This is a genomic window from Rhizobium acaciae (assembly GCF_025941625.1).
Lineage (GTDB): Bacteria > Pseudomonadota > Alphaproteobacteria > Rhizobiales > Rhizobiaceae > Rhizobium > Rhizobium acaciae.
In genome coordinates this window covers 1-54212 of record NZ_JAPCZO010000034.1, presented here as the reverse complement: position 1 = coordinate 54212, position 54212 = coordinate 1, and the positions used below count along the sequence as shown (strand labels likewise).

General features: G+C 60.1%; 60 protein-coding genes and 2 pseudogenes (1 of these 62 running past the window's edge). 33 read left to right on the top strand and 29 right to left on the bottom strand.

The features are described from left to right. A protein-coding gene (locus OLZ32_RS35265; protein WP_264424964.1) for a class I SAM-dependent methyltransferase crosses the window boundary here: on the bottom strand, positions 1 to 367 show its 5' portion. The gene continues 329 nt to the left of window position 1, outside the view; the window shows 367 of its 696 coding nt (coding positions 1-367); the start codon lies at positions 365 to 367; the stop codon falls past the left edge of the window. A 119-nt stretch (positions 368 to 486) separates the two neighbouring features. Here OLZ32_RS35265 and OLZ32_RS35260 point away from each other — a divergent pair, with 119 nt between their 5' ends. Both OLZ32_RS35260 and OLZ32_RS35255 read left to right on the top strand, forming a co-directional pair. Further along, the gene (locus OLZ32_RS35260) at positions 487 to 723 is read left to right on the top strand and encodes a hypothetical protein (protein ID WP_264424963.1); all 237 of its coding nucleotides are present in this window, start codon (positions 487 to 489) and stop codon (positions 721 to 723) included. A 166-nt stretch (positions 724 to 889) separates the two neighbouring features. Beyond that, positions 890 to 1186 (top strand): hypothetical protein, encoded by a 297-nt coding sequence (locus OLZ32_RS35255; protein ID WP_264424961.1) that lies wholly within the window; start codon positions 890 to 892, stop codon positions 1184 to 1186. 191 nt (positions 1187 to 1377) lie between these two features. On the opposite strand, the gene OLZ32_RS35250 is transcribed toward OLZ32_RS35255, so the two are convergent. After that, entirely contained in the window at positions 1378 to 1815 is a 438-nt protein-coding gene (locus OLZ32_RS35250) for a copper resistance protein (RefSeq protein WP_264424959.1), read from the bottom strand. A 332-nt stretch (positions 1816 to 2147) separates the two neighbouring features. On the opposite strand from OLZ32_RS35250, the gene OLZ32_RS35245 reads away from it, so the two are divergent. Continuing rightward, a complete protein-coding gene (locus OLZ32_RS35245) occupies positions 2148 to 2951 on the top strand; it encodes a glycosyltransferase family 25 protein (protein WP_264424957.1) in 804 nt (267 codons plus the stop codon). On the opposite strand, the gene OLZ32_RS35240 is transcribed toward OLZ32_RS35245, so the two are convergent. The 4 genes from OLZ32_RS35240 to OLZ32_RS35225 form a co-directional block, all read right to left on the bottom strand. Further along, positions 2917 to 4347, bottom strand: a complete 1431-nt coding sequence (locus tag OLZ32_RS35240) for a sensor histidine kinase (protein WP_264424955.1) — start codon at positions 4345 to 4347, stop codon at positions 2917 to 2919. The genes OLZ32_RS35245 and OLZ32_RS35240 overlap by 35 nt on opposite strands. 69 nt (positions 4348 to 4416) lie before the next feature. Next, positions 4417 to 5094: a winged helix-turn-helix domain-containing protein gene (locus OLZ32_RS35235; RefSeq protein ID WP_264424953.1), complete on the bottom strand. Its 678-nt coding sequence runs from the start codon at positions 5092 to 5094 to the stop codon at positions 4417 to 4419. Between the two features lie 234 nt (positions 5095 to 5328). After that, positions 5329 to 6123 (bottom strand): hypothetical protein, encoded by a 795-nt coding sequence (locus OLZ32_RS35230; protein ID WP_264424951.1) that lies wholly within the window; start codon positions 6121 to 6123, stop codon positions 5329 to 5331. Then, a complete protein-coding gene (locus OLZ32_RS35225; protein ID WP_264424948.1) occupies positions 6107 to 6874 on the bottom strand; it encodes a hypothetical protein in 768 nt (255 codons plus the stop codon). The genes OLZ32_RS35230 and OLZ32_RS35225 overlap by 17 nt, the downstream gene beginning before the upstream one ends. Before the next feature lie 421 nt (positions 6875 to 7295). Here OLZ32_RS35225 and OLZ32_RS35220 point away from each other — a divergent pair, with 421 nt between their 5' ends. Continuing rightward, complete coding sequence (locus OLZ32_RS35220; RefSeq protein ID WP_264424946.1) at positions 7296 to 7811, top strand: hypothetical protein; 516 nt, start codon at positions 7296 to 7298, stop codon at positions 7809 to 7811. A gap of 248 nt (positions 7812 to 8059) precedes the next feature. Then, positions 8060 to 8410, top strand: coding sequence for a cupin domain-containing protein (locus OLZ32_RS35215; protein ID WP_026160141.1), 351 nt, complete (start codon positions 8060 to 8062; stop codon positions 8408 to 8410). Positions 8411 to 8425: 15 nt separating this feature from the next. Here the strand turns inward: OLZ32_RS35215 and OLZ32_RS35210 are convergent. The 6 genes and pseudogenes from OLZ32_RS35210 to OLZ32_RS35185 form a co-directional block, all read right to left on the bottom strand. Continuing rightward, positions 8426 to 9216 (bottom strand): annotated as a pseudogene (locus OLZ32_RS35210) (aldolase). A 258-nt stretch (positions 9217 to 9474) separates the two neighbouring features. Then, positions 9475 to 9861, bottom strand: coding sequence for a response regulator (locus tag OLZ32_RS35205; RefSeq protein WP_264424945.1), 387 nt, complete (start codon positions 9859 to 9861; stop codon positions 9475 to 9477). Between the two features lie 3 nt (positions 9862 to 9864). Next, the gene (locus tag OLZ32_RS35200) at positions 9865 to 10923 is read right to left on the bottom strand and encodes a sensor histidine kinase (protein WP_264424944.1); all 1059 of its coding nucleotides are present in this window, start codon (positions 10921 to 10923) and stop codon (positions 9865 to 9867) included. A 362-nt stretch (positions 10924 to 11285) separates the two neighbouring features. Further along, a complete protein-coding gene (locus OLZ32_RS35195) occupies positions 11286 to 11882 on the bottom strand; it encodes a general stress protein (RefSeq protein ID WP_264424943.1) in 597 nt (198 codons plus the stop codon). A 17-nt stretch (positions 11883 to 11899) separates the two neighbouring features. Further along, entirely contained in the window at positions 11900 to 12217 is a 318-nt protein-coding gene (locus tag OLZ32_RS35190) for a PepSY domain-containing protein (RefSeq protein WP_012756441.1), read from the bottom strand. Positions 12218 to 12563: 346 nt separating this feature from the next. Then, positions 12564 to 12953: a RidA family protein gene (locus OLZ32_RS35185; protein WP_264424942.1), complete on the bottom strand. Its 390-nt coding sequence runs from the start codon at positions 12951 to 12953 to the stop codon at positions 12564 to 12566. Positions 12954 to 13108: 155 nt separating this feature from the next. Between OLZ32_RS35185 and OLZ32_RS35180 the strand changes: the two genes are divergently transcribed. Beyond that, positions 13109 to 13702, top strand: coding sequence for a TetR/AcrR family transcriptional regulator (locus tag OLZ32_RS35180; protein ID WP_264424941.1), 594 nt, complete (start codon positions 13109 to 13111; stop codon positions 13700 to 13702). Between the two features lie 384 nt (positions 13703 to 14086). Here OLZ32_RS35180 and OLZ32_RS35175 read toward each other — a convergent pair whose 3' ends face one another. Beyond that, positions 14087 to 16480, bottom strand: a complete 2394-nt coding sequence (locus OLZ32_RS35175) for an arylsulfatase (protein ID WP_264424939.1) — start codon at positions 16478 to 16480, stop codon at positions 14087 to 14089. A gap of 644 nt (positions 16481 to 17124) precedes the next feature. On the opposite strand from OLZ32_RS35175, the gene OLZ32_RS35170 reads away from it, so the two are divergent. From OLZ32_RS35170 to OLZ32_RS35150, 5 genes are all read left to right on the top strand, one after another. Further along, positions 17125 to 17439, top strand: a complete 315-nt coding sequence (locus OLZ32_RS35170) for an ArsR/SmtB family transcription factor (protein ID WP_003546150.1) — start codon at positions 17125 to 17127, stop codon at positions 17437 to 17439. Next, the gene (locus OLZ32_RS35165; protein ID WP_264424938.1) at positions 17436 to 17795 is read left to right on the top strand and encodes an SRPBCC family protein; all 360 of its coding nucleotides are present in this window, start codon (positions 17436 to 17438) and stop codon (positions 17793 to 17795) included. The genes OLZ32_RS35170 and OLZ32_RS35165 overlap by 4 nt, the downstream gene beginning before the upstream one ends. A gap of 46 nt (positions 17796 to 17841) precedes the next feature. Beyond that, positions 17842 to 18453, top strand: a complete 612-nt coding sequence (locus OLZ32_RS35160; protein ID WP_017990627.1) for an ATP-dependent Clp protease proteolytic subunit — start codon at positions 17842 to 17844, stop codon at positions 18451 to 18453. A 312-nt stretch (positions 18454 to 18765) separates the two neighbouring features. Beyond that, positions 18766 to 18984, top strand: a complete 219-nt coding sequence (locus OLZ32_RS35155; protein ID WP_264397293.1) for a hypothetical protein — start codon at positions 18766 to 18768, stop codon at positions 18982 to 18984. Between the two features lie 165 nt (positions 18985 to 19149). Beyond that, positions 19150 to 19407 (top strand): GlsB/YeaQ/YmgE family stress response membrane protein, encoded by a 258-nt coding sequence (locus OLZ32_RS35150; protein WP_003546157.1) that lies wholly within the window; start codon positions 19150 to 19152, stop codon positions 19405 to 19407. A gap of 148 nt (positions 19408 to 19555) precedes the next feature. On the opposite strand, the gene OLZ32_RS35145 is transcribed toward OLZ32_RS35150, so the two are convergent. After that, on the bottom strand, positions 19556 to 19828 hold the full coding sequence (locus OLZ32_RS35145; protein WP_003546158.1) for a BON domain-containing protein: 273 nt from the start codon (positions 19826 to 19828) through the stop codon (positions 19556 to 19558). A 458-nt stretch (positions 19829 to 20286) separates the two neighbouring features. Between OLZ32_RS35145 and OLZ32_RS35140 the strand changes: the two genes are divergently transcribed. Continuing rightward, positions 20287 to 20937, top strand: coding sequence for a pyridoxamine 5'-phosphate oxidase family protein (locus OLZ32_RS35140; RefSeq protein ID WP_264424937.1), 651 nt, complete (start codon positions 20287 to 20289; stop codon positions 20935 to 20937). 110 nt (positions 20938 to 21047) lie between these two features. Here the strand turns inward: OLZ32_RS35140 and OLZ32_RS35135 are convergent, their stop codons facing one another. Continuing rightward, positions 21048 to 21236: a hypothetical protein gene (locus OLZ32_RS35135; protein WP_017990631.1), complete on the bottom strand. Its 189-nt coding sequence runs from the start codon at positions 21234 to 21236 to the stop codon at positions 21048 to 21050. A 392-nt stretch (positions 21237 to 21628) separates the two neighbouring features. Here OLZ32_RS35135 and ccoN point away from each other — a divergent pair, with 392 nt between their 5' ends. From ccoN to aac(3), 10 genes are all read left to right on the top strand, one after another. Further along, the gene (gene ccoN, locus OLZ32_RS35130; protein ID WP_264424935.1) at positions 21629 to 23272 is read left to right on the top strand and encodes a cytochrome-c oxidase, cbb3-type subunit I; all 1644 of its coding nucleotides are present in this window, start codon (positions 21629 to 21631) and stop codon (positions 23270 to 23272) included. 3 nt (positions 23273 to 23275) lie between these two features. Further along, on the top strand, positions 23276 to 24028 hold the full coding sequence (ccoO, locus tag OLZ32_RS35125; RefSeq protein ID WP_003546166.1) for a cytochrome-c oxidase, cbb3-type subunit II: 753 nt from the start codon (positions 23276 to 23278) through the stop codon (positions 24026 to 24028). An 18-nt stretch (positions 24029 to 24046) separates the two neighbouring features. Continuing rightward, positions 24047 to 24217, top strand: coding sequence for a CcoQ/FixQ family Cbb3-type cytochrome c oxidase assembly chaperone (locus tag OLZ32_RS35120; RefSeq protein ID WP_003546168.1), 171 nt, complete (start codon positions 24047 to 24049; stop codon positions 24215 to 24217). Next, positions 24208 to 25086, top strand: coding sequence for a cytochrome-c oxidase, cbb3-type subunit III (gene ccoP / locus OLZ32_RS35115; RefSeq protein ID WP_264424934.1), 879 nt, complete (start codon positions 24208 to 24210; stop codon positions 25084 to 25086). Before OLZ32_RS35120 ends, ccoP begins: the two co-directional genes overlap by 10 nt. Beyond that, positions 25086 to 25277 (top strand): hypothetical protein, encoded by a 192-nt coding sequence (locus OLZ32_RS35110; protein WP_003546173.1) that lies wholly within the window; start codon positions 25086 to 25088, stop codon positions 25275 to 25277. The genes ccoP and OLZ32_RS35110 overlap by 1 nt, the downstream gene beginning before the upstream one ends. An 18-nt stretch (positions 25278 to 25295) precedes the next feature. Beyond that, complete coding sequence (locus OLZ32_RS35105) at positions 25296 to 26102, top strand: DUF2189 domain-containing protein (RefSeq protein WP_003546174.1); 807 nt, start codon at positions 25296 to 25298, stop codon at positions 26100 to 26102. A gap of 13 nt (positions 26103 to 26115) precedes the next feature. Then, positions 26116 to 28386, top strand: coding sequence for a heavy metal translocating P-type ATPase (locus tag OLZ32_RS35100; protein WP_319641150.1), 2271 nt, complete (start codon positions 26116 to 26118; stop codon positions 28384 to 28386). Then, the gene (ccoS, locus tag OLZ32_RS35095) at positions 28383 to 28541 is read left to right on the top strand and encodes a cbb3-type cytochrome oxidase assembly protein CcoS (RefSeq protein ID WP_003546179.1); all 159 of its coding nucleotides are present in this window, start codon (positions 28383 to 28385) and stop codon (positions 28539 to 28541) included. The genes OLZ32_RS35100 and ccoS overlap by 4 nt, the downstream gene beginning before the upstream one ends. Before the next feature lie 35 nt (positions 28542 to 28576). Beyond that, on the top strand, positions 28577 to 28888 hold the full coding sequence (locus OLZ32_RS35090; RefSeq protein ID WP_264424931.1) for a hypothetical protein: 312 nt from the start codon (positions 28577 to 28579) through the stop codon (positions 28886 to 28888). 211 nt (positions 28889 to 29099) lie between these two features. Further along, the gene (gene aac(3), locus OLZ32_RS35085) at positions 29100 to 29915 is read left to right on the top strand and encodes an aminoglycoside 3-N-acetyltransferase (protein WP_264424929.1); all 816 of its coding nucleotides are present in this window, start codon (positions 29100 to 29102) and stop codon (positions 29913 to 29915) included. Positions 29916 to 29951: 36 nt separating this feature from the next. Here aac(3) and OLZ32_RS39515 read toward each other — a convergent pair. The 3 genes and pseudogenes from OLZ32_RS39515 to OLZ32_RS35075 form a co-directional block, all read right to left on the bottom strand. Continuing rightward, positions 29952 to 30123 (bottom strand): annotated as a pseudogene (locus OLZ32_RS39515) (kinase); the annotation flags it as partial. After that, positions 30124 to 30690 (bottom strand): pyridoxamine 5'-phosphate oxidase family protein, encoded by a 567-nt coding sequence (locus OLZ32_RS35080; protein WP_264424928.1) that lies wholly within the window; start codon positions 30688 to 30690, stop codon positions 30124 to 30126. Between the two features lie 88 nt (positions 30691 to 30778). Then, entirely contained in the window at positions 30779 to 31483 is a 705-nt protein-coding gene (locus OLZ32_RS35075; protein ID WP_264424927.1) for an SDR family oxidoreductase, read from the bottom strand. Between the two features lie 116 nt (positions 31484 to 31599). On the opposite strand from OLZ32_RS35075, the gene OLZ32_RS35070 reads away from it, so the two are divergent. Next, positions 31600 to 32487: a LysR substrate-binding domain-containing protein gene (locus OLZ32_RS35070; RefSeq protein ID WP_264424925.1), complete on the top strand. Its 888-nt coding sequence runs from the start codon at positions 31600 to 31602 to the stop codon at positions 32485 to 32487. Between the two features lie 53 nt (positions 32488 to 32540). On the opposite strand, the gene OLZ32_RS35065 is transcribed toward OLZ32_RS35070, so the two are convergent. After that, on the bottom strand, positions 32541 to 33173 hold the full coding sequence (locus tag OLZ32_RS35065; protein WP_003546190.1) for a TetR/AcrR family transcriptional regulator: 633 nt from the start codon (positions 33171 to 33173) through the stop codon (positions 32541 to 32543). 89 nt (positions 33174 to 33262) lie between these two features. Between OLZ32_RS35065 and OLZ32_RS35060 the strand changes: the two genes are divergently transcribed. Together OLZ32_RS35060 and OLZ32_RS35055 are read left to right on the top strand one after the other, a co-directional pair. Beyond that, positions 33263 to 34069: an alpha/beta fold hydrolase gene (locus OLZ32_RS35060; protein ID WP_264424924.1), complete on the top strand. Its 807-nt coding sequence runs from the start codon at positions 33263 to 33265 to the stop codon at positions 34067 to 34069. A 305-nt stretch (positions 34070 to 34374) separates the two neighbouring features. Next, positions 34375 to 34803 carry a GFA family protein gene (locus OLZ32_RS35055; RefSeq protein ID WP_264424923.1) on the top strand — a complete coding sequence of 143 codons (429 nt, stop codon included), beginning with the start codon at positions 34375 to 34377 and terminating at the stop codon, positions 34801 to 34803. A 217-nt stretch (positions 34804 to 35020) separates the two neighbouring features. On the opposite strand, the gene OLZ32_RS35050 is transcribed toward OLZ32_RS35055, so the two are convergent. Beyond that, entirely contained in the window at positions 35021 to 36004 is a 984-nt protein-coding gene (locus tag OLZ32_RS35050) for a phosphotransferase enzyme family protein (protein WP_264424922.1), read from the bottom strand. Here OLZ32_RS35050 and OLZ32_RS35045 point away from each other — a divergent pair. Continuing rightward, positions 35942 to 36115 (top strand): hypothetical protein, encoded by a 174-nt coding sequence (locus tag OLZ32_RS35045; RefSeq protein ID WP_264424996.1) that lies wholly within the window; start codon positions 35942 to 35944, stop codon positions 36113 to 36115. The two genes, OLZ32_RS35050 and OLZ32_RS35045, sit on opposite strands and share 63 nt — an antisense overlap. Positions 36116 to 36231: 116 nt before the next feature. On the opposite strand, the gene OLZ32_RS35040 is transcribed toward OLZ32_RS35045, so the two are convergent. Continuing rightward, entirely contained in the window at positions 36232 to 37101 is an 870-nt protein-coding gene (locus tag OLZ32_RS35040; RefSeq protein ID WP_264424990.1) for a LysR family transcriptional regulator, read from the bottom strand. 253 nt (positions 37102 to 37354) lie between these two features. Between OLZ32_RS35040 and OLZ32_RS35035 the strand changes: the two genes are divergently transcribed. Beyond that, positions 37355 to 39160 carry an amidohydrolase gene (locus tag OLZ32_RS35035; RefSeq protein WP_319641152.1) on the top strand — a complete coding sequence of 602 codons (1806 nt, stop codon included), beginning with the start codon at positions 37355 to 37357 and terminating at the stop codon, positions 39158 to 39160. 590 nt (positions 39161 to 39750) lie between these two features. Here OLZ32_RS35035 and OLZ32_RS35030 read toward each other — a convergent pair. Further along, entirely contained in the window at positions 39751 to 40095 is a 345-nt protein-coding gene (locus tag OLZ32_RS35030) for an ArsR/SmtB family transcription factor (RefSeq protein ID WP_003546202.1), read from the bottom strand. A gap of 107 nt (positions 40096 to 40202) precedes the next feature. Between OLZ32_RS35030 and OLZ32_RS35025 the strand changes: the two genes are divergently transcribed. Beyond that, positions 40203 to 40949, top strand: a complete 747-nt coding sequence (locus OLZ32_RS35025) for a glucose 1-dehydrogenase (RefSeq protein ID WP_003546203.1) — start codon at positions 40203 to 40205, stop codon at positions 40947 to 40949. A 201-nt stretch (positions 40950 to 41150) separates the two neighbouring features. Here OLZ32_RS35025 and OLZ32_RS35020 read toward each other — a convergent pair whose 3' ends face one another. From OLZ32_RS35020 to OLZ32_RS35005, 4 genes are all read right to left on the bottom strand, one after another. Beyond that, complete coding sequence (locus OLZ32_RS35020; protein WP_017990655.1) at positions 41151 to 41690, bottom strand: BA14K family protein; 540 nt, start codon at positions 41688 to 41690, stop codon at positions 41151 to 41153. Positions 41691 to 42052: 362 nt separating this feature from the next. Beyond that, positions 42053 to 42772 carry an SDR family NAD(P)-dependent oxidoreductase gene (locus OLZ32_RS35015; RefSeq protein WP_264424920.1) on the bottom strand — a complete coding sequence of 240 codons (720 nt, stop codon included), beginning with the start codon at positions 42770 to 42772 and terminating at the stop codon, positions 42053 to 42055. A 139-nt stretch (positions 42773 to 42911) separates the two neighbouring features. Further along, positions 42912 to 43340: a putative quinol monooxygenase gene (locus OLZ32_RS35010; protein WP_264424919.1), complete on the bottom strand. Its 429-nt coding sequence runs from the start codon at positions 43338 to 43340 to the stop codon at positions 42912 to 42914. Between the two features lie 92 nt (positions 43341 to 43432). Further along, positions 43433 to 44071 (bottom strand): VOC family protein, encoded by a 639-nt coding sequence (locus OLZ32_RS35005; RefSeq protein ID WP_264424988.1) that lies wholly within the window; start codon positions 44069 to 44071, stop codon positions 43433 to 43435. Positions 44072 to 44507: 436 nt separating this feature from the next. Between OLZ32_RS35005 and OLZ32_RS35000 the strand changes: the two genes are divergently transcribed. Then, positions 44508 to 45671 (top strand): MFS transporter, encoded by a 1164-nt coding sequence (locus OLZ32_RS35000; RefSeq protein ID WP_264424918.1) that lies wholly within the window; start codon positions 44508 to 44510, stop codon positions 45669 to 45671. Here OLZ32_RS35000 and OLZ32_RS34995 read toward each other — a convergent pair whose 3' ends face one another. Together OLZ32_RS34995 and OLZ32_RS34990 are read right to left on the bottom strand one after the other, a co-directional pair. Further along, positions 45672 to 48578 (bottom strand): ATP-binding protein, encoded by a 2907-nt coding sequence (locus OLZ32_RS34995; RefSeq protein WP_264424917.1) that lies wholly within the window; start codon positions 48576 to 48578, stop codon positions 45672 to 45674. A 288-nt stretch (positions 48579 to 48866) separates the two neighbouring features. Next, the gene (locus OLZ32_RS34990) at positions 48867 to 49763 is read right to left on the bottom strand and encodes a LysR family transcriptional regulator (RefSeq protein WP_003546216.1); all 897 of its coding nucleotides are present in this window, start codon (positions 49761 to 49763) and stop codon (positions 48867 to 48869) included. Between the two features lie 139 nt (positions 49764 to 49902). On the opposite strand from OLZ32_RS34990, the gene OLZ32_RS34985 reads away from it, so the two are divergent. Next, positions 49903 to 50889 (top strand): MBL fold metallo-hydrolase, encoded by a 987-nt coding sequence (locus OLZ32_RS34985; protein ID WP_264397308.1) that lies wholly within the window; start codon positions 49903 to 49905, stop codon positions 50887 to 50889. 49 nt (positions 50890 to 50938) lie between these two features. Continuing rightward, complete coding sequence (locus tag OLZ32_RS34980; RefSeq protein WP_264397309.1) at positions 50939 to 51517, top strand: pyridoxamine 5'-phosphate oxidase family protein; 579 nt, start codon at positions 50939 to 50941, stop codon at positions 51515 to 51517. 189 nt (positions 51518 to 51706) lie between these two features. Here OLZ32_RS34980 and OLZ32_RS34975 read toward each other — a convergent pair whose 3' ends face one another. After that, entirely contained in the window at positions 51707 to 52597 is an 891-nt protein-coding gene (locus OLZ32_RS34975; RefSeq protein WP_264397310.1) for a LysR family transcriptional regulator, read from the bottom strand. Positions 52598 to 52702: 105 nt separating this feature from the next. On the opposite strand from OLZ32_RS34975, the gene OLZ32_RS34970 reads away from it, so the two are divergent. Together OLZ32_RS34970 and OLZ32_RS34965 are read left to right on the top strand one after the other, a co-directional pair. Beyond that, positions 52703 to 53572 (top strand): SDR family oxidoreductase, encoded by an 870-nt coding sequence (locus tag OLZ32_RS34970; protein ID WP_264424916.1) that lies wholly within the window; start codon positions 52703 to 52705, stop codon positions 53570 to 53572. Positions 53573 to 53606: 34 nt separating this feature from the next. Next, positions 53607 to 54080 carry an AtaL-like protein gene (locus OLZ32_RS34965; RefSeq protein WP_264424915.1) on the top strand — a complete coding sequence of 158 codons (474 nt, stop codon included), beginning with the start codon at positions 53607 to 53609 and terminating at the stop codon, positions 54078 to 54080. Positions 54081 to 54212: the final 132 nt, after the last annotated feature.

The window sequence follows — 54212 nt, the reverse complement described above, 5'->3', positions numbered from 1 at the left end:
AAAGGGGCATCGACCAGTCGGCCAGATAATGCATGACCAGCGAGGCAAGGATCAGATCGAAAGCCTTGTCCGCAAACGGCAATGCTTCGTTGAGATCCGCCGAGAGCAGCCGCGCGCGCCCTTGCAGGCGACGCTGCGCGATTTCAAGCATGCCGGCACTCGCATCGATCCCGGTCACGACAGCCCCGCGCTCGATCAGCGCTGCCGCATGCGCCCCGCCGCCGCATCCCGCATCGAGCACGGAAAGCCCAGCGGCCTCGCCAACCAGGGCAAGAATGGCCGGCCGCTCGTAATAGGCATTCCAGGCGTTGACCTCGTTATCGGCATCATAAGCCGCCGCAAACGCATCATAATCATTCTCGGCCAAGATTTTCCCCATTCCGAAGACTGTTCGAAGACGCCTGCGCATCTGCAAAATGGCAGAGATCGCTTCGTCGGCAAAGCTTGAACTCAGGCCCCAATCCTTCGGACGAAACGGCAGACGGGGTGAGCAATCTCCACGCATCGCTCAAACTTGCCGCGGAGGAAGGCGTTCCCAATGCCATGCGCATCCAGCGATACGATGTCCGGGACGCCAGCGGCCTCTTCGTGACCAAATTCTGGAAACCGGTGAACACGCCCATCTTCGATGCCGAGGGTCGCCTGCTTTATCTGCTTCATCAGGTGGAAGACGTCACCGACGCCATTCAGAAGAAAACGGCCGAGGCAGTCGGCAGTCCGTAAAAAAGCCCAGCAGTTTGATCCAGCGCAAAGACTGTCTCAAAGCGAGCCATTATCCGTTTGCTCGCCGCTAGACAGGTCACGCGTCAGCGGCACCCAAACGACACCAGCGAAAAGAGCATAGCCAAGAGATCGAGATCACCGCACCAGAAAATCCAAGGAGCATCCGATGCGACATGCGACGAGAGCGGCCACCCCGCAAGCCACCAAAAACCTGTCGGCAGGCAATCCCGGTATCCCGGATGGCAAGGTTCTCGACTTCCGGCTGCAGAAGCAGGACGAAGGCGGCTGGCAGGTGCGGATAGTGAGCACCCGCGGATCGTACTGGTTGCGCGCCAACCACCTGGAACTTTGCGACCAGGAAACCCGCATCGATCTATCACATGCGAATTCCTTCCTGCGCGAAGCCCGAAAGAATGGGTTCAAGACCGAGTATATCGGCCCGAACGGCAGCGCCGTCATTTAGAGCGCCGTGCGTCTTTTCAGACGCGCTGAGGACGCTCTAACACTTTCAATCCTCCATCGTGCCTTCCGAGACTGATTTCGATTTTCGGGCCGATGCGCTGGAGGCGGGATACCTGTCTCGCCGGCGAGAGCCGCTCGCCGCCGAGTGGGGAAGAAGGTCCAGCGAGGGTGCTGCAAAAGGCAGTCGTCGCCCTACGGCGTCACCGTCAGCCTGGCTTCCATCCCGGCTTCGTAGTGGCCCTTCATGTTGCAGAAGAGCAGGTAGGTGCCCGGCGCCAGCTTGGTATTCAGCTTGCCGCTGGCGCCTGGCTTCAGGTCGGAAACCTCGCCCAGGCTTTTCAGCTTCGATTCATCGACGCGGTTCTTGGCAGCGTTGAGCGGAATGGGCAGGTCCGGAGATTTCAGGCGAACGACGACCATTTCATGCTGCTCCGTCATCGCATCATTATGGACTGCGAAGGTCGCAGGCCCGGCTTTGACCGTTGGCGGGTCGAGCTTCAGCGACATCGCCCCGCCGCCTTCTCCGTCTTCCGTGACATTGATCACGGTGGTGGCGGCAAAGCTTGTTCCGGCCGAGCAGGCGATGGCGGCTGCGGCGAAAAGGGGGAGCAGTCTGGCAGGTGGTTTCATCGTTGGTCTCCGTCGGGTTTGAGAGTGGGGGCGCTGAGCGGCTGGCTCAGGCCAGGGGGCATCCGGCGCGGCACGCAGTGAGGCGCAGTCGTCATCGAAGGCGCGGGGTTGTCGTTTCGATCGCGGGAAGGGAGGCGTCCACTGCGTACCGCATGAGAGCTGGTAGCGCGGCATTCTCACGCGCACTTTGCCGGGATCATACCAATCCGTAAAGAATGCCACCCCGGCGCTCGACCCCCGCACTTTACGAAAATGTATGGTTCCAGCGAGGTCCCCGTGAGGTTTGGAGCGCAGCTTGGCGCCATCAATGCCAAGTCGAGGTCAGCTCTCTCATGAACATGCGCGCCGCACCTGCCGCCCTTATGCCGGCCCTTCATCCGGTCAGCCTGCGGGTGAATACCTACCTGATCAATCTCGATCGTGCGCCCTTGCGCAGGTTTCGAATGGAGCGCCTGCTGGCACGCTTCGGCCTCGCCTTCGAGCGGGTGGCGGCGGTCGATGGGGCGGGGCTGAGCCTGCCGCATCCGGGCTTCGACGAGGCAGCCTATCTCAGCCGGCACGGCCGCCGGCCGAACCCTTTCGAGATCGGCTGTTATCTCAGCCACGTCGAATGCGCCAAGCGCTTCCTCGCCAGCCATGCCGAGTTCGCGCTCATTCTGGAGGACGATCTCGATTTCGATGACGATCTGGCCGAGCTGCTCGAGGCCGCCCTCGATCACCAGGCGCGCTGGGACATCCTGCGGCTGTCGACCGTCAATTCCGGGAAAAAGCACAAGGTGGAGCCGCTGACCGCGTCGCGCTCGCTCGCCATCGCGCTCACCCGCGAGAAGGGGTCCGGCGCCTATCTCATCAACCGCAAGGCAGCAGGCTGGATTGCCGGTGTGCTTGTTCCCATGCGTCTGCCCTATGATCTCGCCTTCGATCTGGAGTTCGATGATGGGCTGAGCGCCTGCTTCGTCGATCCGCTGCCGGTCAGCCAAAGGGCCGATCCCTGCTCGCAGATCCAGGCAGGGCTCTCGACCTACCGGCTGGGCCGCCGCCGGCCGTGGAGCGTGCTGCCGTATCGCGCTGCGGCTGAAGTACGCCGCTTTGCCGCCCGCTTCAGCCGGCTCGCGGCATGGCGGATGCGAAATTAGCACCTGCCGCCGGCATCAGCGGGAAGCCGATCGAAACGATGAGGCCGGGATGATTGTCGGCCATGGTTATCTCAGCCGAATGCAGGTCGGCGATCGCCTTGACGAGGCTGAGTCCAAGCCCGCTTCCCGGCGTCGTGCGGCTCTTGTCGAGCCGGTAGAGACGCCGGAAAACCTTGTCCCTTTCGCCGGCGGGAATGCCGGGGCCGCTATCGGCGACCGAGACGATGGCGCGGCCGTCCCGGCAGCGCAGCGAAACCGTGATACCGGTTCCGGCCGGGCAGTGGTTGATCGCGTTCTCCACCAGGTTGGCGATCATCTGCGTCAGCAGATCGCGGTCGCCCCGGATGAGCGCCGGACAGCGCTCCGTGATATCAAGCGACATCAGCGCGTCTTCGGCGACATCGACATAGACCTCGGAAATGACGGCAAGCACGGCGTCGATATCGGTCGCCTGGAAACGCTCCTTGCGGGCGCCGGCCTCGATCTGGGAAATGCGCAGCAGCGCCTCGAAGGTGGCGTTGATCCGGTCGCTCTCGTGCCTCGCTTCGTCAAGCAGAGCCGAAACATCCGCCTGCTGGTCGTTTCCGGCCACCGCGGCATCCAGCGTCAGGCGCAGCCTGTTCAGCGGCGTCTTCAGATCGTGGGCGATATCGGCGCTCACCTGCCGCATGCTCTCGACCAATCTCTGCAGCCGCTCCAGCGCCGCGTTGATCTGGATCGCCACCGTATCGAGATCGTCGCCGTTGCCGGTGATGGCAATGCGGGCGTCGAGCGCGCCGTGCGAGACGTCGTTCATGGTGAGGGCGACCCGGTCCAGCCGCGCCTGGGCGCGAACGGCCAGAAAGACGCCGCCGCCGATCGCGGTCGCGACGACGATCGCGGCGGCCCATTCGAAGCTGACCAGCACGATCCGCAGCATCTCGTCGACATCGTTGAAGTTTTCCGCCACCACCAGGCTGTAGGGGCCGATGGTCGACACCTGCATCCGGTAGCGTTCATGCCCCTTCAGCCCGACATCCCTGGAGGTGACGGTATAGACGCCGTTCGGGACACGGGGTGCGGCGAAATTGCCGGCAAGTTTGCGACCGCCGACATCCGTCAGCGAATAGAGCCCGTCGGAGGTCGACTGGAAGCTTGCATAATTGTTCAGCGTGTTGACCAGATCCTCGGTATCGTTGGGCTCGTAGGTCGAGACGATGAGCGAATTCATCTCGTGGAGCGACTGTTCCAGATCCCGCTCAAGGCCGAGGCGCAGCATGTGATAGATGATCGCGCCGCTCAGGATGAAGGTGACGACGAAGAGCACGCCGAAGGTGACGGCAAGCCGGAACGGCGTGCTCCTGCGCAGGCTCGAGCATGATGCCGAAAAGTGTGCGCGGTTTTCGGACGACATCATGCTCTTACTCTTTAAATTGCGAACAGGTTTTGAGATTTTCAGGCCGATGGGCCCTGAAATCATCCTGTTCTAGCGAGGCGCATGCAGGCTGTATCCGGTGTTGCGGACCGTATGCAGAAGCTGGACCTGGAACGGCTTGTCGACCTTGGCTCTCAGCCGGCTGATATGGGTCTCGACGACGCTGGTCTTCGGATCGAAGTGGAAATCCCAGACCCGCTCCAGCAGCATCGTCTTGGTGATGATCCGGCCTTCGCCGCGCATCAGCACCTCGAGCAGGGTAAATTCGCGCGGCTGCAGCTCGATCACCTGCCCGGCGCGACGGGCCTCCCGCCGGATCAGATCGAGTTCGAGATCGGCAACCTTCAGCACCGTCCTCTGCTCCTGCACCGGCGGCCGCCGGCCAAGCGCATTGACGCGCGCCATCAGCTCGGAGAAGGCAAAGGGCTTGACCAGATAATCGTCGCCGCCCGCCTCCAGCCCCTCGACCCGATCGTCGACGCCGCCGATCGACGTCAGGAACAGCGCCGACGTGCCGACCTTGGCAGCCCTCAGTGAACGCACGATCGCCAGTCCATCGAGACCCGGCAGCATGCGATCGACGACGATGACGTCATAGGCCTCGCGCTGCGCCTGAAACAGCCCATCGCGGCCATCGCCAACCACGTCACAGACATGCCCGGCCTCGGAAAAGCCCTTGGCGATATAATCGGACGTCTTGGTATCGTCCTCGATAAGCAGGATTCGCATCAGCCCGATCGTTCCAGGATGCCTGGGGGCGAGATCTAACCGAGAGGACGGCTTGGCCACAACTTACGGATTGGTAAGGTGCTGGGCGTGGCGCTTCCAGCCAAGTGGTCGACAGGCGAGGCGAGATCGGGACGCTCGTCGCACCTTCCGGCTTAAAGCGGTCCTCAGCCGAGAAGGTTAGCCGTATAAAACGAGAAATTACCTAGATGCTTTGCACAGTCCAGACGTCGCGGCTCAATAAAGAGCCGCCTTAAACTTCTGCCGGTCCGTGGGGTCCAACCAGTTGAACGAGTTCCCCTCAGCGAAGCTTGTGAGGATTTCGATTTCACCTTTGAACATCACGAGCTGTTCAGATGTAACGGCGTAAACGCCTAGCGGTTTGACATCGCTACCGAAACGCTGCTTCGCAAAGTACAGAGTTGCACCCTTTTCACACGCCTTAGAATGCGCCCCGCTCGGCATGCCTCGAAGCTCAAGTGTCGAAACCACTTTAAGACCGTTTGGCTTGTATGCGAAATCCGCGACAATCTCTTTGTCTTTGGAGACGACGAATTTCGGAATGACTTTTCCTTCATCTAGCCCTTGTCCGCGCTCGCCGAGCACACCGACTTGACGCAACATGGCAGAAATTTCGGTGTTGATCTTTTGTTGCTTCTCTTTCCTCGAAAGGGAGGGTTTTTCCACAAAAGTTGACAATATCTTGCGCACTGCTTTTTCGTATTCCTCTCGGCTCCGAGCGTGAATTTCACCCGGTCTGCCAAGCACAAACACCTCACTCTGCATTGGGTCGCGCTTTATACTCTCGCGGTCAATCAACAAAAGTGAAGCGTTCGATTTGGTCAGTGCCTCTCGATACGCCTCTGCGATCTCGTCCCATTTGTGGCCGGTGACATGGAGTAGCTTTCGCAGTTCCGTGAGGCGAACGTCCAATCCGTCCGGCGTAGCAATAGCTACGCCAACATTCACCCGTTCCCCACGCATGGCGTCTGGGCGGGCTTGTATGACTGAAAATTTATATGAGTGTGCCATCGTTCAAGCCGTCTCTGATCGCTGCGACCCTGTCCGATGCCATGCCTTTACCCCACCAGTCAATGATCGCATCCTCTTGTTGCTGGGTCAACCAAACCTTTGGATGTGTCGCGAGCACCCGCTGCACTCCTTGAACATCCAAAGCTGCAATTCTGTCCAAGACTTCGTTGGCTGCGCCTATAACGATGTAGTCGCCAAACTTCGCTTTGAGCCAATTCTTAACGCTAATCGTAGCAACGCTTGGGTCGGTCATAATATCAGGGAGGGGGAATCCATTAATTATCCAGGATCGTGAATAGTCAAAGGAATACGCCTTGTGCCCGTTACCATCCGGTACAACCATAAAATTATTTGCGTGACGATCGACATTATGCACGAACAGATCAAGCACGTAGATCCGAGACAAGTCTTCTGCGATGGAGTTGAAATCGATCACGCCCTGGACCGCAAGATTCCACCAGTCCGCGGTCTTGCCCTTCATCCAACTTGAGCCAAACCAATCGTTTCCATCCGTGTGCCGGATGACGCTGAATGGAACTTGGGGAACACCCGCGATTTGCGCCAAGGAGGAGCAGAACCACTCACAGTGAGGAAGATCGGGGTGAGCATCCGCTTTTTTGATCACAAAGCCGCCTGCGTCCCCACAAAAGCAGCCTTCAGTTGCGTCCTCACTGCCAAAATCGGCTGCTCCGCACCATACAGCTTCCAATGCCACGAGCTGTGGAACATTAACTTGCCCAGGTAATGCCATGCCCGCGCCCCGAATGCCCTACGCCGACGGTACTACTACCGATCACTATCTAGAATAATTACTACCTGCTACGCGTAAACATATCAATAAGTTCTGCTGCAGGGTGCCGACGCAAATCCGAAGGAGCGGCGATCACCGCCTGGAAACCTCGCGATAGTCGTCCCCGAGCCGGTTTTCGACACCTTGTCACTTGTCAGCGATTTCACCGAAACGGAGTTAGGCAGAAAAGAACCACAAAACATCGTCTAACATTCGGAAAAGATTGCAAAATATGCAAAGATTTAAAAAGATGTTCTTGGGTTTGGAGTCAAACTGATCGCGCGATAGATGGCTTGACAGTGTGATCAGCATACAGTTAGCGCTTTTGGCCACGCACTATCACCACATGGTCGTTTCGCTTTTTCACATTGAGGGGCCACGCATGGATGTGCAAGCCGAAGTCGACCTTCCAGCTCAGAGACAAAAGCGGGCTTGGGCCCCGGTGGTGTTGCTTTGTATTCTGGCATCGCCAGTCTTCCTCGTTCTGAAAACACTCGCTTTTATGCTTGGCGTGAAGCTGTTCCTGTTTTTATTCGGGGCATTCCTCGTCGTCGCTGTCGTGGGGTTTCTTCTTGGCCCGGTGTCGGTGGTTTGGAGTGGGTATATAGCGGTGACCGAGGTCATTTTTGGGCTTTCGGAAGACCACAAATACTTCTTGTGCTGTTCGTCGAAAGACCGATTTGAAGCAGAAGTTTTTTCATGGGTGCCAGTTTTGATGTTTCCGGCAGGAATGACGAGCTGCCTACTTCTAGCTCGGTCTATGTTTTGGAAATCCCTCACGCTCCGACAGATGATATTGGTTGTCGCGGTCTCGACTGTTATCGCGCAAGGTCTGTTGTGGTACTACGAATGGCAAGAGGTGGTTGTGGAATGTTCGGCCGTTCAGTGTAATTTCTGAGATGATTTGCGAATTGATTGAGTTGACCAACTCACGGCGACTAGCCTGAAGCTATAGGCATGAACCAGCCTAATCCCGAACGAAAAGAGCCAAAGCCTTGTGTGAGTGAAGCGTGTCGCCATGCTCCACTCGCCTTTCTCGCTGGCGAGGAGACCATAAGACCAGGAACCTCCTCCTCGTGCGTCTCCCATCCGTCTTGGCGTGCGAAATTTTCGCGCTACCTCTGCATGCGGCAATGGAGGAAGACGATGAAGATGCGTAAGTTCACGATCGCCGATGCGTCGTTGGAGCGTTCCCCCGGACAGGAGGCAGACATCTCCGTCGGCAATCTGGTCGACGAGCGGCACGGAGGGCCGATCACCATCGGCTATGGACGTTATGCGCCCGGCCAGAGCCTCACCGAGACCATGGCGGTCGATGACGTCATGATCGTTCTGGAAGGCCGGCTTTCGGTCTCGACGGACGGGGGAACGGTCACCGCCGGCCCCGGCGAGATCGTCTACATGCCCAAAGGTGAAACGGTGACCATCCGCTCGCACGAGGAGGGCGCGCTCACCGCCTATGTCACCTATCCCCATTGGCGGCCGGCCCACGCCTAAACCGCGAGCTGCGGCTCAGCGCTTGTATTCGGGCTCGCTGCGATCAAGCGCGCGTTTGACGGACTCCAGATGGAGCCGGGCCGACTCCGGGTCGCCCTCGCGCATTTGCCGGTATGCCGCTTCCGCAATCTCCGGCGCGACGGCAAGGACTTCGCGTCCGGTCGACAGGGCGAGCGTCTGCACTTCGCAGGCGCGCTCGAGGTAATAGAGGTCGTCCCAAGCCTCGGCGATATTGGGTGCGCAGACCATCACGCCGTGGTGCTTCATGAAGACGATGTCGGCATCGCCGATCGCAGCCGCGATCCGATCGCCTTCGCGCGCATCGAGCACCAGGCCGTTATAATTGCGGTCGACGGCCGTGCGTCCATAGAATTTCAATGCGGTCTGCCCGGCAAAGATCAGGGGATCGCCCTCCGTCATCGAAGGGCGGTGGCATAGGGCATATGGGTGTGGAACGCCGCCTTGGCGCGGGGAATGTTCTTGTGAATCCTGGCGTGGATGTAAAAGGCGGTGGCCTCAGGCTGCCCGTTGCCCGACACGACGTTGCCGTGAAAATCGCAGATCAACAGCATCGAGGCCGTCAGCTCGGCGAAAGCGTAGCCGTAAGGGTTGACGATGAACAGGTCGTCATATCCAGGAACGACGGCCGAGAAGTGGTTGCAGATCCCTTCCTCCATGCCGAGCCTTGCCGCCATCCGGAAGCAGGCGGCAAGATCGACCCGGGCCTGCCAGATGTCGTCCGTATCGAGTTTCGGCTGGTTGGGGCCGCCGGTGGGCGTTGGGGCTGTATTGAGGGAGTGCGCCATGGGTTCGTTTCAGATCGGTGTCGAAGGAGAGGGTGGCTATCGTCCTGAACTACGCCCGGATCAGCCTCGCATCAAGCCGGCTGGAGACAAACATGGTTCGCTTCATCTGCATTTTTTTACCCACCCTCCGTCATCCCGGGCTGAGGCTGGGATGACGGAGGGTGGGGAGGCGCTTTCCGCCAAACTCCCGTCGGCGCAGCGGATGGCGGATCGTCTCACCCCGCGGCTCGACCCGAGGGGCGTCGAAAAACACTTAGCTTAGCAGTCAGCCGCATTCCCGATCGACAGCAGATGAGCCATTGCGTCGGTAATCGCGTGGTTGTCGTAGGGTTTCGAGAAGGCCCTGCTTCCCATGGGGAGATCGCTCTCTTCGAGGATTGCCGCGCCGGAGGCAACGATCAGCCTGACAGGCGGCCACCGATCCCTGATGTAATGGGATAGCTTGATGCCATCCATCGTGCCGGGCATCTGAACGTCGGTGAAAACCAGATCGATGTCGTTTCGCGACTCAAGGATGCGAATTGCCTCATCCGCATCGCAGGCCTCCAGCGCTTGGTAGCCCGCAGAGAGCACCAGATCGACGGCACTCATCCGAATAATCGTGCTGTCTTCGACGACCAGGACGACCGCCTTGCCATTTTTCATCATTCACTCGGTTAAATTGGAGTGTGAACCTCGCGTTCGCAAACCGGCGCTTTCCAGGTGGCGGATTGTGACGGCGGTGCCGGGACCCGCATCACTCACCTGGATGTCGCCATTCAGGCTCTTTGCCAGCGCCTCCACAATGCCGGTCCCCAGGCCGGCCTTTGGTGCATCGCGACCCGCAGGCATGCCGATGCCGTTGTCGGTAACGGAGAGAGTCCAGTCCTTGCCGGATGAGTGATAGTCGATGACGATTGACCCCGGTCGTTCATCGAAGGCGTGCTTGAGGGCGTTGATCACAAGCTCGGTCACGACAAGCCCCAAGCGAACGGAAACGTCCGCTTCCACGGCGCTGCCGTCGACCGTCACCTGAATCGAAAGCCTGTCGGGGTCAGCAATCATCGACGCGCCAAGGCTTTGGCAAAGTTGAGTGAAATAGGTACGGAGTTCAACCTTGCCGCTGTTGGACATGGAGAGTTGCCGTTGCAGGGCCGCAATCGACATGACCCGGTGATGGGCGTTGTGGAGATGCCCGCGCGCTTCCTCCGACTGGACCCGCCGGGCGCTCTGCATGAGAACGCTGGCAATGATCTGGAGGCTGTTTGCCACCCTGTGCTGGACTTCCTGCAGCAGGATCGCGTTATCGCGAACGAGATCATCTTTCAGCCGAGCCTCGGCGCGCGCATCGGTCACGTCGGTGATGGCCAGAAGCAGGCGAATATGATCGAGGTCGCCGTCATCGAGCCTGCGCGCGTTGACGACCAGGTGCCGTGTTTTCTGGTTTGGCCGTTGAAAGTTGATTTCGTAGGCTTCGATGTCAGCACTGCCAGAGGCGGTCGCCGTCAGCAGTGACGCAAGCTGGGGCATCGCCCATTCGCCGTTTCCTATTTCCCTGAGGCTTTGGCCGCAAACTGTCTTGGGGTCGATGTCGAAGGCCCGGCAGAAGGATGCGCTGGCTGCGATGACCCTCTGGTCGTCGGACAGGTACAGCAACGGTTCATTGGGTGATACCACCACGGCAAGCGTGCTCGCCGCTTCGAAATGCGCTGGGGGTGTCTTTTGCATGGAGAGGCCCTCAAGGGCCGGAGACTCACGAAGCAAGTCATCACTCGGCAACAATGCCAACCGGCCAGAAGGCTCGGCCCGACGAAGAGACCGTAACACGCCTGACGGGTAATCCCTTCATGTTAAATATCGCGGCTGCCATGTCGACGTGATGAGCCGATGATGACGAATATTGATAGTCTGGGAGCGAGGCCATCAAGCAGCCGCCTGTGAGCAAACGCTCTTAAGCACATCTCGGCATGCCTCCCTCGGCAATCTCCGAAGTGATCTTGTCCACGGCGGATCCCACGCATCGACCGGTGCGGGAGATCAACACCTCAACCCTCCTTGCGACGTGCAAGGAGGGTTGAAATCAAGGCCGGTTAGATCGTCCGTCGATACCGGTCGCGCTCTTGCGCGATCTGCTCAGGCGCATATGGATCGAGCGTGTCGTCGAAGCGGGTCCATCCCTGCTCGTTATAGGCGCGCCGACGTTCGACCGGGTCGACCCAGTTTGAACCCTGGAGAATAGCCTGCGCCTCGGAGGCGCGGGCGTCGTCGACCTTGGCGGTGACCAGGCTGCCGCCGCGGCGGACACCTTCGGCATAGAGGTGAGCATCGTCTTCCGGGACGCCGGAGTCGGTGAGGGCGCCGATCAGGCCACCGGCGGCACCACCGGCGACGGCGCCGGCGACGGCGCCAGCCGCAGTCGCGGCAAGCCAGCCTGCGGCAACCACCGGCCCGACACCCGGAATGGCCATCAGGCCCAGTCCGGTCAGCAGTCCGCCGGCGCCACCGACGGCAGCGCCAATGCCGGCGCCCGTCGCGGCATCCTCGCCAACGTCAGAGTCGCGGTCGATGCGGCCAGCCTTGTTGGAGACGATGCTGATATCGTTTGAGGGAATGCCTGCCGCTTCCAATTTGTTGACGGCGGAGCGAGCGTCCGAATAGTCGTCGAAAAGTCCGGTTACAGTTCTCATCATGTTTCTCCCTGGGGTTACTTGGCGACAATGTTGCCTTGATAATCGAGGGCAATGGAGACGGCTTTCCCGTCCTTCATGCCGGCGGCCATCCAGATCCCCTTGTCATCGAGCTTGAGATCCTTGACGTCGGTGTAACCCGCTTCCGTAATGCGATCCTTCGCCTGGGCTTCGGTGAAGCTGTTGGCGCCTTCAACCGGCGCAGTCGGATTTTTGGTGTCCGGGGTTGCAACCGCAGGTGTGTTTCCATCCGCAGATGGAGCCGGCGTTGTCTGGGCAAGGGCCGCAACGGCAGACGCGCAGAGAATTGTCGCCGCAAAGACGATCTTCTTCATATGTGTTTCCTCTCATTTTGCGGATCAGATGACGATCCATGCGCTGAAAACACGCAAGGGAGTTCTTTGTTCCCGAAGATTATGCAATTGATTTTTCTAAGTATATGGCAACGCGGCGCGCTGCGGGGTCATTTTCTGCGGCGCCGGGGCAATGTAAGCAGACAGTAACGGGGGAGGGTAACCGACGATCTGCGGGCCCTTCAAGGAAACCTCTCGGAGTGAGGCGGGTTCTTTAACTCCTAAGGTTGTGCCGCTGCTAAATCTCCTAGAGGGCGCGCGCGCGGGGCCGCTTTCCTGCCGGCACGTCGTGCGGGTGGTAGATGCAGCCCCGGCAATGTCAGTGACTTCACGGAATACGGGCGATCACTTTGATCTCGAAGTCGAAGCCGGCGAGCCAGTTGACGCCGATGGCAGTCCAATTCGGGTAGGGTGGCTTGCTGAACATCTCCTGCTTGACCGCCATGATCGTGCCGAACTGGTTCTCGGGATCGGTGTGGAAGCTGGTGACGTCGACGATATCATCCAGCGTGGCGCCGGCGGCACTCAGCGTCGCCTTCAGGTTTTCAAAGGCCAGCCGCACTTGCTGTTCGAAATCGGGTTCCGGTGTCCCGTCCGCACGGCTGCCGACCTGTCCTGATACAAACAACAGATCGCCGGATCGGATCGCGGCGGAATAGCCGTGCTTCTCGTAAAGAGCGTGCCTGTCGGCCGGAAAGATTGCTTCGCGTTTTGTCATTCTGATCTCTCTTCATTGTTGACAACGACCGTTGAGCGCGGCGTGACGCTTCACATCTCGCACCCAATTTGGTATACGGTTCGTATGTGAAATGTATGAGATACGCATCGTATGTCAAGTCCATATACGCTTCGTATATGAAATTGAGGGATTGAATGGCCAGGAAACGCAGCGAAACGATGCAGGAAAACCGCGTCAAGCTGATCGCGGCGGCGCGCAAGACGTTTGCGGAAAAGGGGTACTCCGCAGCGTCAATGGATGAACTGACGGCCGACGTCGGCCTGACGCGGGGCGCGCTTTACCACAACTTCCAAGACAAACGCGGGTTGCTGGCGGCGGTTGTCGATCAGATCGACACGGAAATGGCGGTACGCGCTCAAGAGATTGGCGCGCGCGCAGGCAATGATTGGCAGGGCCTGCTCGCCGAGGGGGCGGCCTATATCGAGATGGCGCTCAATCCGGAAGTCCAGCGCATCGTCTTGCTCGACGGACCTGCGGTGCTGGGGGATCCCTCGCAGTGGCCGAGCCAGAACAATTGCCTGCAGGTGACCAAGAGCACGGTGGAGCGCCTGATCGCCCAAGGTATCCTCAAGCCGCTCGACGCAGAGGCGGCGGCGCGATTGCTGAGCGGCGCGGCTCTCAATGCCGCCCTCTGGATCGCCGCCAGCGAAGATCCGCAAAGCGTGCTGCCAAAGGCGGTCGAGGCTTTCCATGCCTTGGCGGCAGGTCTGCTGGCGGAGCGTTTGTGATCGACCAAGGGCCAAAGTCGAGCGAAGGGCAGTAACGGCGAAAGTGGCTCCTTCTCCTTCACGCGCTGTTCGAAGCGAGCGAAGGGAAGCGGCACGGGCTCGATCGGTGGTCGTCAGTTTACCTTCGCCATTGGATGATGAGGGGGGGATGATGATGGGGGATGATGATGGGGCGATGGGTCTGCTTTCGACCCAGAGCAGTCGGTCGGACCAATCCACTGCAACGATCGGCAAGCCTCAGAACTTTGCTTCCGTCAAGATCGCGTTCGTTGCAGTCTGAGTGGAGCATAACAATACTGGCTTTGCGCTTGCACTCAGTTTCCCTCTTTCAGCAGTCTCGCCATTGGCGGCCCTGGTTCGCGTCAGAGCCGCCAATAGCTCAACTCAGTTCAACTGCACGGTCAGCTTGTCGATGGTTCCGGTGAATTCGAACGGAACCCGATAGTCCTTGTCCTCGACGCCGGTGCGCGTATCCAAGCCGACATCGAATGTCTCGTCCCACGGCATCAAGGCAGGGACTGTATGCGGGATTTTCTGGCTGGCAACCTCCTTGCCGTCCACCGTCAGAACGCCGCTTCCACCCTTGGCCATGCCTGGTCCGTCCGACTTAAAGTCGAACACGATGGTGTGCTTGCCCGGCGCCAGCACGTCGGAGCCCTCCCAACGGAACCGCTCCATATCCATGAAATTGTAGAGAAACACCGGCTTGCCTTTGAGCAAATAGAGGCCGTAGCCGGCAAATTTGCCACCCGTGGTGACGATCATGCCCTCGGTGCCATCTGCCGGAACTTCGATCTCCGCGGTGATGGTGTAGGACTTGTTCACGATGTTCGGGGCGTTACTGCCAGGCAGACCGGAGATGACGCCCGAATAGCTGAACACGTTCCGCCCGGCGGTCGCACTTGGCCGGGGTGTCACGAGGCGCTCCAGGATAGAGTTGTCGAGCGGGAACACGCCGTACTTCGCGGCTTCCAGCAGGAATAGCTCCTGCATTTCGTTCAGCTTGTCGGGATTGACCGCCGCGAGGTCGTTAGCCTGGGAGAAGTCCTCGGCGAGATTATAGAGCTCCCATTTATAGCCGTTGACGACTTCCGGCATCGCGGACTGCCCCATCAGCCAGGGCGCGGCTGGTGGGGTTGTGCATGCATACCAGCCCCCGTGGTAGATGCCTCGGTTGCCGAACATTTCGAAGTACTGCGTCTGTCGAGCGGAAGGAGCTTCGGCGTTAGCCTTGTCCCAGGTATAGGCCATGCTCACCCCTTCGATCGGCTTCTGGGCAACGCCATTGACCATCATCGGCGCCGGAATGCCCGCGGCTTCCAGGATCGTCGGCACAATGTCGATGACATGGTGAAACTGGTTGCGGACGCCGCCGGCATCCTTGATGCGGGCCGGCCACGACATCGCCATGCCCTGCCGCGTGCCGCCGAAATGCGAGGCGACCTGCTTGGTCCATTTGAACGGCGTGTCGAAAGCCCATGACCAGGCCACCGACATATGCGGGTAGGTCTGGTCGGAACCCCACGCGTCATAGAACTTCATCTGCTCGGCAACCGGAATTGTCAGGCCCTCGATGGTGATCAGTTCACTCGGCGTGCCGAGCGTGCTCCCTTCCGCGCTCGTGCCATTGTCGCCCTCGATGTAGATGATGAGGGTGTTGTCGAGTTTGCCGACGTCCTCCACCGCCTGGATCACCCGACCGATCTCGTTGTCGGAGTAGGCCACGTAGGCGGCGAATACCTCGGCTTGCCGGGCGAACAGCTTCTTGCTCTCGGGGTCGAGCGTTTCCCATTTCGGCAGGTCGTCCGGCCAGGCGGTCAGCAGCGTATTCTGCGGGATGACGCCGAGGCGCTTCTGGTTGGCGAATATCTCGTCACGCATGGCGTTCCAGCCGTTGTCAAACTTGCCCTTGAACTTCTCAATCCATTCGGGCGTCGGATGATGCGGTGCATGCGTGGCGCCGGGAACATAGTAGACAAAAAACGGCTTGTCGGGCGCTGACGCGTTCAACTGCTTGATGTGGTTGATCGCGTTGTCGGCCTCGTCGGTGATCAGGTTGTAGCTGGGCTTGTCAACCCAGGGGAAAATCTGCGTGTGGTCCTGGAAGAGATAGGGCTGCCACTGGTTGGTGTCGCCACCCATGAAGCCATAAAAATAGTCGAAACCCATGCCGGACGGCCATTGGTCGAAAGGCCCGGAGCTGCTGTACTGGAAAGACGGCGTGTTGTGGTTCTTGCCGAACCATGACGTGGCGTAGCCGTTCTGCTTCAGAATGTTGCCGATCGTAGCGTTCTCGACGCCGAGGACCGAATCATAGCCCGGATAGCCCGTGGCTTGCTCGGAAATAACACCGAAACCGCTCGAATGATGATTGCGTCCGGTAATCAGCGCTGCCCGTGTCGGCGAGCAGAGCGCCGTGGAGTTGAACTGCGTGTAGCGCAGTCCCGACTGCGCGATCCGGTCGAGCGCCGGTGTCGGTATGACGCCGCCGAAAGTGCCTGAGACTCCATACCCGGCATCGTCGGTCATGATCAGGAGGATGTTCGGCGCGCCCTTGGGCGGCACGATTTGCGGCGGCCAATAGGGCTTCGAGTCCTTGGCGCTGAGATTGATCTCACCGCCGAATGCCGCCGGCGGATTGGGAAGGTACCTCCCGTCGATGGTCGTCGTGGCGCTGGGCGAGCCCGGGGTGCCGGTGACGGTCTGCGCGTGGATTGGCGCAAGGTAGAATCCGGTTGAGATCAGAAATGACGTTAGCAACAACGTGCGAGATTTCATCACAAGCCTCCTGCGCTTCCCATTGATGTGGTTGGATCTTTAGGCGTGTTGTCCCCTGCAGATGTCTTGGTTATTTCCGCGCTGCGCCGTGACAAAACGGGCGGCTCCGTCCCCGCGCGGTTGGTCCCTCAGTACAAGACAGCTCGCCGATAGGTGCAGCGCGCGACGCCGGCATAGGAAACCGCGCCGAGAACCAGCGCACCCAATAGAAGTCTCCGCCTGGAAGTCGTGGTCCGTGCTGCTTGTTGAAAATTCAAGGCAAAGGTCTTGCTTCAAGGTGACGCTACGGCATCGCGCTCTCGCAAGGAAGGTAGTTTACTGTATCCTACGGGCAGAATTTGAACGTCGGATGGCCGATTTGATCCCAGATGCTGAGGCACGGAAAAGATCGAGAAGATTGCACCACTGAAGGAAACCGGTTTGTCTCGAACGCGCGGCTTCGCAGCGTAGGGCGCAGGCATGGTAATCGAGGACGCCGCGATGCGGAGCCGCTGCCTTCAAGAAACCGGCAGAGTTTTGCGGGGAGGATCCTCGAACCTTTGAGGAAAGACCGGAGTGTCGCAAAAGTCGGGAGTTGCGCGACAACGCAAAAGCCATCGCGAAACAGACTTGCGAATCGCATAAGTGTGTGCTTATGTGTTCGCATGATCGAGAATGACATTTTCCGAGCCTTGGCTGACCCGACCCGCCGCGCGATCTTCGAGAAGCTGGCGGCGGGCGGCATGAACGCCAGTGCCCTGCGTGAGGGCATGGAGATCAGCCAGCCGGCAATGTCGCAACACCTCTCGGTTTTGCGGAGCGCAAAGCTCGTGAGGGAAGAACGGCAGGGGCGTTTCGTGAATTACGAAGTCGATCCGGAGGGACTGGCTCTCATCGCACAATGGTTGGCGAAATATCGCGCCTACTGGCCTGCCCGCATCGAAGCTCTCAAGGTCTTGCTGAAGGATATGGACCAATGAACGATGGAAAGGCCAAGGAGCAGAAAGACGGCATCGAGCTGGAATTCGATCTGGACGAACCGCCGCAAAAGGTCTGGCGTGCAATCAGCATTCCGGAATTTCGGGAAAACTGGTTGCCGAAAGACGCTTTGGCCGATCCCACCCCGGCCACGATCACGCCTGGCGAGGAAGTCCGTTATAGCCTGCGCGACGACGCTCCACCTTTCCTTGAAAGCACGGTGACGTTCACGATCGTCCCGAACGCGACCGGCGGCACCCGCCTGCGCATTACCCACGAGCTGACCGACGCGAGGCTTGACCGGGTGGCGAAAGCGGCCGCGAACAGCAACGGTCCGCCCCTCATGCTCGCCGCCTGACGCGGCAAGCTCTCCCCTTTGATTTCTGGAAGATTGGAGTTCGCCGATGCGCGAAGCGATGCAACTCGTCCCTATGGTCGTAGAACAATCCAGCAGAGGGGAGCGGTCTTTTGACATTTACTCCCGCCTTTTGCGCGAACGCATCATCTTCCTCAACGGCGAGGTCAACGATACCGTTTCCGCTCTGGTCTGCGCGCAGCTGCTGTTCCTCGAGGCCGAGAATCCAAAGAAGCCGATCAATCTTTACATCAATTCTCCGGGCGGCGTCGTGACCAGCGGCTTCGCCATGTACGACACCATGCGCTTTATCCGGGCGCCGGTTCATACGCTTTGCATGGGCACGGCCCGTTCCATGGGATCGTTCCTGCTGATGGCAGGCGAGGCCGGCGGAAGAGCTGCCTTGCCCAATGCCAGTATCCTCATTCACCAGCCATCCGGTGGCTTCCAAGGCCAGGCTTCCGACATGCAGATTCATGCCGAAGAAATTCTGAAGACCAAGCAGCGCATGACGCGGCTCTACGCGGAGCATTGCGGACGCTCCTATGAAGACTTCGAGCGCGGGATGGATCGCGACCGCTTCATGACGGCGGAAGAAGCATTGGAATGGGGTCTTATCGACCGTATTCTTACGGTTCGGGAAGGCGAAATTCCCGATTGAAGCGACACTTGGTTTCCTGACTTTTGCGATGCCCGCAAAAGAGTCCAGACAGGGCGGAACCGTTGCTGCGGCTATCGGTTAATCCGCCGAGGTCGCGGCGTGCCAATCGGACGTGACGGAGATGGTGAACGCACCGGTTTTTCCGATTTCTCGGTGCGGGCAACGAAATGCCAGGCGAGCACCTTACCCGTTCGCCGCGATCTCATCCCGGACAACAGCCTCCTGAGCGCGGAACCGCCGCCCGCCCATCAAAGGCGGTGGAACACGCGAGCGACCATGCACCGTGTGGGTCGATCAGAGGAGGAAAAGATCATGAGCAAGAATAATTGGAAGGTCGGGCTTCGCGCCAAGCTGGAGCATCTCGTCGACGACTGCGTTGTCGCCGGGGCCAGGCAGCAGGACGTCTTCGATGCGATCATCAGGGAGATCGGCAATCTGCGCGCAGCCCTTGAGCGCGATCCCGATCCTGCAGACGACGATGTTGCCGTCATGGAGGAGCCTTCGAACGATTGGCCCGCGGCCGACAAGTGACCTGAAGCCGATCGGGGAGGGCACGCGACCCTCTTGGGGCGGGGGTTATGGAACCAACTGGCGCGGCGAAGATTATAGTCTTGTCGCTTGGCAATCGATTTAGCCTGGATCTGCGAGACGTGATTGCCCGCGCCGGCCGCTCATCATTCACAAGGGGGAATTGCTATGGAAAGTGCAGGTATCGGCTGGATCGCCGCAATCGTCATTGGCGGCATTGCCGGCTGGCTCGCCGAAATGCTGATGAAGAGCAACATGGGCGTGCTGATGAACGTCCTTCTCGGTATTGTCGGCGCCATCGTCGCCAACTTTATCCTGTCGCTCTTCGGCGTCGTCCTTGGCGGATGGCTGGGTTATCTGATCGCGGGCTTCATCGGGGCCTGTATCCTCATCGCTGTTGCGAGAATGGTCAGACGTACGGCCTGATCAAACAGGAGGCGGCCTGGCAAACCGGCCGCCTTCATCACGTTTTCGGGTTAGCGCTCACGCGTGGTCGTCCGGCGTTCCGGGATTGATCCAGCGGGAGGGCCGATCCGGCCTAAAATCATCCTGCTCGAGCGCAGCATTGGCCTGCCTATTGCGTGGGAAAACGGCTCAGCATCCGGTCCTGGACGTTCTCCCAGCCGACGATCATCGCCGCAAGCGAGATGGCTTTGTCGCGGTCTGCAGCCTTGGTTATAAAGCCTTCGAGCAGCACGACAGGGCCGAGCATCCTGATCTCGATGGCAGTGCTGTCGATATCCGGATCAGCGGCAAGGGCCGCTTCGATCGTGGCGATCGTGGATGCCGAACTGTGGCCTTGCGAGCAGCGCTCTTCGTGATTGTAGTTATCGGGGCCGAACTTCATATTCTCCTCCTGTCCCGCCCCTCCACGGACCTTCACATGACCTCGCATAATATATGAGCAGCGTGTCCCGAGGCCGCCACCTGGACTTAAGTCCGGCTTTCCCTCGGCGCGATCCGGCCTAGATTCTCCTGATCCTTGTTCAAAGGACATCAGGGAGGTTTTAGCAATGTTTGCTGAACTCCAGTCAGAACCTCCCTGATGACGCGCCAAGTTATCGACCGCTGTCGAGCGTCCGAGGTCCGCGGATCCGGAATGCTTCGCGTTAGAGGTGGCGACCAGGATATATCCGATAAAGCGGAAACACTGCCTTGGTGGCTTTTGGCTGTCCATTGATCCCGGATAGCAACTCATGTATATCTTCTGAGGTACGTACATCATTATGGCTTGCGGGCGGAGACGAGCGTTGCGAGGTTCCAGACCTGCAGGCCATGCGATGAAAGGGATTTCGGGAGGGGATCATGACGGCCTTACAACTCAATCCAGATTTTGCCATTGCGGATGAACAGTCGCTTCGGGCGCTGTTCGAGCCGACCCACGCTCTGGCAATCGTGAAGTGTCAGAATTCTCTTGGCGAGCACGCGCAGGAATTCATTCGGCGCTCGCCGTTCTTCTGCATCGGTACGCAGAGTTCGGAGGGAAAGGCCGACGTCAGTCCTCGCGGCGACCCTCCGGGGTTCGTCAAGGTTCTTGACGAGCGCACCCTGGCGATCCCGGATCGACCCGGCAACAATCGTCTTGATACCCTAAGCAACATCATCGCCAACCCGAACGTCGGGCTCTTGTTTCTTATCCCCGGCTTCGACGACACATTGCGCGTCAACGGGCGGGCAAATCTGACCAATGATCCTCAGCTGTTGGCGAGCATGAGCGTCGCCGATCGTCTCCCGAAACTCGCTATCATCGTCAACGTCAGCGAAGTTTTCATGCATTGCGCCAAGGCGTTCAGACGGTCCCGCTTGTGGAGTCCGGATCATTTCCAGGGCCGCAAGGAGATGCCCTCGCTGATAAAGATCATTCTGGATGAGACGACAGGGGCGCCGAGGGACGGGGATGAAATGCGAAAGATGGACGAAGAACTGGAGCAAGCCTACCGAAAGACACTTTACTAGCTGCCCGGCGCGGGCTGAAGCGGGCGCCGTGTCTCCGCTGCCGCAACTCGCCTGACCTTCGGACCGGCGCTACCCGCCCTTTCCGACTCGTTGTGCCTTTCGCAGAAGTCTCAGATCGCGGTCTGCATGAGATAAGGAGATTTTTCGACGGGAACCCGCGCGACGATCTTCATCACCAGCGTGGGAGCGACATCAGGAACAGAGCTCACTCGTCCGTCTTTGTAGAGCACCCGCAAGAGGCAGGTCTCGCTGTCATATTCAAGTTCGGCGATCGTCTTTGAACGGACCAGAAAGTGCATCTTCAACTGCCTCCTGCGCTGCAGCATGATCAAGGTGAAAACGACCGACCGCCGCCCACCCTGGAGGGGCAATGCTTGATCGGCACGAAACTCTTTGCCACTTCGGCGGCCGGCGCTGTCCGAAACGCGATCCAAAAGTCAACGCGTCCCGCCAAATCATCCCGGCGAAGTCATGAAGAAATCTAGTAAAATCCACCATCGAAATCGCGTGAAATCAGCGTGACACACGCCCCGCGACTATACGTGACACGAGACCACCAGAATAAGATGTGCGCAGCGCCTGCCGCAACGAAGACACCGATGGACGATCTAGTCTATCTCCGCGCGTAGAACTGATTTGCCTTTCAACGCTTTGTGGAGCACCATCATCGGCACAGCCGGGGGATGGAACGATGGGACAGCTCACGAGCGGAGAGCGGGGGTCCGCGGCAGCTATACTTATCACTTTGATGGTTGTCGGTGTCGCGATGGCGGCCGCTGGCCGCTTTGATCCCATCGGCATACACGGCGCTATCGTCCTTGTGTATTGCGGCGCGTTGTTCTGCTACATCCTGACTTCAGCTTTCAGCGAAGAACCGGATGCTTCGCGCTTTTCCAGCTACTATGACGATCCGATCAAGGTCGGCGTGGCCCTCACACTGGCGTGGGCGGTCTTTGGCATGTTCATCGGCGTTTGGGCAGCTGCACAGCTTGCCTGGCCGAGCCTGAATTTCGATACGGCGTGGTCGAGCTTCGGCCGTATACGGCCCGCCCATACGACAGGGGTGATCTTCGGCTTCGGCGGAAACGCGTTGATCGCGACATCATTCCATGTCGTTCAGCGAACATCGCGCGCAAGGTTGGCCGATCAACTCTCGCCGTGGTTCGTGATCTTCGGCTTCAACCTTTTCTGTCTGATCGCGGTCAGCGGGTATTTCATGGGCGTTACCCAGTCGAAGGAATACGCGGAAGCGGAATGGTATGCCGACCTCTGGCTCGTGATCGTTTGGATCGCCTATTTTATACTTTTCGTACGCACCCTGGCGCGGCGCAAGGAACCACACATCTACGTGGCCAACTGGTACTATCTCGCCTTCATCATCGTGGTCGCGATCCTCCATATCGTCAACAACCTGGCAGTGCCCGTGTCGTTCGGACACGCCAAAAGCTACACGGTATGGCCCGGTGTCCAGGATGCGATGGTCCAATGGTGGTACGGGCATAACGCCGTGGCGTTTTTTCTCACGTCGGGCTTCCTAGGGATGCTCTACTACTACCTGCCGATCCGCGCTGAGCGGCCGATTTTTTCCTATCGATTGTCCATTCTCAGCTTCTGGGGGATCACCTTCTTCTACATGTGGGCGGGGTCCCACCATCTCCATTACACCGCACTGCCTCTCTGGGTGCAAAACCTTGGAATGACGTTCTCGGTCATGCTGCTCGTTCCGTCGTGGGCGTCGGCCGGGAACGCGTTGCTCACGTTGAACGGGGCTTGGCATCGCGTGCGTGACGACGCCACTCTTCGCTTCATCATGATGGCGGCGTTCTTCTATGGGCTGTCGACATTCGAAGGGTCTTTCATGGCAATCAGACCCGTCAACTCACTGTCTCATTATACCGATTGGACGGTCGGCCACGTTCATGCCGGTGCGCTGGGCTGGGTTGCCATGATAACGTTCGGCGCGTTCTACACACTCGTTCCATCGATCTGGAAACGCGAAAGGATGTATTCTGCAGCCCTGGTCGAAGTCCATTTCTGGTTGGCGCTTGCAGGCACACTCATCTACGTCTTCGCCATGTGGAATTCCGGCATTATCCAAGGCTTGATGTGGCGCACGTATTCCGCCGACAACACCCTGGTCTATTCATTCGTCGACAGTCTGCTGGCGATGTATCCCTACTACATCGCACGCGCTTTCGGAGGGCTGCTTTTCCTCCTTGGGGCGATCGTGGCGAGCTTCAATATCTGGATGACCGTCCGAACGGCTCCCGCCGCGGGAGCAGTTCACGATGCGCCCCTGACTTCGGGCATTCTCGAACATGCGCCGGCGGAGTGAGAGATGAGCGAACCTCTGCACGGAAGACTGGAACGGACGGCCGTCGGGTTCATGCTGGCTATCGTTGTGGCGGGAAGCGTCGGCGGGCTTGTCGAGATCGCCCCGCTGTTCACGATCCACGAGACGGTCGAGGACGCCCCCGACATGAGAGTGTACACACCCCTCGAGGCGGCGGGCCGGAACATCTATGTTCGCGAAGGCTGCTACGCCTGCCACAGCCAGATGATCAGAACGCTGCGGGACGAGGTCGAGCGGTACGGTCCTTATTCTCTTGCGGTCGAATCCAAGTACGACCATCCCATGTTGTGGGGATCAAAACGCACGGGTCCCGATCTGGCGCGCATCGGCGGGAAGTATTCCGATCTCTGGCACGTAGCCCATTTGATCAACCCTCGCGAGGTCGTCCCGGAATCCAACATGCCGTCTTATCAATGGTTGGCGACAACCCCGCTCGATCTGGCCGATCTGCGCGACCAAGTGGCGGCGCTGAGAACCGTGGGAGTGCCTTATACGGACGACATGGTCGCAAACGCGTCTGCCGATGCCTTCGGCCAAGCCAATCCAGACAGCGAACAGTCCTCAGGCGTCACGGAACGTTATGGGCAAGACACGCAGGTCTCAGCCTTTGACGGCGTAAAAACCAGAGTGACGGAAATGGACGCCATGGTCGCCTATCTGCAGGTGCTTGGCAGGCTCACAAAGGCTGCCTACCAGAACACTGCGGCACCGGAGCAAATGCCGAACCCCAACAATTGATTGCTCAGGGGATTTGAAATGGATCTTACCCACGAAACCATGTTGGAACTGTCCAAGGTTTGGGGCTTGTTCTATCTCATTCTGTTTTCGATCGGGGTGATCATCTACACCTTCTGGCCTTCCAACAAGGCGCGTTTCGATCGGGCGGAAACGGACATATTCGATAAGGACGACACCCCATGGCGATAGAGGAAGTCGATCCCGTAACAGGCCGGAAGACGACGGGACACATTTGGAACGGCATCAAGGAGCTCGATACTCCTGTACCACGCGGGGTTCTGCTCTTCCTGATCATCACGCACCTGTTCGCCGCTCTCTGGTGGATACTGTATCCGACTTGGCCGCTTGGAAGCACGTATACGAGGGGCCTGATCGGGACGGGTCAAAAGCAGGCGGTAGAGCGAAAGATCATAGAAGCCGATGCTTCGCGCGCGCCCTGGATCGAGAAGATCGAGACCAGTTCCTTTGATGAAATCCGTGCAGACGCAAAGCTGATGGAGAAGGTGGCCTCCAGCGGCCACCAGTTGTTCGGAGACAACTGCGCCGCCTGTCATGGAAGGGACGGCAAGGGCGGACGAGACTTCCCCGATCTTACCGATGACGACTGGCTTTGGGGTGGAGGACCAGAAAAGATCGTCCAGACCATGACGGTGGGAGTCAATACGACACACTCGCAAAGCCGCGTGTCGCAGATGCCTGCGTTCGGAACAGACGAAATGCTCAACCGAAAACAGGTGAGCGATGTCGCCGCCTATGTCTATTCGTTGAGCAATTCGTCCACCGAAGCCGCAGACGCCAGCCAGATAGCTGCGGGCCGCGAGGTGTTCATGGCTAGCTGCGTGGCATGCCACGGCGAAGACGCCAAAGGCAAACAGGATGTGGGTGCGCCGAACCTGACCGATGGCCGCTGGATTTACGGCGGGGGCATCGAACGGATCGTCCAGTCGATCCATGGCGGACGGCAGGGACATATGCCCACCTGGGACGAACGCCTAAGTCCCGCTGAGATAAAGATACTCGCGCTTTATGTGAACAAGCTGGGTGGGGGTCAACAGTGATGCCCGAAGCGAAGAGACCTATACCACGCGCTTTCAAGTGGCTGCTGATCGGGCTGACCGGGGCGATCTTTGTCGGCGCTAACGCCCATTTTGTTTACATGGCGATCGCCACCCAGCCCGCCTGCATCGAGCATATCAAGGAAAAAGGCCAGCAACCCAACCAATTCAGGGCCGCCGCTTCAGCTTGCTGAACGCGCGAGGAGGATCAGATGCCGCAGGACGACACTTCCGGCCGATATCGGAGCGAGGTATCAGGGATACAGGAGACGATGAATCCCAAGTGGCAGCGGCATCTGCCCCTCGGTGCTCCTCTCGGTTGGCTTGGCAAAGGTTGGCAGGACTTGATCCGGCAACCCTGGCCAAGTCTGGCCTACGGGTTCGTGGTGTTCCTACTCGCGTTGGCGGCCACCGTGATGCTGTTTCGGCTCGAGCGCGACTATCTTCTCTTTCCCGCATTGGCGGGCATATTGATCGTCGCGCCGCTCTTTGCCGCCGGCCTCTATGTCAAGAGCAGGAGTTTGGCGAACGGGGAGCGCATCACGCTTCGTGAGATGTTATTCGTCCGGCCGAGAGCTGGAGGGCAGGTGTTTTTCACGGGGATGCTGCTGTGCATGGTGATGCTGCTCTGGATGAGGGCGGCGGTCATTATCTACGCGCTCTTTTTCGGCGTTAATCCGTTCCCCGGCCTTGATGGCGTAGCAAGGCTATTGGTCACCACTCCCTCGGGCTGGGGCATGCTGATCGTCGGCTTGTGTGTCGGCGCATTGTTCGCTGGATTCGCCTTTGCAATCGGGGTGTTCTCAATCCCGATGCTTCTGGATGAGCGCATTGACGCCTTCACGGCGATGGGCGTCAGCGTTGTCATGGTCTGGAACAACATGGGACCGTCAATGGTCTGGGGTGCGATCGTGCTCGCCCTCTTCCTCGCCAGCCTGCTGACGGGACTTGTCGGACTGATCGTCGTTTTTCCTTTGCTCGGCCACGCCACATGGCATGCCTACAAGGCAATGAGGTAGCGAGGAACGGACAATGACCTGCTGCGCGTCCATTGCGTCGTCACTCCACGAGCCCGGACCAAGAAGGCCGGGTGTGGACGAGGTTGCGTTGGCAAGCAGGGATTTGGGCAACGGTCTCAGGCAGATCACCCTGTCCGTTCCGGACATGCGATGCGGCGCATGCATGGCGCTTCTGGAATCGACCCTTGGCAAGCACCCCGACGTTCACATGGCGCGCGCCAATCTGACGGCGAAGCGCGTAACCATCCATTGGCACGCGGAAAATGGTTCGCCGCCCGATTTTGCCGCCCTGATCGGAACGATCGGTTACACGGCCGTCTTGCCGGCGGAAGGCCGCGATCAACCGGACGGTGAGGTGTCAGGCCTGCTGCGCGCGCTGGCAGTCGCCGGCTTTTGCTCAATGAACATCATGGTGCTGTCCGTATCGGTCTGGGCGGGTGCCGACCCGGCAACACGTCAGACGCTCCACCTGATGTCGGCCGCGCTCGCACTACCGGCCGTGATCTACTCCGGGGCGACATTCTACCGGTCGGCGTGGCGGGCGCTCGTGCACGGTCGGGCCAACATGGATGTGCCCGTCAGCATCGGCGTCTTGCTCTCGTTCGGTCTCAGCGTATACGACACGTTCGCCGAAGGACGGCAAGCCTACTTCGAGGCCAGTACCTCGCTACTCTTCGTTTTGCTCATCGGACGCACGCTGGATCATCTGATGCGAAGGAAGGCACACTCGGCGGCGACGGCGCTGGCCGAGATGATGCCGAAAGGCGCGAATGTGATACGCGCGGACGGACGGATCGAGTATGTTCCGCTGAACGAAATCGCGCCCGGAACCCACACTCTGATTGCCGCCGGCGACAGAATTCCGGCTGACGGCACCATTCTCTCCGGCCTCACGGAGCTTGACCGCTCGTTGCTGACGGGAGAGAGCCGATGGACGAGCGTCGGACCAGGCGAAAAGGTTCGCGCGGGCGAGTTGAACGTTGGCCATCCCCTGACTGTCGAAGCCACCGCAATGCCTGCAGATTCGATCCTCGCCGAGATACATGGGATGCTCGAAGCCGTCGAGGGCGGCCGATCCCAATATCGGCTGCTCGTGGACAGGGCAGCGCGCCTCTATGCTCCAATTGTCCATAGTCTCTCGATTCTGACATTCATTCAGTGGTTCGTGATGACGAGAGACGTCCACCTCGCCCTGACGACCGCGATCTCCGTCCTGATCATAGCTTGCCCTTGCGCTCTCGGGCTCGCGGTTCCGATGGTCCAGGTCGTCGCCGCCCGTAAGTTGTTCAAGCACGGCGTCGTGGCGCGGGACGGTTCTGCGTTGGAACGCCTGGCGGAAATCGACACCGTCGTGTTCGACAAGACCGGCACCCTGACGCAATACGAGCCGACGCTGCTGAGCGGGAACTGCGTCGGACCGTTGGAGTTTTCATTGGCAGCTTCGCTGGCGCGGTACTCCAGTCATCCGATGTCGACTGCGATTGCGGCCTACGCCTCACGACGCGAGCCGCAAGCCCTCGCGCTCGACGACGTCAGAGAGGTTCCGGGCAGCGGTCTCGAGGCATCTTTCGATGGGCAAATCTATCGACTCGGACGAGCGGCCTGGGCGACGGGCGGCCAGAGAGAGGATCGGACTGCCGCAGCTTCCACGGTCGTCCTGACGCGACAGGCAGAAATCCTCGCTTCCTTCGTTTTCGGAGAAAGCCTCCGGGTGGGGTCGGCGCAGGCGGTGCAGTTCCTGAAGAGCCGCGGCATCGCCGTCCAGATGCTGACGGGCGACGCCCCGGAAGCGGCTCGTGCGGTGGCAAAGGAGCTTGGAATCGACACGGTAACATCAGCCGCCCTTCCTAAGGACAAGGCGAAGACTATCGAAGCGTTACGCGACAGCGGACGCAACGTCGCGATGATCGGTGACGGAATAAACGACGCGGTGGCGCTCAAGGCCGCCCATGTTGCCATGGCTCCGGCTTCGGGAAGCGACATCGGTCGAAGTGCCGCCGACTTCATTCTGCTCAGTGGAGGCATGGACGGGGTCGAGATCGCCATTACAACGGCAGGGCGCGCGGGTGCACTGATCCGTCAGAATTTTGCTTTGGCTATTGTTTATAATGCTTGCAGCATCCCGCTCGCATTGCTCGGCTATGTAAACCCGCTCATCGCCGCGATAGCGATGTCCTCGTCGTCCATACTGGTCGTCGCGAATGCAATGAGGCTTGAGATCGACAGAACGCCACCAGAGCGGAACTTGGGCCGGATAAGTGGCTTGGTAGGAGCAAGACAGTGAGCACGTTGTCGTTTCTCATTCCCGTAGCCCTCCTGATGGGTATCGCCGGGCTTGGCGCTTTTCTTTGGTGTTTGCGCACCGGCCAATACGACGATCTGGATGGCGCAGCAGAGAGGATATTGTTCGAGAAGGACGACAAGCCTCTCGGCGGCTGAAAACACAAATGTAAAACACTCTGAAGGAGGTTCGAATGGAAGAGACGGATCATCAGTCTCCGTTAGGTGCCTCCGGCACCACACAAAGCCCGCGTATTCGCACCATCGACCCCTCGGAGTCCGTTACCGGGGTGGGCATCGTGTTTGGCATCCTTGGTGCGGTGATCGGGGCGGTATCCACGGCGCTCCTGGGCGATGCATCCAGCGTTGGCTCTTGGATCGCCTACTGCTTCATTGCGGCGTTAGCGGGAGGCTCCGCAGGGATCGTCATCGGCGGAATGTTTGGAGCGATTTTCGGGGTAATCAGGGGAGTGACGATACCCGCCCGCAAGGATCGTAAGGCCTAATAGGTCGATCCGTTTGCGCAGTACGAGAGAGTCCTTATTGAAGAAGGGTTCTGTGACCGAGGCAAATGCGTGGTGTGGTTGCAGCGCTATTGAGACCTTGATCTAAATCTCATAATGGCGAGAAGTTGCCGTTCGTGGGCTATCTTGATAGCGATTGCTCTTGGCGTTGATGCCAGATTCAATAGGTTCGTGACCCTAGGATCGTCTGCCGATGATCGTTCCGCGCATTCACACCCGCCTCTCGCTCGCCAGGGACCTGGACAGTCTCGGCATTCGCGCCGGCAACTTTGTCATGGTCCACGCCGCGATGAAGCGGGTGGGGCGGCTGCTCAACGGGCCTGATGTACTGATCGAAGCGCTTCGCGATGCCGTGGGGCCTTCCGGCACCATCGTCGCCTACACCGACTGGAACGGCGCCTATGATGCGTTGCTGGATGAAAATGGCCGCGTCCCGCCGGAATGGCGCGCACATATCGCGCCGTTCGATCCGGCTGTTTGTCGCGCTGCCCGCGATAATGGCGTGCTCGCCGAATTTATTCGAACGACACCGGGGGCAAGGCGCAGCGGCAATCCGGGCGCCTCGGTCGCGACGATCGGTGCGTGCGCCGATTGGCTCACCGCCGATCACCCACTCGATTACGGCTATGGAGAGACATCGCCGCTCGGCAGGCTGGTGGCTGCAGGCGGCAAGGTTCTGATGGCCGGCGCCCCGCTCGACACCATGACCCTGCTCCACCATGCAGAACACCTGGCGCGAATTCCGAACAAGCGCCTGCGCCGCTACGAGGCGCCCATTGTCACATCGGCCGGCGTGGTGTGGCGCATGCTGGAAGAGTTCGACACAAGCGACCCAGTCGTGCCGGGCCTCGACGACGATTATTTCGGCCGGATCGTGGGCGCGTTTCTCGCCAGCGGGCAGGGTGCGCAGGGCCTGGTCGGAGACGCAGAATCGGTCCTGGTCGACGCGGCCGCGATCTGCAGCTTCGCTGTCGCATGGCTGGAGCATCATGTTCGGTTTGAAGGCTGAGCGGCTAAGCCGCTAAGCCGCGCGTCAAAGGGTGCTTCAGAACAGGCGGTCGACACATCGCGCGGTCTCCCACGTCTTGAGGAAATTCGCCCGCCTTGCAATCCAGCCGACAGCCTCGCTTGCCCATTCCTGTGCCCTGCGTATTCGCCCATCAGCCGGATGTGGTGGACGATACAAACCGATCGGCGGTTTCGATGTCGCCTGGCGTTCAGGGATTGACCCAGCGGGAGGAGGTCAGCGCGCCCAGATTGTTGTAGGCAAAGATTGCGCGTCGGTTGTCGGCGTGACGCAGTTGGAACCAGTCCAGCGTCTCGGCCCGGAAGATCAGCACCCCGAAGAAGGCCCGTCCTTCGCCGTCTGCGACCGGTGCCTCGCTTGCCGGCTCGCCGATGTCGTCGCCCGGCGGCCCGCCCATATAGGTGCTGCGCGTCGATCGCGGCAGCGAGCTCCAGGCCTCGGCCGCGCATTGGCTTGTCGGTCCATGGAGTTCGGCCGATCCCTGCAGGCGAAGCTGCACTTTCGGCTGCGGGCCAAAGCCGAGGAGGGTGACCCGAGGATCGGCCGATATTTCCTGCCATTTCGGGCTTCTGACATCCGTATGGATTTCCAGGAGGCGTCGCGCGGCATCCACGCGCCTCAGCACCACCATGCGGGCTTGCGGCCGGCCGCCGGCATCGACCGAACAGAGGTTCAGGTAGCGGAAGGCCGACTGCGGATCGGCGGCGGCACCTTCCAGCTCGGCCCAGGCCGATGCATCGACCTCGGCGAGGGTCACTGTGCCGCCTCAGCCTTGTTTATCTCGCCGGCCTTGACGTACCTGTTGAAGCACATCGCTGTTCTCCTTGGCGTTGAAAGTCATCCCTTCAGACGGACCGGGTAAGGCCGCCGTCGATCCTGAGGCTCTGGCCGGTGATATAACCCGCCCCTTCGGAAACGAGGAAGGAAATCGTCGCGGCCACTTCGGCGCTGGTGCCGTAGCGTTTCATCGGCACGCTGTCGCGGCGCTCCTCCGTCGCCGGCAGGCTGTCGATCCAGCCTGGCAGCACGTTGTTGATGCGGATGCCGTCGCCCGCATAGGTATCGGCATAAATCTTGGTGTAAGCGGCGAGCCCGGCGCGGAAGACGGCCGAGGTCGGGAACATCGCCGACGGTTCGGACACCCAGGCGGTGGAGATATTGACGATCGCGCCCGACTTCTGCGCCCGCATGATCGGCGTGACCAGCCGCACGGGACGGACCACATTCATGAAATAAATGTCCATGCCCGCGTGCCACTGTTCGTCGGTGACCTCGGTGATCGGCGCACGGGGGCCGTGGCCGGCGCTGTTGACGAGAGCGTCGACACGGCCCCATTTCTCCATCGTCGCGTCGACCAGGCGCTTGAGGTCGTCGTTCGACTGGTTCGAGCCGGTGACGCCGATGCCGCCCAGTTCGGCGGCAAGCGCCTCGCCCTTGCCTGACGAGGACAGGATGGCGACCTTGAAGCCATCGACCGCCAGCCGCCTGGCGGCTTCCGCACCCATGCCGCTGCCGCCAGCCGTAATGATCGCCACCTTTTCTACTGCCATCGCCGTTATCCCTACTCGGTTTGCACCCATTGCCGGGCGTTGATCCCTGGAATACCATGGGCTTTACGCGAGAGCGAACCAGTTTTCGTGAAATGTCCCAGTAGAAAAACTATCGAATGTCCATGTCCGTCGGTAATCTTCCCTCCCTCAACGGCCTCAAGGCCTTCGACGTGGCGGCGCGTCATCTGAATTTCCGGCTCGCGGCCGAAGAGCTCGGCGTCACCCAGGGAGCCGTCGCCCAGCATGTGCGCGGGCTTGAGGCGGAACTCGGGGTGACGTTGTTCGAGCGCCTGCCGAAGTCATTGGCGCTGACGGGCGAGGGGCGAAGCTACGTCGCCGACGTCCGGCGCGCCTTCGAACTGCTTTCAAACGCGACGGCGAACCTGAAGCCACAGCCGGTCAAGCTGGTGGTCAGCACGACACCGACCTTTGCCTCGAGATGGCTGATCCCGCGTCTTCCTGATTTCACCTCGAGGCATCCCGATCTCGATCTCCACATCCTGGCGACGGACCGCATTTCCAGCTTCCAGGCCGACGGCGTCGATCTCGCCGTCCGATATGGCAGCCCTCCCTTCGGTCCAGGCCTCGCCGCCGAGCTGCTGTTCGAGCAGGAGATCATTGCCATCTGCAATCCGAGCCTCGTCGCCGAGGGAGCCGAGCCTGAGAATGCGGAAGAACTCTCGCACTACACGCTGCTTCACGATGCCCATAATTCCTGGCCCGAATATATCGATCGCTTCCTCGGCGGCGGCGATCCCACGCTGTTTCGGGGCATTAGCTTCTCACAGACATCGCACGCAATCGAAGCTGCCATCGCCGGGCAGGGCATCGCTACGGCGACCCGCGCTTTCGTCTCGACCGACATCGAGGCGGGCAGGCTGAGGCAGGTCTTCGACGGCGCCCTCAGAGCGCGCTCGCACTTCTATCTGGTGAAGCCGCGATATCGGAAGTCCGAAGCGGTGGACAAGCTTCAGGACTGGCTGCGCTCGCAGGTGCAGAGCTGACGGCCGGACAGCCATCGCTCAAGGAGTGAACCAGCTGCGGCAGTTGATCTCGCTCACGTCTTGTCCTCGGCAACGCGAAACAGAAGGCGGATATAGCGCTCCAAATGAGCGAGACTTTCGCGCGCCAACTCCGCATTATTTCCTGCTTTCGCAAGAACAAAACCTCCTTGAATTACCGTCTGCGTGTATCGAGCCAGGCTTTCGGCAGTCCAATCATCCATAATGCCGCGTTCACCGCGGGCCAGTTCAATGTCGGCCTCCAACGTTGACGCATGACCGAATATGCTGGCTCCACACGCATCGCGGATGCGAGGGGAGGTCATGTAGGTTTCCTGAACCATCGTCCCGACCAGACAGCTAGACTCTGCGACATCGTCGGTAATGATTGCTTTGCGAAAAGCGACATACGCAAGCACCCGATCCAGCGCGCCGAGAGGATGATGATAGGGAGCAGCGGCGAAAAAGTCCGAGGTGGTCCTCGCCCAAAATTCCGCAGCGGCAACTCCCAGAGCTTCCTTGCTACCGAAGCTGTGGAAGAATGCCCCCTTAGTTACCGCTGCCGCCTTGCAAAGATCATCAACGCTGGCCGCGGCGAAGCCTTTGGCGCGCATAATGTCTCTTGCAGCTTCCAGGAGCCGGGTTCGAGCATCACCCCGCTCGGGTGTATGTTTGGTTGGTCTAGACATACGGTTATTTATACCGTACGTTCGGTATGTGTCAACGATGAAGCGCCTATTCGCTGGAGGCGCATAGCTCTAAAAACACGGGACGCGATATGAGTTTATATGACGACGATATTAGCCGGTTTGCCGAGCATGGAGCCGCCCTTCCTGTCCCCGATCGCGAGGGTCGGGTAGAGCATGACGGAGCCCTGATCTGGTACGCATCATTTGGTAGCGGTCCTCCCATCATTCTCTTGCATGGCGGACTCGGCCACAGCGGCAACTGGGGAAATCAGGTTTCGGCATTGGCGGCGGCGGGCCACCGCGTGGTGACGATCGACAGTCGCGGGCACGGCCGCAGCACCCGCGATGACAGACCATATTCCTATGAATTCATGGCTTCTGACGTCGTGGCTGTTATGGACCACCTGTCCCTCGACAAGGCTACCCTGGTCGGCTGGAGTGACGGCGCCTGCGTCGCTCTGGTGCTTGCCTCCAAGGCACCAGCACGCGTGGCAGGCGTCTTCTTTTTTGCCTGCAACATGGATCCTAGTGGCACAAAGCAGATCGAACCGAGTCCGCTTCTCGATCGCTGCTTCAGCCGCCACAAGAAAGACTACGCCATGCTCTCCGCCACGCCAGGTGACTTCGACCAGTTTGTCGGCGCGGTGGGACTGATGATGCGAACCCAGCCAAACTATACCAAAGAGGACCTTGGCGCCATCAAAGTGCCTGTGGTCATCGCACTCGGCGAGCATGACGAATTTATCAAGCGAGAGCATGCCAACTACCTGGCTGACGCTATTCCGGGCGCCGAATTGATCATTCTGCCCGGCGTTAGTCACTTCGCGCCGTTACAGCGTCCGGACGAATTCAACGCGACGGCCCTCGCCTTTGTAGCCAAGGCTTCGGACCGATAACCACCAGAGCAATTCCAGCAAAAGTGCGGAGCGGTTTTGCGTCCGGAATTGCGTGAAAACAAAGAGATAGAGCATTTCCGTGATTCGGAGAAAAACGGAAATGCTCTAGTGGCGGCCGCGAGGAGTTACCGGCGTTGGGTCGTGTTGAATTGCGACGCGGCGAAACCGCGATCGATGGCGTTTGGCCAAGGCAGAAACCGGCGAGAAGTCTTTCTTCCAACGCAGTCAGCACTGGGCGGAAACGCTCGACGAAGTCTGGGGCAGGGCAGAAGCTCAGCAGCGATGACGACATGCGGAGGCTCTAGATGAGCGAGACGAACCATAAGCGCCCGTTACTGGGCACCTGCCTGTGCAAAGCAGTCTGTTATCAGGTCACAGACGCGTTCATCTTTGCAGCAAACTGTCATTGCGCAGCTTGTCGTCGCACAACGGGGTCGGCGTTCAAGGCATTCGCCCGTATCCATGGTAACGAACTGACTATCCTTCAGGGTGAAAGCGAAATCTCCTCATTCGAAAAAGACCAGTTCAGCGATGAGCATTGCAAGACATGCGGCTCGCTGCTGTTTTCTCGAGTTGACGGAGGGTTCGTGCACGTCGCGATGGGGACGCTGGTCGATGCTCCGTCAATTTCACCGACGGACCACATGTTCGTCGGTTCGAAAGCGCCCTGGTTCACCATCACCGACGCATTGCCCCAGCACGAAGGGCACGTGACGCGGAAAGAAGTCGATTAGGCTCGTAATGTGGACCAACTGCCCGTCAACGGTTTGCTGCATACCTGTAGGGCACGGTCATCGCCGTGCTGGTCTCTGACGTCCCCTGCGGATCGGCATCCTGCATCCCGACCTTCACGGGCATCCCTTTACCTGCGCCAGGAGTGGGCGAAGGTCGAAGCGATCGCCGACTGCGCCGACGCACCGCCGATCCTCCGGCTGCTGAGCAGAGCTGACTTCAAAACAGACGATCGACGCATCGCTCGGTCTCCCACTGCCTGAGGAAATTCGCCTGCCTTGCAATCCAGCCGACCGTCTCGCTTCCCCATTCCTGTGCCCGGCTGGCGTACTCGCCCATCAGCCAGATGTGGCGGACGATCACAAAGCGGTGGGCGGCTTCGAAGTCGGCTGGCGTGATCGGCCGGACGGCCCGATAGCCATCGACGAAGGCGTCCCACATGGCGGTTGAGCTCCGGCCGAAGGATGTTTGCGCCCACAAAAACACCGACAAGTCGTAGGCGAGGTATCCCGGACCGCCGTCATCGAAGTCGAAAAAGACGGCTTCGCCGGCATCGTTGATCCGTGCATTGAAGCCGTGACAGTCGCCATGGCAATACGTCGACGTCAAATCGCCGAAGGCTTCGATCGCCTTTGCGGTCCGCGCAGCGATGTCTTCAAGATCGCTGTGGACCTCGGCGTCGTCCACGACGCCGCTATCGCATATGCGGGCAAGCGGCCGATGCAGCAAGTGTTCGAGGTCGAGCCGATAGAGCGCTCCGTCCGGCTGGAATGTCTCGGCTGCATTGTGCAGCAAAGCAAGGGTCTTGCCGTTGGCCTGTGCATCGCCGGCATCCGCCGCATCCGGCTTGCGGCCCTCGAGCGCCCGGAAGAGCACGGCCTGGCGCACGCCCTCCGGCGCATCTCCCTCAACGAACAAGCTGCCCTCGCGTGTCGGGATGGCTGCGGCGACGGGAACGCCCGATTGCGCAAGATGCGCCAGGAACGCCGTTTCGGTCTTGACGTCGGCCGGACCACGGGCGCGGCGGTGGGAAAGCCGGAACACATAACGCTCGCCGTTGCTCCCGAGGGCAAGATACACATCATTCAAGCCGCGTTGCAGCATCCGGCAGGAAACCGGCCCTGCAAGCGGATAATGCCGATGAATGAACTGTTCGATGGCCGCAATCTGCGGGGTCGAATAGAGCGGATCGAAGTCGAGCATCGGCGCTGTACCATCGGGCTTTGCTGGCAGGCTGCTTTCCGCGGTGACAAGACCATGACGGCGGTGGCGGCTGCAGGCACCTACGATTGCAATGAGCTGCTGATTCTATAAGCTGAATGGCGCTATTCATAAAACCAAGAGATGAAAAACAAAATGCAGTCTTCGCGATTTTTGAAGGAAAACTCTATTTCGATTTCTGTCCTTTCGATCGGTCTGTCTGGCTGTGATTAGCGAGTTCCAAATCGTTCGATAAGCATCTCAGTGAGGGTTCGCACTTTTCGCGAGGGATACTGGCCGGGCGGCCTCACGACGAAGATGCCGGCTGGCGGAATCGGATGACGCGTCATGATTGGCACCAGTGCGCCCGAACAAATATGGTCCGCGACAAGCGGTTCTGGCAGATAGGCGACCCCGAGCCCATCCAGAGCGGCCACTACGAGGGACAACGCGTTATCAGCTATGAAGCGTCCCTGGGGACGCACCGTGACAATCTCGTCGCCATTCATGAATTGCCACTTCTCGGCGTCCCGCATAACGACTTGGTGATTGACAATCTCGTCCGGTGTTTCGGGGGCACCGTGAGCCTCGATGTAGGCAGGACTCGCAACCAGCTTGCCAAAGATCGGTCCGATACGTCTTGCGACGAGGTTCGAGTCCGGCAGATGCCCCAGCCGGATTGCGCAATCAAAACCCTCTCCCACGAGATCGACGAAGCGATCAGTGTAGGAGGAAAGGATTTGCAGTTGCGGGTGTCGGCTAGCCATCTGGGAGAGGACGGGAGCAAAATAGGTCGGACCAAATGACAGGGGCGCGGCCACGCGCATGCGGCCTCGAAGCTCACCGGCGGGCAGGATCGTTTCGCGCACCACATCCAAGTCAGCAGAAACCCGTGCTGCGTAATCTCTGAATGTAAAGCCTGCTTCCGTGAGCGCTATACCGCGGGTCGTCCGTGCAAATAGCTGTGCGCCGAGTTCCGCCTCAAGCCTGGTGATCCGCCGGCTGACCATCGACTTGGAGATGCCCAGTCGCAGCGCTGCAGACGATACTCCGCCCGCATCAGCAACTTCGACAAATATTCTCAGATCCTCAACTTCCACAAAGCGTTCCTTATTTTGCAACACGGCTTCACACGACCGAGGACTACCGAGGCAAAGAAGAGAATGACAACGTCGCTGCGGCTGACTCTCCCGTGGAGGCATCCTCGCAACCTGCCTGACGAACCGCCAATATAGGATTTATTCCATAGGCTATCTAACGGCTTCAACTCACTTCTTCGTCCATCGCACGCATCCGCAAGGCGCCGGCTTGCGCATGACCGCAATTCGTAAAAATCATTCGAACGAGGGTAAAATGCTCAGAAAAATATTCATCGCGTTTGTGACGAGTTTTTCTTTCTCTGCAGTTCACGCACAAACGACGCAGGAGCAGCCCGGCGCAGATCTGATCGTTTTCAACGCAAAGATCTTCACCGGCAACCGTGCTCAGCCCGAAGCTTCGGCTTTGGCCATCAAGGAAGGCCGCATTTATTTCGTCGGTTCTGATGTGGATATTCTCGGTCTGAAAAATTCGGAGACCAAGGTGATTGATGCGCGCAGCCGCCGGCTCATCCCCGGCATCATCGATGCTCATACGCACGTCCTCAACGACATGGCTTACAACTACAACGTAAGATGGGATGGCGTGCCGACGTTGCGTCGCGCGTTGACCATGCTCAGCGAGCAGGCCCAACGCACGCCTGAGGATCAGTGGGTCAAGGTGATCGGAGGCTGGTCCCCCTACCAATTCGAGGAGGGCCGCTTTCCCACGCTGGCCGAACTGCGCAAGGCCGTGCCCGATCATCCCATGATCGTGCAATATGCCTATAACCGCGCTTTCTTGAATGAGCAGGCGATGGAGGCACTTGGCGTGGGCACCGATCGGTTCCCGCAGTTGCCGGACGTCGAATTCGAAAAGGACAGCCGCGGCAATCCGACCGGTGTGGTCCACGGCTATACTTGGTTGTTTCTCGCCCTCGAGACCATGGTGCCGCAGCCCACGTTGGACGAACAAGTGAGTTCGATAGTCTATAGCATTCACGGTCTGAACCGGGTCGGCGTGACCTCGATCATCGATAATGGCGGCAGGTGGCCATACCCCGAGGCCCAGGCGAGGGTGGACGTGCTTGCACGAGACAACCGCCTCAACGTGCGCATGCCCTTCGTGGACTTGCAGCTCGGCGATGGCGGGCCGGTAAACATGGTGGATCTGGAACTCGAGGCGATCACGAAAACGGCGCCAGTAAGCCCAGGACAAAACCTGCACCCCACTCTGGCACATGGCCATGTATATCGAGGGGCTGGGGAGGTTCTGAGCGCGGAAGTGCACGATCATGAGAACTTTGATCGTCCGGCGGTCATCATCGAGCCCGAGACGATGCGGCGCTTCGTCGAGCAGGATGTGATGAAGCTGATCCAGCGGCGTATCCCGTTTCGCATGCACGCCAGCTACGACGAGAACATCTCCCCCTTTCTCGACGCCCTTGAGAAGGTGAACGAAACGACCCCGCTTGATGGCCTGAAATGGAGTCTCGAGCACGCAGAGACCATTAGTCCGGAGAACATCGATCGGGTGAAAAAGCTGGGGGGCGGCATCGCCCTGGACGCCAAAATGGCGCTGCACGCCGATGGCTTCATCAAGACATATAGTCGCGAGAAGGCGCTGGAGACACCGCGCCTGCGTACACTCCTGGATAGTGGCATCCCTCTGGCCATGACCACCGATGCATTCCGGGCAGCCACGTTCAACCCGTGGGTTGGTATAAGCTGGATGGTGTCCGGCAAGTCTGTGTCGGGATCGGAGGTTCTCGCCGAGAACAACCAGCTCTCCCGCGTTGAGGCGCTGAAACTGTTCACCAGTGGGGCAGCCTGGTTCATGAATGCAGAAGCCGAGCTGGGCGTGATCGCCCCCGGAAATCTGGCAGACTTCGCCGTTCTCGACAGGGACTACTTCGCCGTGCCGGAAGATCAAATCAGCTCTATATCTTCTGTGCTCACTATCATGGACGGAAAGGTCGTGTTTGGTGCGCAGGACTATAGCTCTCTATCGCCAAAACTGCCCGAGATCCTTCCGGCCTGGTCACCCGTAAAATACTTCGGCAGTTATCATGGGGAAAAATGAACCCGGCGGAAAGGTTCTCCCCGCTTTCACGCCAAAGAGCCAGCTTCCGTCATCTTCCGGCTGTGATTAGCGAGTCCTGACCCTAGAGCCTTCCGGGCTAGATTGAAGCATTCTGCCGGAGCAGGTTTTCGTCAGGGCAAAGGCGATTGGCGACGGGCATACCTCTTGGTACGTCCGAGCCGATCGCCTTTGCCCTGGCGCAAAGATGCCCGGCCCACCGGCCGCACCGCTTCGCCATGGCGAAGCGATAGGTGCGCCTGGCGATTCTGAGTCTTGCAAATTTGCCAAGCAAATCTGCGGGAAGGTTGGCTGAAACGGGCCGGCTGATCGACCGGCCGGCTTGGCCGTAGAGCTTGGCTACGACGCGCGCCGGCCGGTCGACCATCCGACTCCGTTTGAGCCAACAGAATGCTTCAATCTAACCCGGAAAGGCTCTAGGCGAACCTGCGCCGGCAGCGGCCATTGGGGGCCGTGCTCTAAAGCGCGTCGCGATCTTTCAGATTCGCTCCTCGCGCTTTAGGTCCTTGTTTTTACGCATGTCGTTGTCGCAAAACCGCGGCACACTTTTGCGCGACATGCTCTAGTGGCGATCAGTCCGCCTTCGGCTGCCCGGGGAGCTGGCCGTAAGCCGTCAGAATGGCCTTGATCAGGCCCGGGAAGCGTTCGTCCAACTCGGTGCAGCGCGTTTGATTGCGCATCTCCACACCCTGGCGCTCGCTCATGATCAGCCCGGACTCGCGCAGCACCTTGAAATGGTTGGACAGCGACGACTTTGGAATGACGCGGTCGCCGAGATCGGCAAGCGCAGAGCACGTCCCGCCACCGCTGGCGCCGGCAAGCTTTGCGTAAATGGCAACGCGCTCCGGATCGGACAGCGCATAGAGGATCGCCTCGGGCTTGATGTCCTCCAGGGCTGGGTGAAAGAGCGGTCTCATGAATTTTATATAGCGTCCCTTGACATCGAGATCAACAGTTCCGAATTTCTGAACTATGGAACAAGCCTGCCAATCCCGGCGGCTATCCAGATCTGAAGGAACGAGAAATGGCTAAGCTCACAGGAAAGGTCGCTGTCGTAACGGGCGCCTCCAAAGGCATTGGCGCTGCGATTGCCAAGGCATTCGCAGCAGAGGGTGCGCAAGTGGTGGTCAATTACGCTTCGAGCAAGGCGGGAGCGGACGCCGTGGTCGAGGCGATCAGCGCGGCCGGTGGCAAAGCCATCGCGGTGCAGGGCGATGTTTCGAAGGCCGGTGAGGCACAGGGGCTGGTCGATGCGGCGGTCAAGGAGTTCGGCAAGCTCGACGTGCTGGTCAACAACTCAGGCGTCTATGAATTCGCCCCGATCGGTGAGGTGACCGAAGAACAGTATCGTCGCATGTTCGACGTGAATGTTCTCGGTGTTCTCCTGACCACGCAGGCGGCGGCCAAACATCTTGGCGAAGGCGGCAGCATCATCAACATCTCCTCGGTGGTCACCAGCCTGGGGCTGCCGGCCTCGGCCGTCTACACCGGGACGAAAGGAGCCGTGGAGGGCATCAATAGCGTGCTTGCCAAGGAGCTTGGCCCGCGCAGGATCCGCGTCAACGCCATTCTGCCGGGCATGGTGGAGACTGAGGGCACCCACTCGGCCGGCGTCATCGGCTCGGATTTGCAACAGACCTTGGTCGCCCAGACGCCGCTCGGCCGCATCGGCCAGCCGGACGATATCGCCGACATTGCCGTCTTCCTCGCTTCCGACGATGCCCGCTGGCTGACCGGCGAACGATTGGCCGCCAGCGGCGGTTTTCGCTAAAGCAATTCCAGCAAAAGTGCGGAGCGGTTTTGCGTCCGGAATTGCGTGAAAACAAAGAGATAGAGCATTCCGTGATTCGGAGAAAAACGGAACTGCTCTAAAGCGCGTCGCGATCTTTCAGATTCGCTTGGCCCACGCTTTTGGGTCTTGGTTTTGCGCATGTCGTTGCGCAAAACCGCTGCACCGTTTGCGCGACATGCCTTAGTAGGGCGAGACGCACGCCCGCCGCGGACCGTAATAGGGTTGGAACGTGTTGTCGTAAGCCCTGTAAGACCGGTAGCGCGAATAGCACCAACTCGTATGTCCGTTGCCGCCATTATAGACCTGGCGGTAACGCGGCGCGTAGTAGCGCGGACGGTAAATGGTCGAGCCGTAGTAGCGCGGCGGACCGTAATAGGGCGATCCGTAGTAGCCCTGGTCGTAGTAACCCTGACCGTAATAGCTTCGGCCATAATAAGGCTGCGCCAGCATTCCGCCGATGATTGCGCCGGTCGCGAACCCGCCGAGACCCCAAGCCCAATTGTCGTTGTGGTATCCACCCCCGCGATAGCCTCGATAGCCGCCTCGGTATCCACCTCGATAGCCGCCTCGGTATCCACCGCCGCGGTAATGTCTGTACTGGACCGGCTGCGCCTCCGGGGCTTCGATCTTCGGCATGGCAACGGTGGGAAACGCCATGGCCGGCGGGACGCTCGTCAGCGCGGTCACCAGCGACAGGATAACGATTGCTAACCTTTTCATTGGCTCATCTTTCCTTCGTAAGCGCTGCGCGACGCATGCGGCGCGCAAGGACGTTTCAGCCCTCTCGATGCACTGGTTAATTTTACCCTAAAATCGACTTTGATTCGAGGAGTTTCGCAGGAAGGCTTTTCTTCGACTGCGGGGTCGCGGCGAAAGCACGCGCCCATCCTCCGTCATCTCGCATAAGCCGCTGCGCGTTCCATGAATCATGTGCCGCGGGGCTCATCCATGAGGCCGGCAAAGCGCGGTCATCATCTGCCGATAGAGGCGGACAGTTCGTCCGCCGTGCCACTGGGGAAGGCCGGTTGTTTTCGGCCATCTACCTGATGGAGCCGCCCGCGATGACCCGCATGTCTCTTGCGCTACTGGGCAAGATAACCGCCATCGATGTTCAACTCGACGCCGGTCACGTAGCTTGCCTCCTCGGAAGCCAGATACAGGCAGCCATAGGCGATCTCGATCGACCTGCCACCGCGCTTCATCGGTGTTGCCGCGATGACAGCTTCATTGAGCTCTGGCGCCTGTGCATCCGTCAGCGGCGTGTGTACGAAGCCCGGATGCACGGAGTTGACCCGGATCCCGTCGGATACGTACGTCATCGCCGCGTTTTTCGACATGTTGCGGACTGCACCTTTGGCGGCATGGTAGGAATGCGCACCCGCAACCGCTGCACTGCCCCAGATCGAAGAGATGTTGACGATCGAACCCGCTTGCTGCTTGCGCATGACGCGAATTGCTTCCCGCATGCCGAGGAAGACACCAGTCTGGTCGACGGCGATCATCTTCACCCAGTCCTTCATCTCCAGCTTGTCGAGCGGCTCGTAGGCGATGATGCCGGCATTGTTTACAAGCACGTCAAGTCGGCCATGTTTCCTGACGATCGCGGCAACGACCGTTGCCCATTGCTCTTCGCTGGTCACATCAAGTGTCATTGCCTCGACGGCGTCGGGATATGGTTTTTCGGACGGCTTGATGTCGCCGGCGATAACGATGGCACCTTCGCTATTGAACAGCTCCGCGACTGCGAAACCGATACCACCTGCGGCTCCTGTGACCAATGCAACCTTGCCCTCGAGTCTCATCTTGCAGCTCCTTCCTGGCTCGATGGTGTCGTGTGCAAAAGCGGCGCCTGCGGCGCGGCGTGTTCTTCCCCGAGCAATCCCGCGATGGCCCTCGTTCGCCGACGTCCAGTTCCGTGGGACCAGTTTCGTGGGAAGTGTGCTAGTCGCCAGCCGGCGCGAGAATCTGCATTCGCATCACCTTCACTCCGCCATCGGCGAGTTCGGGCAGCTTGGCAAACCACTCCTTCACATACGGCATGGCGTTATGAGCCTCAAAGTCGGCTTCGTTGGCGAATATCTCGTAGAAGATGAAGTGTCCGGGGGTCTCACGGTTCTCCTGAAGAAAATAGACGAGGTTTGCGGGATCGTTGCGGACAAGGTCAATGAGAGGAAGCGTGACGGCCCGCAGTTCGGCCTCCTTGCCCGGTTTGGCACGGACCTCGGCAACAATCGAATAGGCCCCACTTGCAATTTTGGCATAGCCTTGGCCCGGGCCTTCCTGTGCGAGCGCGTCCGTTTGGAGAACGGGTCCCGCGAGCAGGCCCCCGAGCAGAATAGCCGAAGCTTGCAGCCGCAGCGTTGTGATCATGTCGTTTCTCCTTATCTTGCCAAGCGCGGTAAGATGGCCCGCTGGCCAAATCCGGATGCCGGCTTGCAAAGTGATGCTGATGCCTCTTGCGCCTACTTCGCGCTCGCAAGTTGCAGATGCGCCGCCAATGCATCGGCAAACCGCTTTTTCACCGGTCCAAGCGCCTTCACGAACTCCAGTTGTTCCCCCTCCGGGCCCTTGCAATAGATCAGTTCCCAGCCGTCTGATGGCGCAACGGTCACCTTATTGGTGTTGGCGCTCTGGGGGGCCGCCTTTCGTTCGTCTTCTGTCGAAACACGTATGATGCGATTTGCCCGCACCTGCGTCATGCCGCGTCGTGCGGACTCCGCCTCGAGATCGGCGATGAACTGATTGAAGTCGACATCATCCCGGACATAGAAGCAGATGTGCATCATTCGCGGAAAAGCCGGGCTCATGTGCTCCACAGGTTCCGCGAACGCCTTGGAGCCACCCATCGGTTGGTCCGCATCGCGATACTGCAAGAGCTCAATGACGACGTTGTCGAACTGGATGAATCGGACATCCAGGCGTTGGGCGCCGTCCCTGAGGTCAGGCACGCCGATCGTCCGCGGATTGACGCCGAGCTGATTGGCCAGGATTTCCTGGTCGGCAAGCAGTGTGTTCTGCACGGCGTCGCCTTGAAAGTCACCATGGCGGAAGACTTCGGTCCCACCGAGTACGGCTGTGTAGAACTCGTACGCGCGTTCCATGTTCTGCACGGTCAGGCCGAAATGCTGTACGCCCTGAAGCCGGGCACCCAGCGAACCTGGATCGCCGGCTGCGACTGGCGTCTGTGCGAACGCAGTTGCATCGCCTGCGAGGGCAGCGGCAATTCCGCCGATTGCAACGCCTCCGGCGGCGCGAAGGATGGCGCGGCGCTCCGGGTCCGGTTGGGTAGCTGGCTTTAGATCGCGAGACATCGTTGCCTCCTGTGTTCGCGGGGTGACTGCGCAAATTCTAACGCGTCCGCGCTTGCGAGGCTGGTTAAGATCTGGGAAATTTGGTGAACCGAACAGCCATCCGGCCAGTACGATAAGGACGACCTGGTATCTTCCTGCGCGCGGACCGCGGCCCCCGGACCGGCGCCAACAGAGGCTCATAAGGGATATGGACACAACGGCGGGGCGGACCAGACGGATTGCAATCGTGCTGGGTGCAGGCGCGGGAATGTATTTCAGCATCGGAATCGTGCTGATCTATGGCTTCAGCGTTTTCATCGTGCCGATCACCGAGGATACTGGGTGGGATCGGACCGTTGTGGCCGCCGTCGTCGCACCGATAGCCGTCGTAAACGGTCTTATGTCGCCTGTAGTAGGGGCGTTGACGGATCGGTTCGGCCCGCGCCGGGTGCTTGCCGTATCGTCCATGTCGATGGCGATCGGCCTTATCGGGGTCGGCATTGCGTCTCAGAATTTGACCACATTCATCGTGGCCGTCGCCGTGGCAAGCCTCATGGGTGCCGCGCAGACCGGCGTGCCCTACACCTATGTGGTGGTCGGATGGTTCTCCGCGCGACGCGGTCTCGCACTGGGTGTCATGCTTTCCTTCGTGGGGCTTGGGATCGCAACGCTTCCTCCGTTCCTTGCATTGCTGATTTCCGAGTGGGGCTGGCGCTTTGCCTTCATGGCAGCCGGTCTGATATCGATGGCGGTCACGCTTCCCGTCGCGCTTTTCGCCATTCGAGATCCACCCGTGCTTCAGCGACCCGACCGCACAGGGGGCGAGGGCCACACTGTTCGCCGGGCGGTGGAGACGGCAAGCTTCTGGTTGATGCTGGGCGCATTCTTTCTCAACTACTTCGCCGCTGCAGCCGGGTCTATTTCGCTCCCTGTCGTGCTGGCGGATCGCGGAGCGGATCCGGCAATGGCGGCCTTGGTCATGAGCCTTGTGGGGTTGTCCTTCATTGTCATGCGTCTCGGCTTCGGGGCACTGCTCGATCGATTTCCCCCGGTCCCGTTGACCAGCCTGGCTTTCCTGTCGCCCGTTATCGGTCATTTCATTCTGTTGAATTCCGAAGGTCTGATCCCGGTCTATGTCAGCGCCGTCTTCTTCGGCCTCGCCACCGGAGCAGAGGGCGACGCGATCGGCTACCTGCTGTCGAAACGCTTCGGAATGCGAAGCTTCGGCAAGCTCTTCGGCATCAACTACATGGCTTTGACCATGGGCGCTGGACTTGGCCCGGCATCGCTGCACATCATGGCCGCCGAAGGTACGCGCTACGTCGAGGCCTTCTCAATCTTCGCGGGCATTGCCGCGATCGCTCCGATCCTTCTCATGTTGGATCGCCGTACGCGAGCGCTGACGCGCTAGCTAGGAGTTCGGATGTGTATGCCCATCGCGACGAGCCTGACGAGCAGCGCTTTTGCTCCCCTTGCCAGCATCCCCCAGGCTATCGAGGAGTGCGCGCGCCTTCACCAGATCGCGGGTGGTGAGCCCTTCGCCGAAGCGTCGATAAATCGGCGCCAGAAGCCCGCCAACCCTTTCGCTTTGTCCCGACTGAGCCCAATGCTCGGCGAGAGCCGTTGCGGCGCGCAACTCCCATGAGAGTGCACCTTGGTGGCGCGCGAGGTCGAGCGACTGAAAATAAAGGGCTTCTGCGGCCTTTGCCGTCCGGGGGGCGCTTTCCTTGCCCAACAAAACCGCCTTTATGCGCAGCAGTTCCGGCATGCACCAGATTTCGCCGGTCGATGCCGAAAGCGCGACTGCCTCGCCGATCGCGGTCTGCCCCGCATCAACGTCCCCATAATCCCCCAGACCCGCAGCGTAAACGCCGATATAGAAAGGGCAACGCATGCGGAAACCGACCACAAGAAGCTCATCGAGCGCGCCTCTCAACATCGCCAGTCCAGACGGATCACCGCTTTGCAGCAACCACTCTGCGCGCAGGCAGCGGCTCATGGCACTCCAAATCGACATCGCGTGCTCCGCGACATGGGCTTCGATGCCAACAAGCAGGCGCTCCGCGGCAGCAAGGTCTCCCGTCCACAGCGCAATGGGGCAGGTCGTGTGGACGATGGCATTGCAGAGCGCGAGGGCGTGCTGCGAGGCCCGTGCCTCTTCCAATTGACGCTGCGCCATGGCAACCGCCTTGTCGGGATGCCCCTGCAGCCAGGTGACGTTCGCAAGGGTACCCCTTGCCGCAGATCGTGGGTCCAACTGGAAACGCGCAATGTCGGAACGGGTCACGGGAGGGAAATATCGCGAGATCATCCGTTCGAGGTGACGCCGTGCCTCGGCAAGCTCTCCCAGGTAGCGCAGAGCGGTTCCAGTCTGCCTATCGACATTGTTGCGTGCATCCAGATCGCCGCGGTCGGTTGCCAGCCTTCTTATCCGATCCGCCATCGTTAGGGCCGATTGGTGATCGCCGGTCCAGGTGAAATAGTCGCATAATCCCCACAGGCATCTGAGCATGTATTCGGTGTCGTTGAGCACTTCGGCGGAGCCGAGGGCTGTGGTCCAGGCGGTCTTGACTTCGGGTAGCGGGCCGCGGGTGTGAAGCAGCGCCGTGCCATAGGCAAGCTGCAGCTTCATCTCGTCGCTCGCACTGCGGAAATCGGCAAAACAACGACTGAGGGCGAGTTCTACCCCGGTGCGGCACTCCTCCAGGAGCGATAGATGTTCCCAAAACGGGAGAGCAGCAACCGTGAGCGCTACGCCGGTGGCAACGCTGCGGTTCCCGGAGAACGCCCAGCCCAAAGCGCCGCGGATATCGTCCATCTTTCGCCCGTACTCGGCGAGCCATTGGGCCGTTGGCCGGATTTTCCATTCCGCCTCGGCGCGTTCGGCGAGTTCGAGGAGATGTTCGGCGTGGCGCTGGCGCAGGCTGTTGCTTTCGCCGCTCTCGGCAAGTTTCTGCAGCGCATATTTGCGAGTTGTATCGAGCAGTCTGTAGTGCGTCCCGAGCTCTCCTCTCTCCGTCGATATAAGCGACTTCGTAACGAGGTTCGCGACACCGTGAATGCATCCGGAGCGGGCACGACCCTTGTCGACTGCAACGGCGCAGGCCGATTCGAGACTGAAGGCGCCTGCAAAGACCGAGAGGCGTCGCAGCAAGACGCGCTCAGGCTCGGCGAGCAGGCCATAGCTCCAGTCCAGCGTTGCAGCCAAGGTGTGGTGGCGAGGGTCGCCACACCGCCTATCGCTCAAGACATGAGATTGATCGGCGAGAAGGTCGAGGAGCTCGCGTGTACTGAACGCATCCAGGCGCGGCGCGGCGAGTTCGATCGCAAGTGCCAGACCATCGAGCCTGCGGCAGATCTCAGCAGCGACTGGCGCGTTCCCGTCGTTAAGCTTGAACTCGCCGCGACTTCCGGCCGCGCGCTCGACGAAGAGCTCGACCGCTGGGAACGCCAAAGCCTGGGCTGCGGAAAGTCCGGACACTTCGGGTGGTGTTTCGAGAGGCGGCAGGCGATAGACCTGTTCTCCGACAACCCGCATGGGTTCCCGGCTCGTGGCGAGAATCCGTACCCTCGCGGCGGCGGCCAGGAGCGTTTCTGCGCAGGAGGCCACCGCTTCGATGACGTGCTCACAATTGTCGAGCACAAGCATGAATTCCCGGTCGGTTGCGAAGGCGGCGACCGCAGCTTTGATATTCGCCGAGTGGACCCTCAATCCCATCGCCGTGGCGATCGCCGTCGGTACGAGAGTCGCATCGTTCACGGTCGCCAGATCAACGAACCAGATGCCATCGTGATACGCAGCAGTAAGTTGATCAGCTATTGCGAGAGCCAACCGCGTCTTGCCGACGCCACCCGGGCCAACGATCGTCAAGAGGCGCGATACCTCAAGTGCGCACCGGATTGCATCAACAGCTTCGCCTCTTCCCACCAAACGGGTTGTTGAAACAGGCAGATTGTGCGTGCGGGCACCTTGAGACGTCGCCGTGACGGAGGTGTCACTCTGCCCCGAAATACGCACGGGAAAGACGAACCGATAGCCCCGGCCGCTCACCGTCGCTATGTATTGCATGTCGCCCGGAGCATCGCCAAGCGCGCGACGAAGAGCTGCAACGTTTACCTTGAGATTGCTTTCCTCGACGAAGGTATCCGGCCAGACGCGCGACACAAGCTCAGCCTTGCTCACCAGTTCGCCGGGACGCTCGATCAGCGCCGCCAAAATTTCCAGTGCGCGGCTACCGACACGAACGGCCGTCTGATCCCGCATCAGCGACTGCCGCTCCGGTACAAATACGTACGGGCCAAAGAAGTAGGAAAGCACGATCGAAGCTCCGGACGCAAACGTACAAACCCCTTGAATACGTGAACGATCGCTTAATGAAACCGCTCACAGCCCCAGGACAATAACCAATATCACATGTGAAATACATCTATGGTCCCACCTCCAATCAACGGCAGTTCTGCGCCCTCGTTGCAGTCCTGGAGATGTTTGGCTCTTTCTGGAAGGCCCGACATGTTCGGAGCTTCGGGAAGGCGCGCTGCACCTTGCAGCATTCGCACCGGTGTGCCTGACTGCCATTAACGGCGGCGCGCCTGGATAGCGGGGACGCTAGCCAGCCATCTGCGCGCGTAGGCGGGGCACGATCCAGTCGAGGAAGCAACGCACCTTCAGCGGCAGGGGATCGGCTGGTCCATGGACAACGTTCACCGGAAGCGGTTCCGGTGCGAACTCCGTCAGCAATTCCTGCAGCGCGCCGGAGCGCAATTGATCGGAGATCTGGTAAGACAGCACGCGGATAATGCCGATACCGGCCAGTGCGGCCTGAATGGCAGCCTCCGTCGTGTTGACCGCGAGTTTGTAGCGCGGTTCGACGGCAAAGGCCGCGCCATCCCGGCGGTAGCGCCATTCCGGCGCGGTTGCGAAGCCCTGGAAGCTTATGCCGTCATGCTGGGCGAGCTCATCCGGCTGACGCGGCACTCCTCGGCGGGCGAGATAGTCGGGGCTCGCGCAGATCACCCGGCGGACGGTGCCCACGCGCGTTGCGATAAGCGCGCTGTCCGCCAGATGCCCGATCCGCAGGGCCACATCGACGTGCTCATCCGCCAGACTTAGCTGCCGATCGACCAGGCTCAGGCGCAGGTTGATATCGGGTTGCTCCTTCAGGAATTCCAGCGCAATTGGCAGCAGATGGCGCTCGCCGAAGGCAATCGGTGCGGTCACGTGCAGCCCGCCACGAAGCGCGCTGGAATCGCCGCTGGCCTGCCGCTCCGCCGCGTCCAGTTCCTCTAGAATGCGACGTGACGCGGCGACGAAGGCGCGCCCCTCCTCCGTCACGGCGAGGCCGCGGCGGGTGCGCAGGACCAAGCGCACGCCAAGGTGCTTTTCGAGATCTGCGACCTTGCGGCTGACCGTGGCGAGCGGTGCATGCAGTCGCCGCGCCCCGGCCGAGAGGCTGCCTGCCTCGACCACCGCCAGCAGCACCGACATTGCTTCGAACCGATCCATCGAAACCTTCCGGAATTTGAGAGGTAAGTTCTCTAAATGGTAGGATACCCTATCAATTGTGGATATCATAGCTTTCATGTCGTCCAGGGGATGCCGGCCGGCTGGCTCCCGTATTGCCAAAGATCCGGAGGAACACGGCATGCCTCAACTATCACGTCGCGCCTTTGCCAGCGCCCTTCCTCTAGGCCTCATCGGGGGGAGCCTCCTCGGGGGAGGCCTGATCGGTGGCCCACCCGCCCTTGCCGCGACGCAGGATACCGCTCAGACGCCGGTCAGCGTTACGCCGCTGGCGCAGATCCGCATTGGCCGCTTCACGGTGACAGCCCTGACGGACGGGTATGCCGATATGCCCTACGATTATTTTCCGGGACGCGCCGCGGCCGAGGTCGAACAGGCGGCAATCGCGCAGTTCACCGCCCGGCCGAGCGGCGTGCGGTTCCTCTTCAACCAGTATCTGGTGGAGGATGGCGAGCGCCGGATCCTGATCGATGCCGGTCCGGCGGGCTCGATCGGGCAGACCGGCGACCTGCCGCAGGCACTCGGCGCGCTCGGCCTGCAGCGCGACCAGATCGACGCGGTGATCGTGACGCATATGCATCAGGACCACATGGGCGGTCTGATCGTCGGGGGCAAGAACAACTACCCCAAGGCGGAACTCTACATCGATCGTCGCGACGTCACCCATTGGACCGACCCGGCCAAGCGCAGCGGCGCGCCCGATTATCTGCAGACCAGCTTCCAAATGGCGGGGGAGGTCGTGCGCCTCTACCCGAAACTCCAGGCGATTGACGGCGAGCGTGAGATTGTGCGGGGCGTCTCCATTGTCGACCTTACCGGCCATACACCCGGCCATATCGGCGTGCGGGTCGAAGATGGCGGGCAGAGCCTCATCATGGTTTCGGATATGATCTTTCCGGTCGTGCATCCTGGGGCGACCGATGTGTTCTTCCTGTTCGAGCAGGACCCTGCAGCGGCCAAAGCGATGCGCGACCGCTTTTTTCCTCGCGCCGCTTCGGAGGGCGCGCTCATCGCCGCCACGCACATGCCCTTCCCAGGGCTCGGCCGTGTCGTCGCCGACCGCGGGCAGATGCGCTGGCAGGTAGCGGACTGGGCCTTGCAGAACTGAGGTCCGCTGCGGCGGGTCCCGCTCCGGCAGTCGCAAGGGTAGAAACGGCATGAGCACCAGATATCTCGGTATCGCCACGACGGCCTCCGTCGCGGCCGCGCAGGAACACTATGGCAGCGCGGCGCAGTGGGAGCGGATAGGCGCGCGCGGCCACGCAGACGATACCGGGCAGAGCCAGCGCCTGGGTCCGTCGGAAACGACCTTCATCAGGGCGCGCGATGGTTTCTATCTCGGCAGTGTCTCGGACACCGGATGGCCCTATGTGCAGTACCGTGGCGGCCCCGCGGGCTTTCTCACCACCGTCGATGCATCGACGCTGGGCTTCGCGGATTTTCGCGGTAACCGACAATACATCACGACGGGCAATGTGCGCACGAATGACCGCGTCTCATTGTTCCTGATGGACTATGCGCACCGGCGGCGTCTGAAGATCTTTGGTCACATGTGCATCATCGATGCGACAGACGATCCGGTGCTGGCGAAGAAGCTGACCGTGCCTGACTACCCCGCTCGCGTGGAACGTCTCGTCCTCATCGCGGTGGAGGCGTTCGACTGGAACTGCCCGCAGCATATCACGCCGCGCTTCACGCAGGCTGAGCTGGAGCGTTGGCGAACTCAACCAAAATAATTATTGGGGATGGAATTGACATCATAAACAGCATCAAGACGAAAGACGGCGCGCAGAGCGGGCGCATCGGCTTTGGCTCCGCCCCGCAATACCTCTCCGCAAGCAATAACGAAACACGCTGCTCTCCTCTGGATGTCGATCTCGTCGGTTATGGGCCAGATTCTCTGCGTCCGAAAGCGGGTTCGGTGATCACCTGCCGATATAGGCGGCCAGTTCGTCAGCCGTGCCATTGGGGAAGGCCTGTTTCAGAAAGTCCAGGAACGCCGACACGCGCGCGCTGAGCAGCCGCCGCGATGGGTAGAGCGTCCAGAGAGCGATTTCGGGGCCGTCGATATCCCCCCAATTGACCAGGGTGCCGTCAGCCAGGTCGTGGCTGACCAGCGAAATGGGAAGACGTCCTGCACCGACGCCGGCGCGCACCGCATCCCGGACCATGATGAGCGTCGCCAAGGTGAGCACAGGTTCGATCCTGATCGCCGACCGGCCGCCTGATGTCTTCACCTGCCATGATTGGGCTTCGCCGGCCCCGCGCGCAACGCCAGGGGCGGCGTGTCCGCCGGTCGGGTGGGGAAGATCGGGGCTTGCCACCACCACCAGCCGGTCGCGGAGAAACACCCGTCCGACCAGGCTTTCGTCGGGATCCGGATTGACCCGGATGACCAGATCGTAGCCTTCCTCGATCATATCGACGGATCGGTCCTCACTCGTCACCTCGAGCCTCACCTCCGGATATTGGAGGGCAAAGCCGGCGGCGATCCTTCCCATGGCGGTCTGGGAAAAATGCAAGGGTGCACTGATCCGCAATCTTCCCTTGGGTTTCTGACCGCCGGACGCAATCGCTGCAGCCGTCTCGTCCAGTTCGGCGAGCAACGCCCCCGTCCGCTCGAAGAGCGCCCGTCCTTCCTCGGTAAGCTTCAGGTTACGCGCACCCCGTTCAAACAGCCGCAGAGCGAGACCGCTTTCCAACTCGGCGACACGCCGCGACAATGTCGCCTTCGGCCGGCCCGTGGCCCGTGCAGCTTTGCCGAAGCCACCATGGCGGGCAACGAGATTGAAATCGGCAAGCGCAAGAAGATCCATGTCTGTTCCATCAGCGAGACGGTCTGTCTAAAATCGCCGTCTATCGGGCTGCCAGTGAACCACACATATTCGACGTGTCAAGCAAACCCAACACGGAGAAAGACCATGACCATTCTCGTCACCGGCGCCACAGGCAATGTTGGCCGCCAAGTCGTCGAACACCTCGTCAAGCGCGGCGCCGATGTCCGCGCTCTTGTCCGCGACCCGTCGAAAGCCGAATTCCAGGCTGGCGTCAGCGTCGCCCAAGGCGACTTCCTCGACGTCGACTCCCTGCGCAACGCCATGTCAGGCGTGTCGACCCTGTTCCTGCTCAACGCCGTGGTGCCGGACGAATTTACCCAGGCGTTGATTGCGCTGAATGTCGCCCGGTCGGCCGGCATCGAGCGGATCGTCTATCTCTCGGTGATCCATGCCGACGTCTACGTCAACGTGCCGCATTTCGCCGGCAAGTTCGGCGTCGAGCGAATGATCGAGCAGATGGGTTTCAAGGCGACGATCCTGCGTCCGGCCTACTTCATCCAGAACGATCTGACGGTCAAAGACGTCATCACCGGCTACGGCGCCTACCCGATGCCGATCGGGCCCAAGGGTCTCGCCATGATCGACGTTCGGGATATCGCCGAGATCGCCGCCCTCGAGCTGCTGCGCCGCGAACAGGCTGCAGAGCCGCTGGCGCTCGACCGCATCAACCTCGTCGGTCCGGAGACACTGACCGGAACCGATATCGCCGCCATTTGGTCAGACGTGCTCGTCCGCCCGATCAACTACGGCGGCGACAATACCGAGGGCTTCGAGCAAAATCTCAAGCAGTTCATGCCGGGTTGGATGGCCTACGACATGCGCCTGATGGGCGAGCGCTTCCTGACCGACGGGATGCTGCCTGAGGCGGGCGACGTCGAGCGCCTGACGGCACTGCTCGGACGCCCGCTGCGCTCCTATTCCGCCTTCGCCGCGGAAACTGTTGCTTCCGCCTGAAGCAACCAACGGATACCTCGAAAGGACTATCACCATGATCTATTCGACCGCCACAGTTCCGGTGAACCCGGAAGACGAAACCCCGTTGACGCGCGCCGAGGCCTGGCAAGGTCTCGAACGCAAGGCACGCGACGCCCGGCTCTTTCTTCCCGCCAGTCTCTGCACCCGTTGCGATGTCGTGGAGGAAAGCCCGACCCATTTCGTGCGCGAGGCAACGATCGGCGGGCAGGATCTGCGCGAGATCGTCACCCTGGACCAGCAAAGCAAGATCACCTTCTTTCAGGCGACGGGGCCACGCGAGGGAGCGATCGTCAACGAGCTCTTCGAGGATGAAGCAGGTCAGCTGCAACTGCGCTTCTACTGCTATCTCGGCCTGCGCGGCAAGCAGCCGAACGGCCCGGAAGAGCAGGCCGAGCAGGCTCAATTCGACGGCGAAACGGGTTACAAGGCCGCCCTGCTGTCGACGCTGAAGCGGACCCGCCAACTGCTGGCAGAGGGAAAGCTCTGATCATCGCGGCAACACAAGCAACAGGGCTGCGACCTTTCTCCAGCCTCATCCTGAAGCGCCCCGAAGGGGCCTCGAAGGACGGGGCTGGCCTCCCGCCTGCTTCGATATACCCATGCTGCGATTGGAGTCCCT

Excerpts from the sequence above, each read along its gene's own strand:
- OLZ32_RS35205 (WP_264424945.1), bottom strand. The coding sequence starts at position 9,861 with ATGAAAAATGGCAAGGCGGTCGTCCTGGTCGTCGAAGACAGCACGATT.
- OLZ32_RS34980 (WP_264397309.1), top strand. The coding sequence starts at position 50,939 with ATGAGCACCAGATATCTCGGTATCGCCACGACGGCCTCCGTCGCGGCC.
- OLZ32_RS35035 (WP_319641152.1), top strand. The coding sequence starts at position 37,355 with ATGCTCAGAAAAATATTCATCGCGTTTGTGACGAGTTTTTCTTTCTCT.
- OLZ32_RS35050 (WP_264424922.1), bottom strand. The coding sequence starts at position 36,004 with ATGCTCGACTTCGATCCGCTCTATTCGACCCCGCAGATTGCGGCCATC.
- OLZ32_RS35180 (WP_264424941.1), top strand. The coding sequence starts at position 13,109 with ATGGCCAGGAAACGCAGCGAAACGATGCAGGAAAACCGCGTCAAGCTG.
- OLZ32_RS35190 (WP_012756441.1), bottom strand. The coding sequence starts at position 12,217 with ATGAAGAAGATCGTCTTTGCGGCGACAATTCTCTGCGCGTCTGCCGTT.
- OLZ32_RS35005 (WP_264424988.1), bottom strand. The coding sequence starts at position 44,071 with ATGGAACGCGCGTACGAGTTCTACACAGCCGTACTCGGTGGGACCGAA.
- OLZ32_RS35175 (WP_264424939.1), bottom strand. The coding sequence starts at position 16,480 with ATGAAATCTCGCACGTTGTTGCTAACGTCATTTCTGATCTCAACCGGA.
- OLZ32_RS35245 (WP_264424957.1), top strand. The coding sequence starts at position 2,148 with ATGAACATGCGCGCCGCACCTGCCGCCCTTATGCCGGCCCTTCATCCG.
- OLZ32_RS35225 (WP_264424948.1), bottom strand. The coding sequence starts at position 6,874 with ATGGCATTACCTGGGCAAGTTAATGTTCCACAGCTCGTGGCATTGGAA.
- OLZ32_RS35030 (WP_003546202.1), bottom strand. The coding sequence starts at position 40,095 with ATGAGACCGCTCTTTCACCCAGCCCTGGAGGACATCAAGCCCGAGGCG.
- OLZ32_RS35215 (WP_026160141.1), top strand. The coding sequence starts at position 8,060 with ATGAAGATGCGTAAGTTCACGATCGCCGATGCGTCGTTGGAGCGTTCC.
- OLZ32_RS35235 (WP_264424953.1), bottom strand. The coding sequence starts at position 5,094 with ATGCGAATCCTGCTTATCGAGGACGATACCAAGACGTCCGATTATATC.
- OLZ32_RS35195 (WP_264424943.1), bottom strand. The coding sequence starts at position 11,882 with ATGAGAACTGTAACCGGACTTTTCGACGACTATTCGGACGCTCGCTCC.
- OLZ32_RS35110 (WP_003546173.1), top strand. The coding sequence starts at position 25,086 with ATGCCCGAAGCGAAGAGACCTATACCACGCGCTTTCAAGTGGCTGCTG.
- OLZ32_RS35135 (WP_017990631.1), bottom strand. The coding sequence starts at position 21,236 with ATGCACTTTCTGGTCCGTTCAAAGACGATCGCCGAACTTGAATATGAC.
- OLZ32_RS34965 (WP_264424915.1), top strand. The coding sequence starts at position 53,607 with ATGATCTATTCGACCGCCACAGTTCCGGTGAACCCGGAAGACGAAACC.
- ccoP (WP_264424934.1), top strand. The coding sequence starts at position 24,208 with ATGGCGATAGAGGAAGTCGATCCCGTAACAGGCCGGAAGACGACGGGA.
- OLZ32_RS35255 (WP_264424961.1), top strand. The coding sequence starts at position 890 with ATGCGACATGCGACGAGAGCGGCCACCCCGCAAGCCACCAAAAACCTG.
- OLZ32_RS35120 (WP_003546168.1), top strand. The coding sequence starts at position 24,047 with ATGGATCTTACCCACGAAACCATGTTGGAACTGTCCAAGGTTTGGGGC.
- OLZ32_RS34985 (WP_264397308.1), top strand. The coding sequence starts at position 49,903 with ATGCCTCAACTATCACGTCGCGCCTTTGCCAGCGCCCTTCCTCTAGGC.
- OLZ32_RS35200 (WP_264424944.1), bottom strand. The coding sequence starts at position 10,923 with ATGCAAAAGACACCCCCAGCGCATTTCGAAGCGGCGAGCACGCTTGCC.
- OLZ32_RS34970 (WP_264424916.1), top strand. The coding sequence starts at position 52,703 with ATGACCATTCTCGTCACCGGCGCCACAGGCAATGTTGGCCGCCAAGTC.
- OLZ32_RS35240 (WP_264424955.1), bottom strand. The coding sequence starts at position 4,347 with ATGATGTCGTCCGAAAACCGCGCACACTTTTCGGCATCATGCTCGAGC.
- OLZ32_RS35075 (WP_264424927.1), bottom strand. The coding sequence starts at position 31,483 with ATGGCAGTAGAAAAGGTGGCGATCATTACGGCTGGCGGCAGCGGCATG.
- OLZ32_RS35160 (WP_017990627.1), top strand. The coding sequence starts at position 17,842 with ATGCGCGAAGCGATGCAACTCGTCCCTATGGTCGTAGAACAATCCAGC.
- OLZ32_RS35100 (WP_319641150.1), top strand. The coding sequence starts at position 26,116 with ATGACCTGCTGCGCGTCCATTGCGTCGTCACTCCACGAGCCCGGACCA.
- OLZ32_RS35220 (WP_264424946.1), top strand. The coding sequence starts at position 7,296 with ATGGATGTGCAAGCCGAAGTCGACCTTCCAGCTCAGAGACAAAAGCGG.
- OLZ32_RS35070 (WP_264424925.1), top strand. The coding sequence starts at position 31,600 with ATGTCCATGTCCGTCGGTAATCTTCCCTCCCTCAACGGCCTCAAGGCC.
- OLZ32_RS35010 (WP_264424919.1), bottom strand. The coding sequence starts at position 43,340 with ATGATCACAACGCTGCGGCTGCAAGCTTCGGCTATTCTGCTCGGGGGC.
- OLZ32_RS35025 (WP_003546203.1), top strand. The coding sequence starts at position 40,203 with ATGGCTAAGCTCACAGGAAAGGTCGCTGTCGTAACGGGCGCCTCCAAA.
- OLZ32_RS35020 (WP_017990655.1), bottom strand. The coding sequence starts at position 41,690 with ATGAAAAGGTTAGCAATCGTTATCCTGTCGCTGGTGACCGCGCTGACG.
- OLZ32_RS35230 (WP_264424951.1), bottom strand. The coding sequence starts at position 6,123 with ATGGCACACTCATATAAATTTTCAGTCATACAAGCCCGCCCAGACGCC.
- OLZ32_RS35055 (WP_264424923.1), top strand. The coding sequence starts at position 34,375 with ATGAGCGAGACGAACCATAAGCGCCCGTTACTGGGCACCTGCCTGTGC.
- ccoO (WP_003546166.1), top strand. The coding sequence starts at position 23,276 with ATGAGCGAACCTCTGCACGGAAGACTGGAACGGACGGCCGTCGGGTTC.
- OLZ32_RS35140 (WP_264424937.1), top strand. The coding sequence starts at position 20,287 with ATGACGGCCTTACAACTCAATCCAGATTTTGCCATTGCGGATGAACAG.
- OLZ32_RS35145 (WP_003546158.1), bottom strand. The coding sequence starts at position 19,828 with ATGAAGTTCGGCCCCGATAACTACAATCACGAAGAGCGCTGCTCGCAA.
- OLZ32_RS35155 (WP_264397293.1), top strand. The coding sequence starts at position 18,766 with ATGAGCAAGAATAATTGGAAGGTCGGGCTTCGCGCCAAGCTGGAGCAT.
- OLZ32_RS35185 (WP_264424942.1), bottom strand. The coding sequence starts at position 12,953 with ATGACAAAACGCGAAGCAATCTTTCCGGCCGACAGGCACGCTCTTTAC.
- OLZ32_RS35150 (WP_003546157.1), top strand. The coding sequence starts at position 19,150 with ATGGAAAGTGCAGGTATCGGCTGGATCGCCGCAATCGTCATTGGCGGC.
- OLZ32_RS35105 (WP_003546174.1), top strand. The coding sequence starts at position 25,296 with ATGCCGCAGGACGACACTTCCGGCCGATATCGGAGCGAGGTATCAGGG.
- OLZ32_RS35170 (WP_003546150.1), top strand. The coding sequence starts at position 17,125 with ATGATCGAGAATGACATTTTCCGAGCCTTGGCTGACCCGACCCGCCGC.
- OLZ32_RS35250 (WP_264424959.1), bottom strand. The coding sequence starts at position 1,815 with ATGAAACCACCTGCCAGACTGCTCCCCCTTTTCGCCGCAGCCGCCATC.
- ccoN (WP_264424935.1), top strand. The coding sequence starts at position 21,629 with ATGGGACAGCTCACGAGCGGAGAGCGGGGGTCCGCGGCAGCTATACTT.
- OLZ32_RS35090 (WP_264424931.1), top strand. The coding sequence starts at position 28,577 with ATGGAAGAGACGGATCATCAGTCTCCGTTAGGTGCCTCCGGCACCACA.
- OLZ32_RS34975 (WP_264397310.1), bottom strand. The coding sequence starts at position 52,597 with ATGGATCTTCTTGCGCTTGCCGATTTCAATCTCGTTGCCCGCCATGGT.
- OLZ32_RS34990 (WP_003546216.1), bottom strand. The coding sequence starts at position 49,763 with ATGGATCGGTTCGAAGCAATGTCGGTGCTGCTGGCGGTGGTCGAGGCA.
- OLZ32_RS35165 (WP_264424938.1), top strand. The coding sequence starts at position 17,436 with ATGAACGATGGAAAGGCCAAGGAGCAGAAAGACGGCATCGAGCTGGAA.
- OLZ32_RS35065 (WP_003546190.1), bottom strand. The coding sequence starts at position 33,173 with ATGTCTAGACCAACCAAACATACACCCGAGCGGGGTGATGCTCGAACC.
- OLZ32_RS35045 (WP_264424996.1), top strand. The coding sequence starts at position 35,942 with ATGAATGAACTGTTCGATGGCCGCAATCTGCGGGGTCGAATAGAGCGG.
- OLZ32_RS35015 (WP_264424920.1), bottom strand. The coding sequence starts at position 42,772 with ATGAGACTCGAGGGCAAGGTTGCATTGGTCACAGGAGCCGCAGGTGGT.
- OLZ32_RS35060 (WP_264424924.1), top strand. The coding sequence starts at position 33,263 with ATGAGTTTATATGACGACGATATTAGCCGGTTTGCCGAGCATGGAGCC.